General features: G+C 61.0%; 54 protein-coding genes and 2 tRNA genes (1 of these 56 only partly in view). 26 read left to right on the top strand and 30 right to left on the bottom strand.

Features of this window, described 5'->3' with window-relative positions:
* The 3 genes in view from edd to zwf are tightly spaced (at most 54 nt apart) and all read right to left on the bottom strand, a layout consistent with a single transcriptional unit that may run on beyond the window.
* Nucleotides 1-1144 carry the 5' portion of a phosphogluconate dehydratase gene (gene edd, locus BRD58_RS07625; RefSeq protein ID WP_012848304.1) on the bottom strand. Its footprint begins 677 nt before the window's first position, so the window shows 1144 of its 1821 coding nt (coding positions 1-1144); it begins with the start codon at nucleotides 1142-1144; its stop codon lies beyond the left edge, outside the window.
* A 7-nt stretch (nucleotides 1145-1151) separates the two neighbouring features.
* Nucleotides 1152-1847, bottom strand: coding sequence for a 6-phosphogluconolactonase (gene pgl, locus BRD58_RS07620; RefSeq protein WP_034168357.1), 696 nt, complete (start codon nucleotides 1845-1847; stop codon nucleotides 1152-1154).
* 54 nt (nucleotides 1848-1901) lie between these two features.
* Entirely contained in the window at nucleotides 1902-3374 is a 1473-nt protein-coding gene (gene zwf, locus BRD58_RS07615) for a glucose-6-phosphate dehydrogenase (protein ID WP_012848302.1), read from the bottom strand.
* A gap of 352 nt (nucleotides 3375-3726) precedes the next feature.
* On the opposite strand from zwf, the gene BRD58_RS07610 reads away from it, so the two are divergent.
* Together BRD58_RS07610 and pyk are read left to right on the top strand one after the other, a co-directional pair.
* On the top strand, nucleotides 3727-4596 hold the full coding sequence (locus BRD58_RS07610) for a MurR/RpiR family transcriptional regulator (RefSeq protein WP_012848301.1): 870 nt from the start codon (nucleotides 3727-3729) through the stop codon (nucleotides 4594-4596).
* 189 nt (nucleotides 4597-4785) lie between these two features.
* Nucleotides 4786-6228, top strand: a complete 1443-nt coding sequence (gene pyk, locus BRD58_RS07605; protein ID WP_012848300.1) for a pyruvate kinase — start codon at nucleotides 4786-4788, stop codon at nucleotides 6226-6228.
* A 69-nt stretch (nucleotides 6229-6297) separates the two neighbouring features.
* On the opposite strand, the gene BRD58_RS07600 is transcribed toward pyk, so the two are convergent.
* The 4 genes from BRD58_RS07600 to znuA all read right to left on the bottom strand — a co-directional run bounded on the left by BRD58_RS07600 (nucleotide 6298) and on the right by znuA (nucleotide 10647).
* Entirely contained in the window at nucleotides 6298-7098 is an 801-nt protein-coding gene (locus BRD58_RS07600) for a sulfite exporter TauE/SafE family protein (protein ID WP_012848299.1), read from the bottom strand.
* Nucleotides 7099-7150: 52 nt separating this feature from the next.
* Nucleotides 7151-8113, bottom strand: coding sequence for a lauroyl-Kdo(2)-lipid IV(A) myristoyltransferase (gene lpxM / locus BRD58_RS07595; RefSeq protein ID WP_073382133.1), 963 nt, complete (start codon nucleotides 8111-8113; stop codon nucleotides 7151-7153).
* A 190-nt stretch (nucleotides 8114-8303) separates the two neighbouring features.
* Nucleotides 8304-9623 (bottom strand): murein DD-endopeptidase MepM, encoded by a 1320-nt coding sequence (gene mepM, locus BRD58_RS07590; protein WP_012848297.1) that lies wholly within the window; start codon nucleotides 9621-9623, stop codon nucleotides 8304-8306.
* 13 nt (nucleotides 9624-9636) lie between these two features.
* On the bottom strand, nucleotides 9637-10647 hold the full coding sequence (gene znuA / locus BRD58_RS07585; RefSeq protein ID WP_012848296.1) for a zinc ABC transporter substrate-binding protein ZnuA: 1011 nt from the start codon (nucleotides 10645-10647) through the stop codon (nucleotides 9637-9639).
* 75 nt (nucleotides 10648-10722) lie between these two features.
* Here znuA and znuC point away from each other — a divergent pair, with 75 nt between their 5' ends.
* Both znuC and znuB read left to right on the top strand, forming a co-directional pair.
* A complete protein-coding gene (znuC, locus tag BRD58_RS07580) occupies nucleotides 10723-11499 on the top strand; it encodes a zinc ABC transporter ATP-binding protein ZnuC (RefSeq protein ID WP_041692740.1) in 777 nt (258 codons plus the stop codon).
* Nucleotides 11492-12277, top strand: coding sequence for a zinc ABC transporter permease subunit ZnuB (gene znuB / locus BRD58_RS07575; protein WP_012848294.1), 786 nt, complete (start codon nucleotides 11492-11494; stop codon nucleotides 12275-12277). Before znuC ends, znuB begins: the two co-directional genes overlap by 8 nt.
* Nucleotides 12278-12343: 66 nt before the next feature.
* On the opposite strand, the gene ruvB is transcribed toward znuB, so the two are convergent.
* The 7 genes from ruvB to BRD58_RS07540 form a co-directional block, all read right to left on the bottom strand.
* Nucleotides 12344-13348 carry a Holliday junction branch migration DNA helicase RuvB gene (gene ruvB / locus BRD58_RS07570; RefSeq protein ID WP_069578479.1) on the bottom strand — a complete coding sequence of 335 codons (1005 nt, stop codon included), beginning with the start codon at nucleotides 13346-13348 and terminating at the stop codon, nucleotides 12344-12346.
* Nucleotides 13349-13367: 19 nt separating this feature from the next.
* A complete protein-coding gene (gene ruvA, locus BRD58_RS07565) occupies nucleotides 13368-13976 on the bottom strand; it encodes a Holliday junction branch migration protein RuvA (RefSeq protein ID WP_034168285.1) in 609 nt (202 codons plus the stop codon).
* Between the two features lie 136 nt (nucleotides 13977-14112).
* Nucleotides 14113-14634 (bottom strand): crossover junction endodeoxyribonuclease RuvC, encoded by a 522-nt coding sequence (ruvC, locus tag BRD58_RS07560; protein WP_012848291.1) that lies wholly within the window; start codon nucleotides 14632-14634, stop codon nucleotides 14113-14115.
* On the bottom strand, nucleotides 14631-15377 hold the full coding sequence (locus BRD58_RS07555; RefSeq protein ID WP_015461351.1) for a YebC/PmpR family DNA-binding transcriptional regulator: 747 nt from the start codon (nucleotides 15375-15377) through the stop codon (nucleotides 14631-14633). Before BRD58_RS07555 ends, ruvC begins: the two co-directional genes overlap by 4 nt.
* A gap of 98 nt (nucleotides 15378-15475) precedes the next feature.
* Nucleotides 15476-15910, bottom strand: a complete 435-nt coding sequence (gene nudB / locus BRD58_RS07550) for a dihydroneopterin triphosphate diphosphatase (RefSeq protein WP_069578478.1) — start codon at nucleotides 15908-15910, stop codon at nucleotides 15476-15478.
* Nucleotides 15910-17685: an aspartate--tRNA ligase gene (gene aspS / locus BRD58_RS07545; protein WP_012848288.1), complete on the bottom strand. Its 1776-nt coding sequence runs from the start codon at nucleotides 17683-17685 to the stop codon at nucleotides 15910-15912. Before aspS ends, nudB begins: the two co-directional genes overlap by 1 nt.
* A 25-nt stretch (nucleotides 17686-17710) precedes the next feature.
* On the bottom strand, nucleotides 17711-17977 hold the full coding sequence (locus BRD58_RS07540; protein WP_015461350.1) for an FmdB family zinc ribbon protein: 267 nt from the start codon (nucleotides 17975-17977) through the stop codon (nucleotides 17711-17713).
* Between the two features lie 170 nt (nucleotides 17978-18147).
* Between BRD58_RS07540 and BRD58_RS07535 the strand changes: the two genes are divergently transcribed.
* Both BRD58_RS07535 and BRD58_RS07530 read left to right on the top strand, forming a co-directional pair.
* Nucleotides 18148-18969 carry a DUF72 domain-containing protein gene (locus BRD58_RS07535; RefSeq protein ID WP_015461349.1) on the top strand — a complete coding sequence of 274 codons (822 nt, stop codon included), beginning with the start codon at nucleotides 18148-18150 and terminating at the stop codon, nucleotides 18967-18969.
* 131 nt (nucleotides 18970-19100) lie between these two features.
* The gene (locus BRD58_RS07530) at nucleotides 19101-19499 is read left to right on the top strand and encodes an MAPEG family protein (protein WP_012848286.1); all 399 of its coding nucleotides are present in this window, start codon (nucleotides 19101-19103) and stop codon (nucleotides 19497-19499) included.
* 45 nt (nucleotides 19500-19544) lie between these two features.
* Here the strand turns inward: BRD58_RS07530 and BRD58_RS07525 are convergent, their stop codons facing one another.
* Complete coding sequence (locus BRD58_RS07525) at nucleotides 19545-20912, bottom strand: amino acid permease (RefSeq protein WP_073382128.1); 1368 nt, start codon at nucleotides 20910-20912, stop codon at nucleotides 19545-19547.
* A gap of 271 nt (nucleotides 20913-21183) precedes the next feature.
* Between BRD58_RS07525 and cmoA the strand changes: the two genes are divergently transcribed.
* Nucleotides 21184-21954, top strand: coding sequence for a carboxy-S-adenosyl-L-methionine synthase CmoA (gene cmoA, locus BRD58_RS07515; RefSeq protein ID WP_012848284.1), 771 nt, complete (start codon nucleotides 21184-21186; stop codon nucleotides 21952-21954).
* A complete protein-coding gene (gene cmoB / locus BRD58_RS07510) occupies nucleotides 21951-22922 on the top strand; it encodes a tRNA 5-methoxyuridine(34)/uridine 5-oxyacetic acid(34) synthase CmoB (RefSeq protein ID WP_069578475.1) in 972 nt (323 codons plus the stop codon). Before cmoA ends, cmoB begins: the two co-directional genes overlap by 4 nt.
* A gap of 106 nt (nucleotides 22923-23028) precedes the next feature.
* Here cmoB and cutC read toward each other — a convergent pair whose 3' ends face one another.
* The gene (gene cutC / locus BRD58_RS07505; RefSeq protein WP_012848282.1) at nucleotides 23029-23784 is read right to left on the bottom strand and encodes a copper homeostasis protein CutC; all 756 of its coding nucleotides are present in this window, start codon (nucleotides 23782-23784) and stop codon (nucleotides 23029-23031) included.
* 215 nt (nucleotides 23785-23999) lie between these two features.
* Here cutC and BRD58_RS07500 point away from each other — a divergent pair, with 215 nt between their 5' ends.
* Nucleotides 24000-25142, top strand: a complete 1143-nt coding sequence (locus BRD58_RS07500) for a MalY/PatB family protein (RefSeq protein ID WP_015461348.1) — start codon at nucleotides 24000-24002, stop codon at nucleotides 25140-25142.
* 7 nt (nucleotides 25143-25149) lie between these two features.
* On the opposite strand, the gene BRD58_RS07495 is transcribed toward BRD58_RS07500, so the two are convergent.
* Nucleotides 25150-25713, bottom strand: a complete 564-nt coding sequence (locus tag BRD58_RS07495) for a VOC family protein (protein ID WP_012848280.1) — start codon at nucleotides 25711-25713, stop codon at nucleotides 25150-25152.
* A 278-nt stretch (nucleotides 25714-25991) separates the two neighbouring features.
* On the opposite strand from BRD58_RS07495, the gene argS reads away from it, so the two are divergent.
* Nucleotides 25992-27725, top strand: coding sequence for an arginine--tRNA ligase (argS, locus tag BRD58_RS07490; RefSeq protein ID WP_069578474.1), 1734 nt, complete (start codon nucleotides 25992-25994; stop codon nucleotides 27723-27725).
* A 120-nt stretch (nucleotides 27726-27845) separates the two neighbouring features.
* Here argS and murJ read toward each other — a convergent pair whose 3' ends face one another.
* The 3 genes from murJ to rimJ all read right to left on the bottom strand — a co-directional run bounded on the left by murJ (nucleotide 27846) and on the right by rimJ (nucleotide 30816).
* Nucleotides 27846-29384, bottom strand: a complete 1539-nt coding sequence (gene murJ / locus BRD58_RS07485) for a murein biosynthesis integral membrane protein MurJ (RefSeq protein WP_012848278.1) — start codon at nucleotides 29382-29384, stop codon at nucleotides 27846-27848.
* 158 nt (nucleotides 29385-29542) lie between these two features.
* Nucleotides 29543-30193: a DUF480 domain-containing protein gene (locus BRD58_RS07480; RefSeq protein WP_012848277.1), complete on the bottom strand. Its 651-nt coding sequence runs from the start codon at nucleotides 30191-30193 to the stop codon at nucleotides 29543-29545.
* A 38-nt stretch (nucleotides 30194-30231) separates the two neighbouring features.
* Nucleotides 30232-30816 carry a ribosomal protein S5-alanine N-acetyltransferase gene (gene rimJ / locus BRD58_RS07475; RefSeq protein WP_012848276.1) on the bottom strand — a complete coding sequence of 195 codons (585 nt, stop codon included), beginning with the start codon at nucleotides 30814-30816 and terminating at the stop codon, nucleotides 30232-30234.
* A 317-nt stretch (nucleotides 30817-31133) separates the two neighbouring features.
* Between rimJ and mdtH the strand changes: the two genes are divergently transcribed.
* Together mdtH and BRD58_RS07465 are read left to right on the top strand one after the other, a co-directional pair.
* Nucleotides 31134-32342 carry a multidrug efflux MFS transporter MdtH gene (gene mdtH, locus BRD58_RS07470; protein ID WP_015461345.1) on the top strand — a complete coding sequence of 403 codons (1209 nt, stop codon included), beginning with the start codon at nucleotides 31134-31136 and terminating at the stop codon, nucleotides 32340-32342.
* Between the two features lie 173 nt (nucleotides 32343-32515).
* Entirely contained in the window at nucleotides 32516-33079 is a 564-nt protein-coding gene (locus BRD58_RS07465; protein WP_015461344.1) for a lipoprotein, read from the top strand.
* Between the two features lie 103 nt (nucleotides 33080-33182).
* Here the strand turns inward: BRD58_RS07465 and BRD58_RS07460 are convergent, their stop codons facing one another.
* A complete protein-coding gene (locus BRD58_RS07460; RefSeq protein ID WP_015461343.1) occupies nucleotides 33183-33767 on the bottom strand; it encodes a TorD/DmsD family molecular chaperone in 585 nt (194 codons plus the stop codon).
* A gap of 48 nt (nucleotides 33768-33815) precedes the next feature.
* Nucleotides 33816-34553 (bottom strand): phosphatase, encoded by a 738-nt coding sequence (locus tag BRD58_RS07455; RefSeq protein ID WP_015461342.1) that lies wholly within the window; start codon nucleotides 34551-34553, stop codon nucleotides 33816-33818.
* A 514-nt stretch (nucleotides 34554-35067) separates the two neighbouring features.
* On the opposite strand from BRD58_RS07455, the gene BRD58_RS07445 reads away from it, so the two are divergent.
* Complete coding sequence (locus BRD58_RS07445) at nucleotides 35068-36396, top strand: GGDEF domain-containing protein (RefSeq protein WP_226064217.1); 1329 nt, start codon at nucleotides 35068-35070, stop codon at nucleotides 36394-36396.
* Here the strand turns inward: BRD58_RS07445 and ghrA are convergent.
* On the bottom strand, nucleotides 36390-37331 hold the full coding sequence (ghrA, locus tag BRD58_RS07440) for a glyoxylate/hydroxypyruvate reductase GhrA (RefSeq protein ID WP_012848269.1): 942 nt from the start codon (nucleotides 37329-37331) through the stop codon (nucleotides 36390-36392). The genes BRD58_RS07445 and ghrA overlap by 7 nt on opposite strands.
* 123 nt (nucleotides 37332-37454) lie before the next feature.
* A complete protein-coding gene (locus BRD58_RS07435; RefSeq protein ID WP_012848268.1) occupies nucleotides 37455-38930 on the bottom strand; it encodes a peptide MFS transporter in 1476 nt (491 codons plus the stop codon).
* A gap of 343 nt (nucleotides 38931-39273) precedes the next feature.
* On the opposite strand from BRD58_RS07435, the gene BRD58_RS07430 reads away from it, so the two are divergent.
* From BRD58_RS07430 to BRD58_RS18090, 6 genes are all read left to right on the top strand, one after another.
* Nucleotides 39274-40443: an ABC transporter substrate-binding protein gene (locus BRD58_RS07430; RefSeq protein ID WP_069578472.1), complete on the top strand. Its 1170-nt coding sequence runs from the start codon at nucleotides 39274-39276 to the stop codon at nucleotides 40441-40443.
* A 173-nt stretch (nucleotides 40444-40616) separates the two neighbouring features.
* Nucleotides 40617-40706: transfer RNA gene (locus BRD58_RS07425), tRNA-Ser, on the top strand.
* Nucleotides 40707-41113: 407 nt separating this feature from the next.
* Nucleotides 41114-41203: transfer RNA gene (locus BRD58_RS07420), tRNA-Ser, on the top strand.
* A gap of 140 nt (nucleotides 41204-41343) precedes the next feature.
* Nucleotides 41344-41829, top strand: coding sequence for a heme-degrading domain-containing protein (locus BRD58_RS07415; RefSeq protein WP_012848265.1), 486 nt, complete (start codon nucleotides 41344-41346; stop codon nucleotides 41827-41829).
* A gap of 241 nt (nucleotides 41830-42070) precedes the next feature.
* On the top strand, nucleotides 42071-43771 hold the full coding sequence (gene dauA / locus BRD58_RS07410; protein WP_069578471.1) for a C4-dicarboxylic acid transporter DauA: 1701 nt from the start codon (nucleotides 42071-42073) through the stop codon (nucleotides 43769-43771).
* Between the two features lie 102 nt (nucleotides 43772-43873).
* Nucleotides 43874-44011: a hypothetical protein gene (locus tag BRD58_RS18090; protein ID WP_012848263.1), complete on the top strand. Its 138-nt coding sequence runs from the start codon at nucleotides 43874-43876 to the stop codon at nucleotides 44009-44011.
* A 56-nt stretch (nucleotides 44012-44067) separates the two neighbouring features.
* Here BRD58_RS18090 and kdsA read toward each other — a convergent pair whose 3' ends face one another.
* The 5 genes from kdsA to hemA form a co-directional block, all read right to left on the bottom strand.
* Nucleotides 44068-44922: a 3-deoxy-8-phosphooctulonate synthase gene (kdsA, locus tag BRD58_RS07405; RefSeq protein WP_012848262.1), complete on the bottom strand. Its 855-nt coding sequence runs from the start codon at nucleotides 44920-44922 to the stop codon at nucleotides 44068-44070.
* Between the two features lie 165 nt (nucleotides 44923-45087).
* The gene (locus tag BRD58_RS07400) at nucleotides 45088-45897 is read right to left on the bottom strand and encodes a transglutaminase family protein (RefSeq protein WP_034168283.1); all 810 of its coding nucleotides are present in this window, start codon (nucleotides 45895-45897) and stop codon (nucleotides 45088-45090) included.
* Between the two features lie 80 nt (nucleotides 45898-45977).
* A complete protein-coding gene (prmC, locus tag BRD58_RS07395) occupies nucleotides 45978-46817 on the bottom strand; it encodes a peptide chain release factor N(5)-glutamine methyltransferase (RefSeq protein WP_069578470.1) in 840 nt (279 codons plus the stop codon).
* Nucleotides 46817-47899: a peptide chain release factor 1 gene (prfA, locus tag BRD58_RS07390; RefSeq protein WP_012848259.1), complete on the bottom strand. Its 1083-nt coding sequence runs from the start codon at nucleotides 47897-47899 to the stop codon at nucleotides 46817-46819. Before prfA ends, prmC begins: the two co-directional genes overlap by 1 nt.
* Before the next feature lie 40 nt (nucleotides 47900-47939).
* Nucleotides 47940-49202, bottom strand: coding sequence for a glutamyl-tRNA reductase (gene hemA, locus BRD58_RS07385; protein ID WP_015461337.1), 1263 nt, complete (start codon nucleotides 49200-49202; stop codon nucleotides 47940-47942).
* 212 nt (nucleotides 49203-49414) lie between these two features.
* Between hemA and lolB the strand changes: the two genes are divergently transcribed.
* From lolB to BRD58_RS07365, 4 genes are all read left to right on the top strand, one after another.
* Nucleotides 49415-50041 carry a lipoprotein insertase outer membrane protein LolB gene (gene lolB / locus BRD58_RS07380; RefSeq protein WP_015461336.1) on the top strand — a complete coding sequence of 209 codons (627 nt, stop codon included), beginning with the start codon at nucleotides 49415-49417 and terminating at the stop codon, nucleotides 50039-50041.
* Nucleotides 50038-50919 carry a 4-(cytidine 5'-diphospho)-2-C-methyl-D-erythritol kinase gene (gene ispE / locus BRD58_RS07375; protein WP_015461335.1) on the top strand — a complete coding sequence of 294 codons (882 nt, stop codon included), beginning with the start codon at nucleotides 50038-50040 and terminating at the stop codon, nucleotides 50917-50919. The genes lolB and ispE overlap by 4 nt, the downstream gene beginning before the upstream one ends.
* A 184-nt stretch (nucleotides 50920-51103) precedes the next feature.
* Entirely contained in the window at nucleotides 51104-52051 is a 948-nt protein-coding gene (gene prs / locus BRD58_RS07370; protein ID WP_005293094.1) for a ribose-phosphate diphosphokinase, read from the top strand.
* Between the two features lie 217 nt (nucleotides 52052-52268).
* Nucleotides 52269-53405, top strand: a complete 1137-nt coding sequence (locus BRD58_RS07365; protein WP_015461334.1) for a DUF1214 domain-containing protein — start codon at nucleotides 52269-52271, stop codon at nucleotides 53403-53405.
* A gap of 50 nt (nucleotides 53406-53455) precedes the next feature.
* Here BRD58_RS07365 and ychH read toward each other — a convergent pair whose 3' ends face one another.
* The gene (gene ychH, locus BRD58_RS07360; RefSeq protein WP_012848254.1) at nucleotides 53456-53734 is read right to left on the bottom strand and encodes a stress-induced protein YchH; all 279 of its coding nucleotides are present in this window, start codon (nucleotides 53732-53734) and stop codon (nucleotides 53456-53458) included.
* Between the two features lie 352 nt (nucleotides 53735-54086).
* Between ychH and pth the strand changes: the two genes are divergently transcribed.
* The 3 genes from pth to BRD58_RS07345 all read left to right on the top strand — a co-directional run.
* The gene (gene pth / locus BRD58_RS07355) at nucleotides 54087-54677 is read left to right on the top strand and encodes an aminoacyl-tRNA hydrolase (protein ID WP_015461333.1); all 591 of its coding nucleotides are present in this window, start codon (nucleotides 54087-54089) and stop codon (nucleotides 54675-54677) included.
* A gap of 149 nt (nucleotides 54678-54826) precedes the next feature.
* Nucleotides 54827-55918: a redox-regulated ATPase YchF gene (gene ychF / locus BRD58_RS07350; RefSeq protein ID WP_012848252.1), complete on the top strand. Its 1092-nt coding sequence runs from the start codon at nucleotides 54827-54829 to the stop codon at nucleotides 55916-55918.
* Between the two features lie 214 nt (nucleotides 55919-56132).
* Nucleotides 56133-56737 (top strand): tyrosine-type recombinase/integrase (locus tag BRD58_RS07345; protein ID WP_073382123.1); only part of this gene is annotated, 605 nt, incomplete at its 3' end.

The raw sequence follows: 56737 nt of genomic DNA, 5'->3' as shown, positions 1-56737 counted from the left end.
TGTAACGGCGCAGGCCGTGACCCGCCACGGTGTCAACGTCGTCATGCAGCAGCCCGCCCTTCAGCAGTTCGCGCACCAGCAGCGCCACGCCGCCGGCCGCCTGGAAGTGGTTGATATCCGCCGGACCGTTGGGGTAAATACGGCACAGCAGCGGCACCGCCTCTGACAGCTCAGAGAAGTCATCCCAGTTGATCAGGATGCCCGCGGCGCGCGCCATCGCCACCAGGTGCATGGTGAGGTTGGTCGAGCCGCCGGTCGCCAGCAGGGCGACAATGCCGTTTACCACGACCTTTTCATCCACCATCCGCCCGACCGGCAGATAGCTGCCGCTGCTCTCCGTCATTCGCGTCACCTGACGCGCCGCCGCGTCGGTCAGCGCATGGCGCAGCGCACAGTCCGGCTGAACGAAGGAGGCTCCCGGCAGGTGCATCCCCATCACCTCCATCACCATCTGGTTGGAGTTGGCCGTGCCATAGAATGTACAGGTGCCCGGCGCATGGTAGGAGGCAGCCTCTGACTCCAGCAGGGCATCGCGCCCGACCTTACCCTCAGCAAACAGCTGACGGATGCGCACCTTCTCCTTGTTCGGCAGACCGCTGGCCATCGGCCCGGCCGGTACGAACAGGGTCGGCAGATGGCCAAAGGACATCGCCGCCATGAACAACCCCGGCACGATCTTGTCACAGACGCCCAGGTACAGCGCGCCGTCGAACATGTTATGCGACAGCCCGACCGCGGCGGACATGGCTATCACTTCGCGACTCATCAGTGACAGCTCCATGCCGTCCTGACCCTGAGTCACCCCGTCACACATCGCCGGCACGCCGCCGGCTACCTGACCGACAGCCCCCACCTGATGCAGCGCCTGCTTAATCTGCTCCGGATAGCTCTCATAGGGCTGGTGGGCGGACAGCATATCGTTATACGAGGTGATAATCGCGATATCACTTTTGGTCATGCTCTTCAGCGATGCCTTATCCTGCTGAGTACAGGCGGCAAAGCCGTGCGCCAGGTTGCCACACGCCAGCTGGGCGCGCTGCACGCGTGTGCTGCGCGCTCGCTCAATCTTGGCCAGATACGCCGCGCGGGTAGCGCGAGAGCGTTCAATAATGCGTTGGGTAACACGTTCTACGATTGGATTCATTACAGCCTCATGCCGTCCAGTAGACGTCGACCGGCGTCATGCTCTGCTGGAGCACGGCGCGGATCGGCATCTCATTCACCTCCGCTCCGCCGGCGGCCTGCTCATACACCCTGCGTTTGGCGTTGCCCACCAGATGCAGGTAAATATGACGGCTGTCCAGCAGGGCCGGGAGTGTGAGGGTGATGCGATCGAGCGGCGCCGTGAGCGGGGTCATCCCCATACACACGCGTCCGGAGTCCATCGCGAGAGCCGGGAACAGATTCTCTGCCCCGGGGAAAAGTGATGCGGTATGGCCGTCGTCCCCCATACCCAGGATCAGCGCGTCAAAGGGACGCGCTATTGCCGCCAGCGCCGCCTCTGCGGCTTTTGCGCCGTCAAAAGGGGTCGCAGCGTCATTCTTCAGGCCAATAAAGTGCGCCGCCGCCGCCGGCCCCTGTAACAGGTTCGCCCGTACCAGCGTCTCGTTGCTGGCCTCATCGTCGGCCCCGACCCAACGTTCGTCCGCCAGGGTCACCCAGACCCGTGACCAATCGAGCGTCTGCTCACGCAGCACCGCAAACAGGCCCAGCGGAGTGCGTCCACCGGATACCACCAGGCTAGCCTGCCCGCGGGCGGCGATCCCCTGGCGCAAACGCTCGGCGATAGCCTGTGCCAGCTGCGTGTTCAGCGCGTCCGCGCTGCCAAATTCGATAAAGTGTACCATTTATCTCTGCTCCTCTCGCGCTACGCGGGGCGACCTACGCCCCGCGCAGTCCGCTCAGAATTCGTTCCAGCAACGACCGTCACGGGTGATCAGCGCCACCGATGACACCGGCCCCCAGGTGCCCGCCTGATAAGGCTTCGGCGCGTCGTTGTCGTCGGCCCAGGCCATCATGATGGAGTCGACCCACTTCCAGGCCTCTTCCACCTCATCGCGGCGGACAAACAGCGCCTGAATACCGCGCATCGCCTCCAGCAGCAGGCGTTCATAGGCATCCGCCAGATGCTCCTGGTGGAAGGTATCGGAGAAGCTCAGATCCAGCTTGGTGGTCTGCAGTCGGTGTTTATGCTCCAGCCCCGGCACCTTATTCAGGATATCGATCTGCACCCCTTCGTCCGGCTGCAGGCGAATGGTCAGCTTATTCTGCGGCAGCGCCTGATAGGAGTCGCTGAACAGGTTCAGCGGCGGATTTTTGAAATAGATAACCACCTCAGAGCACTTGCTCGGCAGGCGCTTACCGGTGCGCAGATAAAACGGCACCCCTGCCCAGCGCCAGTTGTCGATATCGACGCGAATGGCGATAAAGGTTTCCGTATTGCTGCACTTGTTCGCGCCCTCTTCTTCCAGGTATCCCGGTACCTTTTTCCCCTGCACGAAGCCGGCGGTGTACTGACCGCGCACCGTCGTCTCACGCACGTTGCTATGGTTGATACGACGCAGGGAGCGCAGCACCTTGACCTTTTCATCACGAATACGGTCGGTGGAGAGATCCGCCGGCGGATCCATGGCGATCATGGTCAGGATCTGCAGCAGATGGTTCTGCACCATGTCGCGCATCTGCCCGGCCTGATCAAAGTATCCCCAGCGCCCTTCAATGCCGACCTCTTCCGCCACGGTGATCTGCACGTGGTCGATCATGCTGTTGTCCCAGTTGTTGGCAAACAGCGCGTTGGCAAAGCGCAGCGCCAGCAGGTTCAGCACCGTCTCCTTCCCCAGGTAGTGGTCGATGCGGTACACCTGGTCCTCATCAAAATAGCGCGCCACCTGATCGTTGATCGCCCGCGATGAGGCCAGATCGGTTCCCAGCGGCTTCTCCATGACGATACGGCTGGGCTGAAGGTTCATCCCCGCATGCCCCAGCCCCTGGCAAATCGCGCCAAAGGTGCTCGGCGGCATGGCAAAATAGTTAATGGTCACCCGCTGCTGCGGTGTCACCCTCTCCGCCAGACGCTGAAATTGCTCGGTATCGTTGACGTCCAAGTTACAAAAGTCGAGGCGGTCGCTCAGACGCTGCCACAGCGCATCGTCCAGCGGCTCTTTCAAAAAGGTATCCAGCGCCTCATGAACCACCTTACGGTAGGCCGCGGCATCCCACTCGGCGCGGCCGACGCCGATAATGCGCGTCTCGGGGTGAATGTGGCCGGCCTTTTCCAACTGATACAGGGAAGGCAGCAGTTTGCGCCGAGCCAAATCGCCCTTGGCGCCAAAAATAATCAGGTCGCAAGCCTGTGCCGTTGACGTTACCGCCATATCTCTCTCCTCGTGCAGGTTACTTGTAATTTTTTTACAGAATCGTTCTGATGATCCTGATTGTAGCGAGAAAAACGACTTTTTCGTTGCGCTTTCATACACAGTTAGTGCGTAAAGGCGTAGCGCTAGCGTGCCATCGCACCGTGCGACCGTCTCTTCGTGTAATTTTCTACCAAATTTGTAGAAAAATTACCATGCCGAAAGTTAGACACAGCTCATACATTACAAAAAAAGCCGACAATACGCCTCTGATGGGCTGCCAAGCCGTTATCTGTCGTTGTATATTTTCAACAAACGTTCATAGATTTCTCCTCTATATGAAATCGCCCAACCCCATGAGTGGCCCTCTCCTATGAATACGCTGGAAAAAATCCAGGCGAATCTGGATCAGCTGAGTAAATCCGAACGCAAAGTCGCCGAGGTGATCCTCGCGGCACCGCAGACCGCCATCCACTCCAGTATCGCCACCCTGGCCAAGATGGCCGACGTCAGTGAACCTACGGTAAACCGTTTCTGCCGTCGGCTGGAAACTAAAGGGTTTCCAGATTTTAAACTGCATCTGGCACAGAGCCTTGCCAACGGCACCCCCTACGTTAACCGCAACGTTGAAGAGAGCGACAGCGTCGACGCCTATACCAGCAAGATCTTCGAATCGGCGATGGCGGGTCTGGAGATGGCCAAAAACCATCTGGACATGGCCACCATCAACCGCGCGGTCGATCTGCTGACCCAGGCGAAGAAAATTTCTTTCTTCGGCCTGGGCGCCTCCGCCGCCGTGGCTCATGACGCCATGAACAAATTTTTCCGTTTCAACATTCCGGTGGTCTACTTTGACGACATCGTCATGCAGCGCATGAGCTGCATGAACTCCAATGAGGGCGACGTGGTGGTGCTGATCTCCCACACCGGGCGCACCAAAAGCCTGGTGGAAATGGCGCACCTGGCGCGGGAGAACGATGCGACGGTAATCGCCATCACCTCGCGCGACACGCCGCTGGCTCTGGAGGCCTCTCTGGCCCTGCTGCTGGATGTGCCGGAGGATACCGATGTTTATATGCCCATGGTCTCACGCCTGGCGCAGCTGACCCTGGTGGATGCGCTGGCAACCGGCTTTACCCTGCGCCGCGGAGCGAAATTCCGAGATAACTTGAAGCGGGTCAAGGAAGCCTTGAAGGAATCGCGCTTTGATAAAGGTCTCGCCCTGCCCGCACATTTTGAGTGACGGGGGCGGCTTCCTCGCCAACAGACTGAATAATACACGCCGGTCGCCTGCAGTTTAGCCAACCGGCGTCCCTCCCACCGGCGCCGCTGCCAGTGGGGCTATCCGGGTAACCGCGGCGGCCTTGGGCCGGTGCATTTACCCACCGTTGTATTGGCAATACCAATGCTTCACATGTCAATGGAGTTATGCATGTCCAGACGGCTCAGAAGAACCAAAATCGTTACCACGCTTGGCCCGGCTACCGATCGCGACAATAATCTGGAAAAGATTATCTCCGCCGGCGCCAACGTGATGCGTCTTAACTTTTCACACGGCACGCCGGAAGATCACCAGCTGCGCGCCAACAAAGTCCGTGAAATCGCCGCCAAACTCGGTCGTCATGTCGCCATTCTCGGGGACCTGCAGGGTCCTAAAATCCGAGTATCCACCTTTAAGGAAGGTAAAGTTTTCCTCAACGTTGGGGATAAATTCCTGCTGGATGCCACGCTGGACAAGGGCGAAGGCGATAAAGAGAAGGTGGGCATCGACTATAAGCGGCTGCCGGAAGATGTGGTGCCGGGCGATATTCTGCTGCTCGACGATGGCCGTGTTCAGCTGAAGGTGCTCTCCGTACAGGAAGATAAGGTGTTCACCGAGGTCACCGTCGGCGGCCCGCTGTCCAACAATAAAGGGATCAACAAGCTGGGCGGCGGGCTCTCTGCCGATGCCCTGACGGAAAAGGACAAGGCCGATATCCTGACCGCCGCCAAGATCGGCGTCGACTATCTGGCCGTCTCCTTCCCGCGCTGCGGGGAAGATCTCAACTATGCCCGTCGTCTGGCGCGCGATGCCGGCTGCGAAGCCAAGATCGTCGCCAAGGTCGAGCGTGCCGAGGCCGTTGCCAGCGACGAAGCGATGGATGATGTGATCCTGGCCGCCGACGTCGTGATGGTCGCCCGCGGCGATCTGGGGGTTGAAATCGGCGATCCGGAGCTGGTCGGGATCCAGAAAAAGCTGATCCGCCGCGCCCGCAAGCTGAACCGCGTCGTGATCACCGCGACCCAGATGATGGAGTCCATGATCACCAACCCGATGCCGACCCGTGCGGAGGTCATGGACGTGGCCAACGCCGTACTGGACGGTACCGATGCCGTGATGCTGTCTGCCGAGACCGCCGCGGGCCAGTACCCGGCCGAAACCGTGGCCGCCATGGCGCGCGTCTGCCTGGGCGCCGAGAAGATCCCCAGCATCAATATCTCCAAGCACCGCCTTGATGCCCAGTTCGACAATACGGAAGAGGCGGTCGCCATGTCCGCCATGTACGCCGCCAACCACCTCAAGGGGGTAACGGCCATCATTGCGATGACGGAGTCCGGACGCACCGCGCTGATGATGTCCCGGATCAGCTCTGGCCTGCCGATCTTCGCCATGTCCCGCCATGAGCGTACCCTGAACCTGACGGCCCTGTACCGCGGCGTCACGCCGGTGCACTTTGACAGCCACACCGACGGCGTGGCCGCGGCCCAGGCGGCGGCGAATCTGCTGCGGGATAAAGGCTTCCTGGTCTCCGGCGATCTGGTGATCGTCACACAGGGCGATCAGATGGACACCATCGGCAGCACCAACACCTGCCGTACCCTGCGCGTAGAGTAATCGGCTACGTCGTACGCAGCGGGGGCGCCTAGCGCCCCCGTTTTTCATCCTGCCTTCGCCGGCGGCGCCCTACAGCGTCAGCACAATAAACAGCGCCATACCCGATAGCACCGCCGAAAACGCCTGACGCTGCCGCGCCTCGCTCATCTGACGGCGCAGGCGCATCGCCAACGGCTGCGTCAGCAGCGCACAGCTAAACACCGGCAGCACCACGCTCAGATTGACATAGCCAAACTGCCAGTCGCCGGGCAAGACGGCCCCCGTCGGCGGGGTGCGCAGCAGGTAGGTCGTCACCGTCACCGCGCTGCCCAACAGCAGCAGCCAGTTACAGTAGACCGCCACCTGCCGCCGCGGTATGGCGGGTAGCAGGGAGAGGAGCGGCGCCAGCACCGAGCCGCCGCCCAGCCCGGTGATACCGGCCACGGTTCCCCCCGCGAAGCAGAGCCCCAGTCCGCGGTTGCGCGTACAGCGGGGCGACATCGCCGTCGCGGCGACCTGGCGCGGGCGGCGCAGGTTACGCAGCGCCATCAGCAGCAGAATGGCGGCAAAGATCAGCAGAATCGCTTTCCCCGGCAGCAGGAAACTGATGTGTACCCCCAGCTGCATACCGGCGCTGACGCCCAGTGCCCACCAGATCAGCAGGCGGGTATCGGGGCGGGCCTGCTGACGCCAAAACGCCAGCACGTTGATAAACGCCGTCAGCATTACCACGCTGAGGGACGTGGCCGCCAGCAGCTGCACCTCACAGTGGGGAAACAAGACGTGCAGCACCGGCACCAGGACGATACCGCCCCCCAGTCCAAACAGCGCGGAAAGCAAACTGGTCGCCGCCCCGCACACGCAGAGCAGCGCAAGAACGCCAAGACTCATGTTATTCCCTTCAATTCCGCGGCCTGTGCTCAGCGGAGCAGGCCGCACCGCATCATAAATCCTGGCGGCAATAGGGCTCTATCTCCCCCGGCCTGCGCGTCTTCAATAGCTTCAGGATCCAGGTGTACTGCTCCGGATGTTCCCCCATCAGCAGCTCCACCTCCTGATTCATCCGCCGGGCAATATAGGCGTCATCCTGTCCTGCGATGTCGTCCATCGGCGGGCGAAGATAGATGTCCAGCCGCCCCTGAACGCCATCATACACCGGAAACAGCGGAATGATGCGCGCCCGGCACAGCTTCATCAGCCGCCCGATGGCAGGTAATGTGGCCTTATAGGTGGCGAAAAAGTCCACAAACTCGCTGTGCTCTGCGCCGTGATCCTGATCGGGTAGATAATATCCCCAGTAGCCTTTACGCACCGAGCTGATAAACGGTTTGATGCCATCGTTACGCGCGTGCAGGCGCCCGCCAAAACGGCGGCGCGCACGGTTCCACAGATAGTCAACCAGCGGGTTCTTCTGATTATGGAACATAGCGGCCATCGGCTGCCCACCGGCGGCCAACAGCATGGCGGGAATATCGACGGCCCAGCCATGGGGCACCAAGAAAATCACGTTCTCCCCCTGCTGGCGCGCCTGCTCAATGATCTCGCCGCCGTGCCAGTGGGTATGACGCAGCAGACGCCGCGGACCGCGCAGGGTCAGCTCAGCCATCAGGAACATGGACTGCCCCGCGCGGGCGAACATCGTATCGATAATCTCCTCACGCCGATGCGCATCCATCTGCGGAAAGCAGAGCATCAGATTGATGCGCGCGCGGCGGCGCGCGCCGCTGGCCAGGCGGCCGGCCAGGCGGCCTACGGCGCCGATCATTCGATCGCGCAGGCGCAGCGGCAGGAAGGCCATCGCCGCCATCAGCGCGATCCCCAGCCAGACGCCCCAATAACGGGGCGAGAGGAAAGCGGCGCGAAAGCGCGGAATAAACTCAGCGTTTGATTTGGTCTCTTGTTGCATCAGTGGACTCTTTTATGATCCCCATGCGAATGACGCGTGGGATGGCTGGAAATTGTAGCCATTTGGCAGACAAAAAAAACTGCCCCCGCCCCGAACGGGACGACCGGTGAAACCCTGGGCAACGACGAGCGGCACATATAAAAAGCCCGCCGAGGCGGGCTTACGGTGACGCGCTATCCTGCGTCGAGGCTCAGTCCAGCTGCAGCTGAGGCACGACATCACGCATCTGGGCGAGGAACCCGCTGCGTTCTTTGCCGGTCAGGGCGTCGGAGCGCGGCAGCTTCACCGTCAGCGGGTTGACCGCCTGGTTATTCACCCAAAACTCATAGTGCAGATGCGGCCCGGTCGAACGACCGGTGTTACCGGAGAGCGCAACGCGATCGCCGCGCTTCACTTTCTGACCCGGCTTCACCAGGATCGTCTTCAGGTGCATAAAGCGGGTCGTGTACTGACGACCGTGGCGGATCACCACGTAGTTCCCCGCGGCGCCGCTGCGCTTGGCGATCACCACCTCGCCGTCTCCGACCGCCAGCACCGGCGTGCCGACCGGCATGGCGAAGTCGACCCCTTTATGGGGCGCAACGCGACCCGTCACCGGGTTCAGGCGATGTGGATTAAAGTTGGAGCTGACGCGGAAATGTTTGCTGGTCGGGTAGCGCATGAAGCCTTTGGCCAGCCCAGCGCCCTGACGGTCATAATACTTACCGTCTTCGGCGCGAATAGCATAATAGTCTTTATCGCCGCTGCGCAGGCGCACCCCTAAGATCTGGCTCTGCGCGCTCTTGCCGTCCAGCATCTCACGCGACAGCAGCACCGAGAAACGATCGCCCTTCTGCAGCTTGCGGAAATCCATCTGCCACTGCAGCGCCTTGATAACCGTATTAATCTCACTACGGTTCAGCCCCGCTGCCTGAGCACTGGCCACAAAGCTGCCGTTGAGCGTACCGGTGATCACCCGGTTTTTCCACTCGCCCTGCTGGTTTTCTACCGTCTCTTTATACCCGTTGCTGCCCAGCTCATATACCCGGCTCTCGCGACGAGAGACCTCCCAGGTCAGCTTCTGCAGCGTACCGGCATCGTTAACCTGCCAGGTCAGGGTCTGCCCGACGTTCAGGTTCCGCAGCGCGGGGTACTGCTTGGCCAGCGCCGAGACATTGGACATATCGACGCCATACTGGGTCAGGATGCTGCCCAGGGTATCGCCGCTGGAGACCACGTAGTCGTGGCTGCTGGCATCATCGCTGCCGTCGTCGATCTCATCCTTGGGCACCTCGTCTTCCGGCGCAGGCTGATCGAGGGGCTCGCTGGCCTCAGGCGCCAGCGCGCTGAGCGGCGGCGTCTCCAGCAAAACGCTTTTCGAGGTGTCGACCTCCACCGCACGAGGGTGGTAGACAAAAGGCTGCCAGATGGCGACAGCCAGGGTGACAACGCTCAGGGATCCCAGCATCACCCGGTGGGGGCGGGGCAAGTTACTGTATGCCTGAGCGATAGAACGCGCTATCTGCTGCACTCGGATTTTCCTCTTAATCTCCCTTCAGGCAGCTTGAATACTGGTGCGCCAGCGTGGTCAAAAAGACCATATAGCTGTCCGCACTCAGTGGGATCGCGCTTCCCAGGGGATCTAGCGTACCCTGCCGAACAGGGGTCCCCTGCGCAATCGCCGAGATAACGGCTGGCCTGAACTGTGGCTCAGCAAAAACGCAAACCGCTTTTTGCTCAACCAGCTGTGTTCGAATTTGGTGTAAGCGCCGTGCGCCAGGCTGTATCTCGGGATTGACCGTGAAATGCCCCAACGGAGTCAGGCCAAAGGTTTTCTCGAAGTAACCATAGGCATCGTGAAAGACAAAATACCCTTTATCCTGCACAGGCCGCAGCATGATACCAACTTTCTTTTCTGTCTGCTCAAGTTGTTGCTCGAATTTACGTAGGTTGACATCCAGTTTGTCTTTATTTTGTGGGCTTCGTTGCACTAATCGGTCATGAATCGCAATCGCCACCTGTTTCGCTATCGCCGGAGAGAGCCAAATATGCATATTATATTGACCGTGATCGTGATCGTGATCGCTCTCCAAGCCAGCGCCGGCGCCATTTGTAACAATATGTGACCCGGAAGAATCGGAATTTTCCGCATGATTTTCGCGCTGCGAAGTATGATGATCGTGATCATCATCATCATCCCCCGCAATGAGTTGACTACGCACGCCCGGCAGGGTGCTGAGAATAAGATTTTTGTTATTTTCTAGCTGTTGAGTCGGTTTTTCAAGAAAACTCTCCATTTCCGGACCTATCCATACCACCAGGTCAGCGTCACGCAATCGTTTGATATCCGAGGGACGCAGCGCATAATCGTGGGGCGAAGCGCCGTCAGGCAGCAGAACCTGCGTCGGCATCACGCCGTCGGCAATCGCCGCCGCGATGAAACCCAGCGGTCGAACCGAAGTCACCACGTCAGCCTGCGCGCTGCCCGCCAGCGCACACAGCGACAGCGCGGAAGCAATAAGCGTGCGTTTAATTATATTTTTTTGCGGTATCATGACAAAATTCCCTGCGTAACGTTTGATGAAACGTTATATTATAACATTCCACTCATAGTGCAATATGCCGTAACCATGTCACAGCAAGATAATCTACCGTTGATCACCCTGCAGCACGTCGCCGTGCGCTTCGGGAGCCGCGATGTACTGGACAACGTCTCCCTCACGCTGCGGCGCGGGCGAATCCTGACCCTACTGGGCCCCAACGGCGCCGGTAAATCCACCCTGGTGCGCGTCGTTCTGGGGCTGGTCACGCCCACGCGTGGCGAACGCACCACCCGCTCGGGGCTGACGATTGGCTATGTTCCCCAGAAGCTGTATCTGGACGCCACCCTGCCGCTGACGGTCGAGCGTTTCATGCGTCTGCGCCCCGGCGTAAAGCGCCAGGACGTGCTGCCGGCGCTGCAGCGAGTGCAGGCCGGGCACCTGCTCAAGCAGCCGATGCAGAAGCTCTCCGGCGGCGAAAATCAGCGTGTACTGCTGGCGCGGGCCCTGCTCAACACCCCGGATCTGCTGGTGCTGGATGAGCCGACCGCCGGGGTAGACGTCAACGGTCAGCTGGCGCTGTATGATCTGATCGACCGCCTACGCCATGAGCTTAACTGCGCGGTGCTGATGGTGTCGCACGATCTGCATCTGGTGATGGCGAAAACCGATGACGTCCTGTGCCTGAACCAGCATATCTGCTGCTCCGGCACCCCTGAGACAGTCGCCAGCCACCCGCAGTTTATCGCCATGTTCGGCGCTCACGGCGCCCAGCAGCTGGCGGTCTATCGCCACCACCACAACCACCGCCACGATCTGTGCGGTAAAATTATTCTCAAGACACGCAGCGGAGAGGCCGATGATTGAACTGTTGCTGCCCGGCTGGCTGGCCGGCGCGCTGCTGGCGCTGGCGGCGGGCCCCTTGGGATCGTTCGTGGTATGGCGACGCATGTCCTACTTTGGCGATACCCTCGCCCACGCCTCGCTGCTCGGCGTTGCCTTCGGCCTATTACTGGATGTAAACCCGTTCTATGCGGTGATCGCCGTCACGCTGCTGCTGGCCTGTATGCTGGTCTGGCTGGAGCGCCGCCCCCAGCTGGGCATTGACACCCTGCTGGGCATCATGGCGCACAGCGCGCTTTCGCTGGGGCTGGTCGTGGTGGCGCTGATGTCCAACGTCCGCGTCGATCTGATGGCCTACCTGTTCGGCGATCTGCTGGCGGTAACCTACCAGGATGTCGTGATGATAGCGCTTGGCGTCGCGCTGGTGCTGGCGCTGCTGCTGTGGCAATGGCGCGCCCTGCTGTCGATGACCATCAGCCCGGAGCTTGCCCACGTTGACGGTGTCGCCCTGGGGCGAGTGAAGCTGCTGCTGATGCTGACCACCGCCCTGACCATCGGCCTGGCGATGAAGTTTGTCGGCGCGCTAATCATCACCTCGCTGCTGATCATTCCGGCGGCGACCGCCCGTCGCTTTGCCCGCACCCCGGAGCAAATGGCGGCCGGCGCCGTGCTGGCCGGCCTGTTGGCCATCAGCGGCGGTCTGGCGTTCTCCGCCTGGTATGATACCCCGGCGGGACCGTCGGTGGTGCTGTGCGCCGCCCTGCTGTTTATCCTCAGCCTCGGGCGTCGCCAGAGCGCCTGAACCTGGCATCGGCACAAAAAAATCCCGTTCCCGCGTCGCGGGTAACGGGATTTTTTATAACCGCGCTTATTCTGCGCGATCGATACCGAAGTGCTGGTAGGCATGGGCGGTCGCGATGCGCCCGCGCGGGGTACGCTGTATGAACCCCTGCTGGATCAGATACGGCTCCAGCACGTCCTCAATAGTCTCGCGCTCCTCGCCGATCGCCGCCGCCAGGTTATCCAGCCCGACCGGCCCGCCCATAAACTTATCGATCACCGCCAACAGCAGCTTGCGATCCATATAGTCAAAGCCCGCCGCATCCACATCCAGCATATTCAGCGCCTGCGCCGCGACCTTACCGTCAATATGTCCATCGGCGCACACCTCGGCAAAGTCGCGCACCCGACGCAGTAGACGGTTGGCGATACGCGGCGTACCGCGCGAGCGGCGCGCCACCTCCAGCGCCCCCTCCTCCGTCAGCGTCAGCCCCAGACACTGCGCGCTACGCCCGACGATATGCTGCAGATCGGCCACCTGATAAAACTCCAGGCGCTGCACGATGCCAAAGCGGTCGCGCAGCGGCGAGGTGAGCGATCCGGCGCGCGTGGTCGCGCCGACCAGCGTAAAGGGCGGCAGATCGATCTTGATCGAGCGCGCCGCCGGCCCCTCGCCGATCATAATATCCAGCTGGTAGTCTTCCATTGCCGGATAGAGCACCTCTTCCACCACCGGCGACAGGCGATGGATCTCATCAATGAACAGGACATCGTGCGGCTCCAGATTGGTCAGCATGGCCGCCAGATCGCCCGCTTTCTCCAGCACGGGCCCCGAGGTGGTGCGCAGATTAACGCCCATCTCATTGGCGACGATGTTAGCCAGCGTGGTTTTTCCCAGCCCCGGCGGCCCGAAAATCAACAGGTGATCCAGCGCATCGCCGCGCAGCTTGGCCGCCTTGATGAAAATCTCCATCTGCCCGCGCACCTGCGGCTGACCAACGTAGTCGGCCAGGGTCTTCGGCCGAATGGCGCGATCGAGGGACTCCTCTTCGCTCTGGGCACCAGCGGCAATCAGACGATCGGCTTCTATCATCCCGTGCTCTCCAGGGTTATTACAGCGCCGCGCGCAGCGCGTCGCGGATCAGGGTTTCACTGTCAGCGCCGGCCACCGCCACCCGGTTCACCAGGCGGCTGGCCTCCTGTGGCTTGTAGCCCAGCGCGATCAGCGCGGCAACCGCCTCGCCCTCGGCATCCGCCTGGGCCTGCGGTTGGGCGCTCGGCGGCAGGTCATCCGTCGGGGTAAACAGATCGCCGCTCAGCCCCTTGAAGCGGTCCTTCATCTCGACCACCAGCCGCTCGGCGGTTTTCTTGCCCACGCCCGGCAGCTTGACCAGCGCCGCGACCTCTTCACGCTCAACCGCCGCGACAAACTGCTGCGCCGACATCCCGGACAGGATCGCCAGCGCCAGCTTGGGCCCGACGCCGTTGACCTTGATCAGTTCGCGGAACAGCGCGCGCTCCTGCTTATTGTTGAACCCGTACAGCAGCTGGGCGTCTTCGCGCACCACGAAGTGGGTAAAGATCACCGCTTCACTGCCAACCTGCGGCAGTTCATAAAAGCAGGTCATCGGCATCTGCACCTCATAGCCGACGCCGTGGGTTTCCAGCACCACCTGCGGCGGCTGCTTTTCCAGAATAGTTCCTCTGAGGCGACCAATCACGCGCACACCCTCTCTGTCTCAGTCAAATAATCCCTCCGCTTATACCATAAAAAAGGCTGGATGAATATCCAGCCTGTAATAAAGCGTCGGGTATCTCCCGCCCTCTCCACACGGCGCACATTGCCGCGCGGTGCGCTCAGCGCAAACGTCCCCGCGCCAGATTCAGCCGGCCGCTGCTGATGCGCAGCGCGTTCTGGCTGACGTGGCAGTGGGTGATCGCCACGGCCAGCGCATCGGCGGCATCCGCCTGTGGGTTCGCCGGCAGCTTCAGCAGCGAGCGCACCATATGCTGCACCTGAGCCTTTTCCGCCCCGCCGTTGCCCACCACCGTCTGCTTGATCTGCCGCGCCGCGTATTCAAATACCGGCAGGTCACGGTTCACCGCCGCCACGATGGCGGCGCCGCGCGCCTGCCCCAGCTTCAGCGCCGAATCGGCGTTCTTCGCCATAAAAACCTGCTCAATGGCGAAGCAGTCGGGATTGAACTGCGTGATGATTTCACTGACGCCGGCGTACACCAGCTTAAGACGGGTAGGCAGATCGTCGACGCCGGTGCGAATGCAGCCGCTGCCGATATACTCGAGCTGCCGTCCCTGCTGGCGGATCACGCCGTAGCCGGTGATCCGCGAGCCGGGGTCAATCCCGAGGATGATACTCATTCCAGAGTAGCCGCAACCTCATCGGAGATTTCACCGTTGTGATACACTTCCTGCACGTCATCGCAGTCTTCCAGCATATCGATCAGGCGCAGCAGCTTCGGCGCGGTATCCGCATCCATGTCGGCCTGGGTCGACGGGATCATGGAGACCTCTGCCGACTCGGCGACCAGACCGGCGGCATCCAGCGCATCCTTCACCTGGCCGAAGGTTTCCCACGGGGTGTATACATCGATGGCGCCGTCGTCATAGGTCACCACGTCATCGGCACCGGCTTCCAGCGCTGCATCCATCACCGCATCTTCATCCAGACCCGGCGCATAGGAGATCACCCCTTTCTTGGTGAACAGATAGGCCACGGAGCCATCGGTACCCAGGTTGCCGCCGCACTTGGTAAAGGCGTGACGCACTTCAGATACCGTACGGTTACGGTTGTCGCTCAGGCACTCCACCATCACCGCGGTACCGCCCGGGCCGTAGCCTTCATAGATGATGGTTTCCATGTTGCCGTCGTCATCGCCACCCACGCCGCGCGCAATGGCGCGGTTCAGGGTGTCGCGGGTCATGTTGTTGGACAGCGCCTTATCAACGGCCGCGCGCAGACGCGGGTTTGCGTCCGGATCGCCGCCGCCCAGCTTGGCGGCGGTCACCAGCTCGCGAATGATCTTGGTAAAGATTTTACCGCGCTTGGCATCCTGCGCAGCCTTACGATGTTTGGTGTTGGCCCACTTACTATGACCTGCCATATAAATCTCCGCTAAAGGCGCAAAGGCCCTAAAATAGTCAATATGCACGCCTGTAATCAATGCGAGCGGCCAGCATGGCCGCCCGTACAGGCACGTAATCAAGGTACGAACTGTTCGATCGCCTGCCGATTACTCCAGGACTTGGTCAGTCCGGCCGCGCCTGCGGCATCCAGCCAACGGTAGGCCAGATGTTCGCTGAGCGGGATCGCCCGCTCCGCGGGGATGACCAGACAGAACCAATGCTCTAGGTTACGCGTTACGCCGGGCGCATAGCGATGGCGCAGGTGCGCAAACAGTTCAAACTCCACGCAGCGCTGGCAGTCCGTCAGCGTCAAATGCTCCTTGACGATGTCGATACCCACTTCTTCCTTTACTTCACGCTGCGCGGCCTGCGACGGCGACTCTCCCGTTTCCAGGCTGCCGGTTACCGACTGCCAGAAATCGGGATCGTCGCGCCGCTGCAACATCAGCACCCGTCCCCCCTGGCGGGCATAGATCACCACCAGGATGGATTCCGGACGCTTATAGGCCATTACTCGTCGCTGCCCTGTTTGGCGCAGACGGCGATGGACAACTCCTGCAGCGACGCTGGGTTGGCGCGGCTCGGGGCGTCGGTCAGCGGACAGGCCGCCGCCGTGGTTTTCGGGAATGCGATCACGTCGCGGATATTCTCCGTACCGGTCAGCAGCATCACCAGACGATCCAGGCCAAACGCCAGGCCGGCGTGCGGCGGGGTGCCGAACTTCAGCGCATCCAGCAGGAAGCCGAACTTCTCGCGCTGCTCCTGCTCGTTGATCCCCAGAATATCGAAGACCGCAGACTGCATGGCGCCGCTGTGAATACGCACGGAGCCGCCGCCCACCTCATAGCCATTCATCACCATATCGTAGGCGTTGGCGATGGCGCCGACCGGATTGGCCTTCAGCGCCTCCGGGCTGATATCGCGCGGCGAGGTGAACGGGTGGTGCATCGCGGCCAGACCGCCTTCGCCGTCCTCTTCGAACATCGGGAAATCGACCACCCACAGCGGGGCCCAGCGTGACTCGTCGGTCAGCTGCAGATCGCGCCCCACCTTCAGACGCAGCGCGCCCATGGCATCGGTCGCTACCTTGGCGCTGTCGGCGCCGAAGAAGATGATATCGCCGCTCTGCGCGCCGCTGCGCGCCAGAATGGCCTCCAGCACCTCATCATTAAGGAACTTGGCGATAGGGCTTTGCACGCCCTCCATACCGGCGGCGCGATCGTTGACCTTCATCCAGGCGAGCCCTTTGGCGCCATAGATGCCGACAAACTGACCGTACTCATCGATATTCTTACGGGTCAGGGTCGCCCCGCCCGGTACGCGCAGCGCGATCACCCGCCCTTTGGCATCGTTAGCCGGGCCGGAGAAGACCTTAAAGTCTACGTTTTTAACCAGATCGGCCACGTCGACCAGCTCCAGCGGGTTACGCAGGTCCGGTTTATCTGAGCCGAAGCGGCGCATCGCCTCCGCAAAGGTCATCACCGGGAAGTCGCCCAGATCAACCCCTTTGATCTCCATCCACAGCGCGCGGGCCAGCGCTTCCATGATCTCACGCACCTGCTCGGCGCTCATGAAAGAGGTCTCCACATCGATCTGGGTGAACTCTGGCTGACGGTCTGCGCGCAGATCTTCGTCGCGGAAGCACTTCACTATCTGATAGTAGCGGTCAAAGCCGGACATCATCAGCAGCTGTTTAAACAGCTGAGGCGACTGCGGCAGCGCATAAAATTTGCCTTTATGCACTCGGCTCGGCACCAGGTAATCGCGGGCGCCCTCCGGCGTCGCCTTGGTCAGCATCGGCGTTTCGATATCCAGAAAGCCGTGTCCGTCCATAAAGCGGCGCACGAAGGCGGTAATTTTGGCGCGGGTCTTCAGACGCTCGGCCATCTCCGGGCGACGCAGATCCAGATAGCGATACTTGAGACGGTTCTCTTCGCTGTTGGTCTGGTTAAAGTCCAGCGGCAGCGGCTCAGCACGGTTGATGATGTTCAGACCGTTGCCGAAGACCTCGATATCCCCGGTGGACATATCCCGGTTACGCTGACTCTCCGGGCGCGCACGCACGGTGCCGGTGATCTGCACGCAAAACTCGTTACGCAGCTCAGAGGCCTGGCGGAAAGCATCCTGATGATCCGGATCGAAGAACACCTGAACCACCCCTTCGCGGTCGCGCAGATCGATAAAGATCAGACCGCCCAAATCACGGCGGCGGTGTACCCAACCGCACAGGGTCACTTCCTGGCCCACATGGGACAGATTCAACTGCCCGCAATAATTAGTACGCATAACGATATCCTTTGGCTTTCTTAATTTATTTTGCCGACGCCGCGCCCGGACAACCGGCCGGACACGAGCTGCCTGCGCAGCGCTCTGTTGAAGACGGTGTTTTGTCGGTACGTGGCTTAAAGTCGGTCGCGTACCAGCCGGTCCCCTTTAGCTGGAAACCAGCGGCTGAAATCTGTTTTTTCAGGGCAGGATGACCGCACGCCGGGCAATCAACCAGCGGTGCATCGGACATTTTTTGCAATTTCTCTAGATGATGATTGCAGTCGCTACAAACGTATTCGTAGATCGGCATAGCTCGGGCGGATTTACATGCTTGGTGAAAAAAGGGGGCTATTATACTGGAAATTCCCCGCTGCGATAAGAGCGCGCGCGCACTTTGCACTGTTTCTCGCCATCTGACATCCTCTGCCTAAGTTGTTATGTTTATGTTATATTTTACCAACCATCACCACGGAGTACGCCATGTTCTACCTGGGGCTGCCGCAGTGGCAACACGCGGCGTGGGCAAAGATAGGCCTGCATGACCTGGCCGACTATAGCCGCCACTTTAACTGCGTGGAAGGCAACACCACGTTTTACGCCCTGCCTACGCCGGCGCTGGTACGCCGCTGGCGCGATATGACCCATGACGGGTTCCGATTCTGCTTTAAGTTTCCGTCCGCCATCAGCCATCAGGCGGCGCTCCTGCACTGCGATCAACAGATTGGCGCTTTTTACCGCGCGCTGCAACCACTGGATCAGCGGCTGGGGCAACTTTGGCTACAGCTGCCGGCCGCCTGTGGTCCCGAGCATCTCTCGCGCCTATGGGCATTTCTCGACGCGCTGCCGCGCGGCTATCGCTACGGCGTCGAGGTACGCCACCCGGCCTTCTTCGCTAAAGGCGACGCCGAGCGCGAGCTTAACCGCGGCCTGCGGCAGCGCGCGGTCAATCGGGTTCTCCTCGACAGCCGGCCGGTACACCACGCCCTGCCCCACAGCCACGCCGTACGCGAGGCCCAGCGTAAAAAGCCGCACCTGCCGGCGCACGCGCTGATAACCGCCGACGCACCGATGGTGCGCTTTGTCGGCGGGGACAGCCCCGAGGATAATCTGCGCTGGCTGCAGCCGTGGCTGCCGCGCCTGCAGGCCTGGAGCCGGGAGACTACCCCCTACCTGTTTATCCATACGCCGGACTGCCGCGATGCGCCGCAGCAGGCGCAGTTCCTGTGGAATGCCCTGTCCCAGGCCGCTATCGACGGGCTACCGCCGCGCCCGGACTGGCCGCTGCAGACGGCCCTATTTTGATCCCACATCGCACAAGCGCTGGAGCAATCGTCTGAAAAAATGACAATACTCAACAGATTACGCAGGACATTCCGCCGGCCTACGGCTATCATTTACAGGCCAATATGATTCAGGCAATGGAGCTAAAAAGAATGGTAAGCGCGCTCTATGTGGTGCTCGGCGCACTGTTGTTAGTGACGTTTTCCTGGCAGGTGGTTCGTCTGCGTATGCTTTACCGCGTCAGCTATGGCGACGGGGGCTTTTATGAGCTGCAGACCGCCATCCGTATTCACGGCAACGCCGTGGAGTACATCCCTATCGCCGCCATACTGCTGGTGATGATGGAGATGAACGGCGCACGGGTGTGGATGGTCCACCTGTGCGGTGTACTGCTGATCCTCGGGCGCCTGATGCACGCCTGGGGCCTGCGTCAGCATGAAATGCAGTGGCGCCGCTCCGGCATGAGCGCCACCTATCTGTCGCTGCTGCTGATGGTGGTGGCCAATCTCTACTATCTGCCCTGGGGACAGCTGCTGCAGACCGGTGATTAAACCGATAGGCGGCCCGCCGCGCGGGTCGCCTTACCGAACGTAACGCTACGCCGATCTCCCGCGGCGCATCCGCGCCAGGCAGAACCCGCCCCACAGCACGCCCAGCCACAGCGGCAGCAGCAGTACCGATACCCGGATCCCCGGCGTCAGCACCATAATCACCAAGATCAGGCCAAGAAACGCCAGGCACAGGTAGTTACCATAGGGATACCACAGCGCGCGAAATCGCGTCGTCACGCCCAGACGATCCAGCGCCGCCTTGAACTTCAGGTGCGCCATGCAGATCATCACCCAGTTGATCACCAGCGTAGAAACCACCAGCGCCATCAGTAGTTCGAACGCCTTGCCCGGCATCAGATAGTTAATCAGGATCACCAGCGAGGTCGTCAGCCCCGAAAGGCCGAGCGACCACACCGGGATCCCGCGACGATTGACCCGAGTCAGGCGGCGCGGCGCATTGCCCTGCAGCGACAGCCCGTACAGCATACGGCTATTGGAGTAGACGCAGCTGTTGTATACCGACAGCGCGGCGGTCAGGATCACCACGTTCAATACCGCCGCCACCGTGTTGCTGTTCAGGTGGTGGAAGATCATCACAAACGGACTGCTGCTGGCGCCGATCTGCGACCAGGGGTACAAGGCCAGCAGCACCAGCAGGGAGCCGATATAAAAGATCAGGATACGGTAGACCACCTGATTGGTTGCCTTGGGAATGCTCTTCTCCGGCTCGCTGGCCTCCGCGGCGGTGATCCCGATCAGCTCAAGACCGCCGAAGGAGAACATAATCACCGCCATCGCCATGATCAGTCCCCCCCAGCCGTGCGGTAAAAAGCCGCCGTGCGCCCACAGATTCGCGACCCCGGCCTGAGGCCCCGCATCGCCGGACAGCAGCAGCCAGCTGCCGAATACGATCATCCCCAGGATCGCCGCCACCTTGATCAGGGCGAACCAGAACTCGGTTTCACCGTACAGACGCACGTTCACCATATTCAGCGCGTTGATCAGGACAAAGAACAGGCTGGCCCATATCCAGGTCGGCACATCCGGCCACCAGTACTGCATATAGATACCGGCCGCGGTCAGCTCGGCCATACCGACCAGCACGAACATGACCCAATAGTTCCAGCCGGAGACAAAACCGGCAAACGGCCCCCAATATTTATGGGCAAAATGGGCAAACGAACCGGCAACCGGCTCCTGTACCACCATCTCCCCCAGCTGGCGCATGATCAGAAACGCGATGGCGCCGCCGATGGCATAGCCCAGTAAAACCGCCGGTCCGGCCAGCTGAATGGCCGGGCCGATCCCCAGAAACAGACCGGTGCCCACTGCGCCGCCCAGGGCGATCAGTTGAATATGCCGGTTTTTTAACCCTCTCTCAAGAGTAGTGCTGGTGTGCTGCGAATCGCCCATTTTTTCCTCTGTGCGATAGCGTCATGGCAACTGAATTAACTGCGGTCTCCGTGGCGTATCGTATTATTTTGTTTACAACGCGTCGAGCTTTGTATCACTCGACACTATTGCAATCAAGGCAAATTCCATGCTAGCAGATGCGACTGCGCGCAGAGTATACAGCGCTCGGCGCGGCGCTGACAGAGTGCGCGCTGGACGAAATGGCGCATAGCCGTCGGAGGGTATTATCTGCTAGAATATGCGCCCCTTATTGAAACTCCCTACATCCGCTATGTCTGACTGCGATAAAAATCCCGCGCTGGGCGCTGGGCGCGATATGCTATTTTCCGCCCCGATCGCCAAGCTGGGCGACTGGACCTTCGATGAGCGCGTGGCCGAAGTGTTTCCCGACATGATCCAGCGCTCGGTGCCCGGCTACTCCAACATCATCGCCATGATTGGCATGCTGGCGCAGCGCTTCGTGCAGCCGGGAACCCGGGTATACGATCTGGGCTGCTCCCTGGGCGCGGCGACGCTCTCCATGCGCCGTAACATCCAGGCCGCAGGGTGCGAAATCATCGCCATCGACAACTCCCCGGCAATGGTCAGCCGCTGCCGTCGTCATATCGACGCCTTCCGCAGCCCGACCCCGGTGCAGGTGCTTGAGGCCGACATCCGCGAGGTCGAGATCAGCAACGCCTCGCTGGTCGTGCTGAACTTCACGCTGCAGTTCCTGGCCCCGGACGATCGCCAGACCCTGCTGGATCGCATCTACCGCGGCCTGCTGCCCGGCGGCGCGCTCGTCCTGTCAGAAAAATTCAACTTTGCCGATGCCACCGTCGGCGAACTGTTGTTCGATATGCATCACGACTTCAAACGCGCCAACGGCTACAGCGAGCTGGAGATCAGCCAAAAGCGCAGCATGCTGGAAAACGTCATGCTGACAGACAGCGTAGAAACCCATAAGCAGCGCCTGCGCCAGGCGGGTTTCTGCCACGCCGAGACCTGGTTTCAGTGCTTTAACTTCGGCTCGCTGCTGGCCATCAAGGAGGCTCAGCCATGATCGACTTTGGTAATTTCTATGCCCAAATAGCCCACGGTCCGCTGAGCAAATGGCTGGAGGTGCTGCCGGCACAGCTGGCGGCCTGGCAGCGCGACTCCCTGCACGGCTACTTTCGCGACTGGAATAATGCGGTCGAACGCCTGCCGGAGCTGACGCCGCACCGCCTGGATCTGCTGCACGGGGTCTGCGCCGAGGCGGAGATCCCGCTGAGCGAGGGACAGCGCATCGGCATTGAAAAAATGCTGCGCGCGCTGATGCCTTGGCGTAAAGGCCCCTTCGATCTGTATGGCATTCACATCGATACCGAATGGCGTTCAGACTGGAAATGGCAGCGCATTCTGCCGCACCTGTCGCCGCTGGCCGGGCGCACCATCCTCGACGTCGGCTGCGGCAGTGGCTACCACCTGTGGCGTATGGTTGGCGCCGGCGCGCACCTGGCGGTCGGCATCGATCCGATGCAGCTGTTTCTGTGTCAGTTTGAAGCGGTGCGTAAGCTGCTCGGCGGCGATCGCCGCGCCCATCTGCTGCCGCTGGGGATCGAGCAGCTACCGACGCTGGCGGCCTTTGATACGGTGTTCTCTATGGGCGTGCTCTATCACCGCCGTTCACCGCTGGATCATCTGTACCAGCTGAAGAACCAGCTGGTCAGCGGCGGCGAGCTGCTGCTAGAGACGCTGGTGATCGAGGGCGACGAACAGCAGGCGCTGATCCCCGGTGAGCGCTACGCCCAGATGCGCAACGTCTACTTTATTCCCTCTGCCGCCATGCTGATCCGCTGGCTGGAGAAGTGCGGCTTCTGCGACGTCCGTCTGGTGGATCAGTGCCCCACTCGCGTCGAGGAGCAGCGGCGTACCGACTGGATGACCAGCGAGTCCCTGGCCGACTTCCTGGATCCGGCGGATGCGCGGAAAACCATCGAAGGCTACCCGGCACCGCTGCGGGCGGCCTTCATCGCCCGCAAGCCCTGAGCGCCCGCGCCATAAAAAAGGGCCCCAACCAGCGAGGTATGGGGCCGTACTTTTTAGCGAACCCTCCGCTACAAGGTCGTACTTACTTCTACTGGAGACCGGTTCTTCAGGCGCTGCAGCCGACGTTTTCCATCATCTGCAGCGCGGACTTCATCGCCTCAACCATACCGCCGTCCACGCAGTAGTGGCTAAACTCGTCGTTCTCCGCATGGCTCATGCTGACGCCCGCCTTGCGGTAGCGCATCGTCGACGGCACGCTGTGACCGGCGGAGGTATGCACCTCCTGCAGGCCAATCTCGCTGAATTTATGCAGGTTGGAGAGGCGAACCCCGGCGCCGGCCATGATCAGCGGCCCGCGGCTGGCCTGCTGCAGCTGACGCAGCAGCGGCAGCCCGGCCTCCGCCGTCTGCTGCTGCCCTGAGGTCAGAATGCGCGCAATACCGAGATCGGTCAACTGGGAAAGCGCCAGCAGCGGATTGGCGCACATATCGAAGGCGCGGTGGAAGGTCACCGCCATCGGACCGGCCAGCGCCATCAGCTCGCGCATGCGGCGCAAATCAATGTGCCCCTCTTCATCCAGCAGGCCGATCACCGCACCGGGAAACCCCAGATCGCGCACCAGCGCCAGATCGCACTTCATCAGCGCAAACTCGCTGTCGCTGTAGCAAAAATCGCCGCTGCGCGGCCGGATAATCGGGTGCACGGGCACGGTCACCCGCTCCCGGCACCCCACCAGCGTGCCGTAGCTGGGGGTGATCCCACCATCCTGCTGGCTGGCGCACAGCTCAATGCGGTCTGCCCCCGCCGCCTGCGCTATCTCGGCGCAGGCCAAGGAGTAGCAGCATACCTCTAACGTCAGCATTCAAACCTCCGAATCAACAGCCAAAACGGTGCGGATGTGAAAAATACTCATATCCACAGCCCAAATATTGAGAATATCCCCGCATCTCGCCTACTCTGTAGGCGACGCGGGCGCGATGCGCGCCGCAGAATCGCGCGGACTGACAGAGCGCCGCGCTCCGACGGTAACCGGTTTCAGTCTCAGGGACGTAGTTAGCCTACTAAAGGATAATCGCGATGACATTCAATTTCGATGAAGTGATCGACCGCCGTCACAGTGACAGCGAGAAATGGGGTAAATATGCGGAGCAGGACACAATTCCGCTCTGGGTGGCCGACAGCGACTTTCGCTCGCCTCCAGCGGTGATCGACGCGCTGCAGGCCCGGGTCGCCCACGGCGTCTTTGGCTATGGTATGGTGCCCCCGGCCCTGATCGAGCTGTTCGTCGCCCGCATGGCGCAGCGCTACCGCTGGGCGATACAGCCCGACTGGCTGGTCTTTTTACCCGGGTTGGTCTGCGGCCTCAACCTGACGGTGCGCGCCCTGACGACCCCAGCGCAGAGTACCCTGGCCCCCCATCCGATCTATCCCCCTTTTATGAAGTCCGCCCGCCTGGCCGGGCGAGCCCAGACCCCGATGCCGATGGCGCTGCGCCATGGCCGCTGGGTCGTCTCGCTGGACGAGGCCGAGGCGGCCCTCCGCGGCGATGAGCGCCTGCTCATGCTGTGTAACCCGCAGAATCCGGGCGGCACGGTATACCACCGTGAGGAGCTGGAGGCCCAGCTGGCCTTTGCCCAGCGCCACGATCTGCTGATCTGCTCCGATGAGATCCACTGCGATCTGCTGCTGGAGCCCGGCATCCGGCACACGCCGATCGCCGCCCTGAGCGACGATGCCGCCCAGCGCAGCGTGACCCTGATGGCGCCGTCAAAGACGTTCAATATCGCCGGACTCGGCGCCTCGATCGCCATCATTCCCAACGCCGAGCTGCGCCGCCGCTTTATCGACGCCCGCGCCGGCATCGTGCCGCAGGTGGATATTTTGGCCTTTGCCGCCGCCGAGGCCGCCTATCGCCACGGCCAGCCGTGGCTGGATGCGCAGCTGGACTACCTGCGCGCCAATCGGGATCGCGTCACGGCGCGGATCAACGCGATACCGGGGCTGCACACGGTCAGCGCCGCGGGCACCTATCTGGCCTGGATCGACGCCAGCGAGCTTCCCGTCGACAACCCACAGGCGTTTTTCGAACGCGCCGGCGTGGGTCTCTCCGACGGCGCCGACTTCGGCGCGCCGCGCTTTATCCGCCTTAACTTCGCCTGCCGCAGGGCGCTGCTGGATCGCGCGCTGGACCGCATGGCGGACGCCGTCGCCCGGCTGTAGAGGCCCGTCAGCGCCGCTCGCTGGCGACGATCTCGCGCAGGGTATAGGGGTGAAATTTTAAGGTGGTCAGCCGATCGCCGACCGCCAGCGTCGGATTCGGCAGCCGCTCTCCCTCGCCGCGCGGATGGCTGAAGGTCAGACGGATCCCCGGCGCCAGCAGGGCCTCATCCGGCAATAGCGCCAGCGCCCGGCGGTGCAGCGTCTCCGGCGGCCCCGCCAGCACCAGCTCAACGTGCTGCCATCCCTGATGCGGGTAGCGCTTTTCCCCTGGATAGGGGAGCTCCACGCAGTCGATACGCCAGGGCCCCACCCGCAGCGGCTGCGCCAGATCAAACAGGCAGATCGGGCGCCCGTTGATGATATTCTCCGCCAGCAGCGTCCCACAGCGCAAAAAGCCCCGCCGCCAGCGGTCGGCGGTCTCCGTCTGGTGGCAGCGCAGCGAGATGTGATCCGCCGTAAACTGCGCCAAATCCAACGACAGCGCCGATGCCAGCTGCGCCAGCGCCTGCTCAAAGCGCACCAGATCCGCCGCCAGCTCACGCAGCTCATCAATATCGGCCAAACCGTTCATGCCCTTCTCCTCTCATCCCCAGTGGAGCCTCTCGCCGCCGCACACGGCCAACGGAGCCCCTTCGCGGCGGGTACTCTACCCTGCCCGGCGCGTAACATCCATCCCAGCGCAGCCCCATCGAGAATGCCGGTGCGGCGGGTGCTGACGGCGGAGCCGATTTCCCCTATAATGACCGGCTGTTTTCCGCCGGGTGAGATGCCCCGGCGGCCATGATTCGGTTTTCACATTCACGACGCCGGCGCCGCGCGCGGCCGGTGCGAATAGCTTAAGGTAATCCCGTGAATATTCAGGCAATTATTTCAGATAAAGTCACGCAGGCGCTGGTTGCTGCCGGTGCGCCGGCCGACAGCGAGGCCCTGGTCCGTCCCTCCGCGAAAGTCCAGTTTGGCGACTATCAGGCCAATGGCATTATGGCCGCGGCGAAAAAAATGGGCCTGCCTCCGCGACAGCTCGCCGAGCAGGTCGTGGCCAATCTGGCGCTGGATGGGATCGCCAGCAAGGTAGAGATTGCCGGTCCGGGTTTCATCAATATCTTCCTCGATGCCGCCTGGCTGGCCGCGCAGGCCGATGCCGCGCTGGCCGATCCGCGCCTGGGCGTGGCTCGCGTCGAGCCGCAGACCATCGTCGTTGACTACTCCGCGCCGAACGTCGCCAAAGAGATGCACGTCGGTCATCTGCGCTCCACCATCATTGGCGACGCCGCCGTACGCACCCTGGAGTTCCTGGGCCACAACGTTATCCGCGCCAACCACGTCGGCGACTGGGGCACCCAGTTCGGTATGCTGATCGCCTACCTGGAAAAGGTGCAGGGCAGCAGCAAAACCGGCGACATGGCGCTGGCCGATCTGGAAGCCTTCTACCGCGAAGCCAAAAAGCACTACGATGAAGACGCGGCCTTTGCCGAGCGCGCGCGCGGCTACGTGGTTAAACTGCAGGGCGGCGATGAATACTGCCGCGAAATGTGGCGCAAGCTGGTGGATATCACCATGCGTCAGAACCAGCGCAACTATGACCGTCTCAACGTGACCCTGACCGACGATGACGTCATGGGCGAGAGCCTGTACAACCCGATGCTGCCGGGGATCGTCGCCGATCTGAAAGCCAAAGGGCTGGCGACCGAAAGCGAAGGCGCCACCGTCGTCTTCCTGGACGAGTTCAAGAACAAAGAAGGTGAGCCGATGGGGGTGATCGTCCAGAAGAAGGACGGCGGCTACCTGTACACCACCACCGATATCGCCTGCGCCAAGTACCGTTATGAGACCCTCGGCGCCAACCGTATCCTGTACTACATCGACTCCCGCCAGCATCAGCACCTGATGCAGGCCTGGGCCATCGTACGCAAGGCCGGCTATGTGCCGGACTCCGTCAGCCTAGAGCACCACATGTTCGGCATGATGCTGGGTAAAGACGGCAAGCCGTTCAAGACCCGCGCCGGCGGCACCATCAAGCTGGCCGATCTGCTGGATGAAGCCATCGAGCGCGCCGCCAAGCTGATCGCCGCCAAGAACCCGGAGCTGAGCGGCGACGAGCTGAAGGCGCTGGTAGAAGTGGTCGGTATCGGTGCGGTCAAGTATGCGGATCTCTCCAAAAACCGCACCACCGACTATATCTTTGACTGGGACAACATGCTGGCCTTCGAGGGCAACACCGCCCCTTACATGCAGTATGCCTATACCCGCGTCGCCTCCATCTTCAAGCGCGCCGGCATCGATGAAAATGCCCTGCAGGGCGCCATTACGCTGACGGAAGATCGTGAAAAGGCGCTGGCCACCCGCCTGATGCAGTTTGAAGAGACGATCCTGAGCGTTGCGCGTGAGGGAACCCCGCACGTCATGTGCGCCTACCTGTACGAAGTCGCCGGCCTGTTTTCCAGCTTCTATGAGGCCTGCCCGATCCTCAACGCCGACGAGGAGAGCGTGCGCGCCAGCCGCCTGAAGCTGGCCGCCCTGACGGCCCGTACGCTGAAAACCGGTCTGGACACCCTGGGGATCAAGACGGTCGAGCGTATGTAACGCCGCGCCGACACGATCGCCGCCGCCACGGGCGGCGATCTGAGGTTGATAGCAAAAAGCCACCCGCACCGCAGGTGGCTTTTTTATGAGCGCGATCGCGGGCAGCCGCTGCCCCGACGTTTACAGCACCGCGCTGCGGGTAAAGTCGCGCAGGCGGAATCCCAGCAGCGCCAGCACCGCAAAGTAGCTGACCGCGCCGGCCACCACCAGCCCCACCAGACGCAGCAGGCGATAAGGCATATTTCCGATATCCCACGCCGGCATCAGCCACATCATGCCGATCAGCACCGCCGTCATCACCAGCACCGCCAGCACCAGCTTACCCAGGAATCCCAGCCACCCCTTCTGCGGCGTGAACAGACGCTGACGCCGCAGCTGCCAGTACAGCAGACCGGCATTCAGGCAGGCGGCCAGGCCGATGGAGAGCGACAGCCCGGCATGCTTTAGGGGACCGATAAAGATCAGGTTCATCACCTGGGTCAGGATCAGCGTGACGATGGCGATCTTCACCGGCGTCTTGATATCCTGGCGAGAGTAAAAGCCCGGCGCCAGGATCTTCACCATGATAATCCCGAGCAGGCCGATGGAGTAGGCCACCAGCGCTCGCTGGGTCATCGCCGCATCAAAGGCGCTGAATTTACCATACTGGAACAGCGCCACCGTCAGCGGCTTCGCGATCACCCCCAGCGCCACGGCGCAGGGCAGCGCCAGCAGAAAGCAGAGGCGCAGCCCCCAGTCCAGCAGACGGTTATAGTCGTCCAAGCGGCCAGAGGAGAAGCTTTTGGCCAGCGACGGCAGCAGAATCGTCCCCAGCGCGACCCCCAGCACCCCCGACGGCAGCTCCATCAGGCGGTCGGCATAGTACATCCAGGAAACGGAGCCCGAGACCAGGAAAGAGGCGAAAATAGTATTGATGATCAGCGAGATTTGGCTGACAGAAACCCCGACAATCGCCGGCCCCATCAGCTTGAGCACCCGCCATACCCCGCGATCGTGCAGGTTGAGGCGCGGCAGCACCAGCATGCCTATCTTCTTCAGGTGCGGCAGCTGATACCCCAGCTGCAGCACGCCACCCACCAGCACGGCCCAGGCCAGCGCCAGGATCGGCGGATGGCAGTACGGCGCCACAAACAGCGCAAAGCCGATCATGCTGACGTTCAGCAGCGTCGGCGCAAAGGCCGGTACCGAAAAACGGTTCCAGGTATTCAGCACCGCGCCGGCCATCGAGGCCAAGGAGATGAGCAAGATATAGGGAAAGGTGATGCGCAGCAGCGCGCTGGTCAGCGCAAACTTGTCCGGCGTATCGGCGAAGCCGGGCGCGGTGGCATAGATAACCCAGGGGGCCGCCAGCATACCGAGCAGCGTCACCAGCGCCAAAATCAGGGTCAATAGACCGCTGACGTAGGCGATAAAGGTCTGCGTCGCCTGCTCGCCCTGCTGGTTTTTATACTCCGCCAGGATCGGCACAAAGGCCTGGGAAAAGGCGCCCTCGGCAAAGATCCGCCGTAGCAGGTTGGGCAGCTTGAAGGCCACAAAAAAGGCATCGGTCGCCATCCCGGCGCCAAAGATCCTGGCGACCAGCGCGTCGCGGGCAAACCCCAGCACGCGCGAAAAGAGGGTCATTGAGCTGACCGCAGCCAGTGATTTAAGTAGATTCATCGGTTCATCGTCAGGGTTGCGGCCCCGCCGCGGGCGGCGGGGAAAACAGGCCAACTAGTCTACTTATCCCATGATGAATAGCCAGCGCAGGATGTAACAAAAGGCGAGTTCCCCGACCGCCCGACGATTAATTCAGCGCAGCGCGGCCGAAAGTGCGACTATGAGGCCTGATCGTCGCCCAGCAGGCGGGCCAGCTGCTGCTTCAGCGCGGCGACCTCGGCCTCCAGCGCGGCCACCCGCTCACCGAGCGCCTCCGGCGCGGCGAGCGGCGTCGACGGCAGCGTATCCGCCGCCACCTCGCCGCAGAACAGATGGGCATAGCGGCTCTCCCGCCGTCCCGGCTCACGCGCCAGGCGCTGCACAAACGGCCCATCCTCACGCTCAGCCAGGCGATTGAGCGCCTGCTCCGCCTCAGTCACATCGGCAAAAGCATACAGACGGTTACAGCGGGTACGTAGCTCGCCCGGCGTCTGCGGGCCGCGCAGCAGCAGGCAGCAAATCAGCGCGACCTCCGCCGCGCTAAAGCGCAGATCGCCGAACTCAGAGTTGCAGAAGCGGTGCTCATACTTCACCACCCGGCTGCCCGGCGCATTCACGCTGCGGATCCGGTGCTTACGGATCAGCAGATCCAGCGCGTTTTGCACCTCGCTCTCGCTCAGCTCCAGCACCGGCTCGCGGTTGGTTTTCTGGTTACAGGCGGTCGTCAGCGCGTTGAGCGACAGCGGATACTGCTCCGGCGTCGTGATCTGCTTTTCCAAAAAGCAGCCGATGACGCGCGCCTCCAGCGGGGAAAGAATATGTTTAATCATGCGGGACTATCTCCAGGTCGTTCATCCATTCTGCGGCGTCAGCGCCCCACGGTCCACTCGGGATTCGTCAGGGCGGTCAAGACATGATCCTGCCATTTTCCATTGATTAACAGGTAGTTTTTGGCATATCCCTCTTTTTCGAACCCCAGGCGCTGCAGCAGGGCACCGCTGCGCTGGTTGTGCGGCATATAGTTAGCCATGATACGGTGCATATGCTGCTGACGCTGCATATAGCGTATCGCCGCCTGGAGCCCTTCATACATCACCCCTTGCCCCTGCCACTGGGCCGCCACCGAATAGCCCAAAAAGCAGGCGTGAAATGCGCCGCGCAGCACATTGCTGAAGTTAGCAACCCCGCGCACCTCCTGCTCATCGTGGCCTAACAGGATGAAATAAAACGCGCCGCCCTGCTTTTGCAGCTCACGGATCATCGACAGCCGGGCCTGCCAGCCGGTCGGGTAGCAGTGACTCTCATCGCGGATCGGCTCCCAAGGGCGCAAAAAGTCGCGGTTTTCCGCATAGTAATCGGCCAGCCGGTGCGCGTCGCGTTCGTTGACCAGCCGCACGATCAGCCGATCCGTGGTCAGGCGAACCCTGGGGCCCGCATTGCCATAGCCAAACATGAATCCCTCCGTGTGCATTGCAGTCATCGAATGGTACCGGCCCCCTCTCGGTCCCCGGCGCCGTACCGATAACTATAACCTCTCTGTCCATGGTCGGTAAGTCATTGACTGGCGTTATAATATACAAACGCGCTCCGCGCTCAGTAATTTCTCCCGGATCTGCTAGTCGCTTAACGCTATATTCCACAACTTGTCATCCCGACCATACAATTTACTGTTTATTCAGCCAATCTATCATTTCTCTGTTTTTGCTTTCGTGAAACGGCGAAAATGAACGTACCGTACGTTATCGCTTTACTCGCGCTCAATGGTGGAACATGTCGCTGGTATTACAGGCCAGGCGATCGGGGAAGTACTTTCTCCTGATCGATAATCTGCTGGTCGTGCTGGGCTTCTTTGTCGTTTTTCCCCTCATCTCTATCCGCTTTGTCGACCAGCTGGGCTGGGCCGCTCTGATGGTCGGCATCGCCCTCGGCCTGCGCCAGCTGCTGCAGCAGGGGCTGGGCATCTTCGGCGGGGCGATCGCCGATCGCGTCGGCGCCAAGCCGATGATCGTCAGCGGCATGCTGCTGCGCGCCGCCGGGTTCGCCACGATGGCCGTCGCCAGCGAGCCGTGGATCCTCTGGGCCTCCTGCGCACTTTCCGCCCTGGGCGGTACACTGTTCGATCCCCCACGAACCGCGCTGGTGATCAAGCTCACCCGTCCCCATGAGCGCGGCCGCTTCTACTCCCTGTTGATGATGCAGGACAGCGCCGGCGCGGTGATCGGCGCCCTGATCGGCAGCTGGCTGCTGGCCTATGACTTCCATTACGTGTGCTGGGCCGGCGCCGCCCTCTTTGTGCTGGCCGCCGCGTGGAACGCCTGGCTGCTGCCGGCCTACCGTATTTCGACCATCCGGGCGCCGGTGCGCGAAGGCATGCTGCGCGTGGTGCGCGATCGGCGCTTTTTGACCTATGTGCTCACCCTCACCGGTTACTATATGCTGGCGGTGCAGGTCATGCTGATGCTGCCGATCGTGGTCAACGACATCGCCGGCGGACCGGGCGCAGTGAAATGGATGTACGCCATTGAGGCGGCGCTGTCGCTGACGCTGCTCTACCCTATCGCCCGCTGGAGTGAAAAGCGCTTCAGCCTGGAGCAGCGCCTGATGTTCGGCCTGCTGCTGATGACCCTCAGCCTGTTCCCTCTGGGGCTGAGCACCACGCTACAGTCGCTGTTTGCGCTGATCTGCTGCTTCTATCTCGGCTCGATTATCGCCGAGCCGGCGCGCGAAACCCTTAGCGCCTCGCTGGCCGATGCCCGGGCGCGCGGCAGCTACATGGGCTTTAGTCGCCTCGGACTGGCGCTGGGTGGCGCCCTCGGCTACACCGGCGGCGGCTGGATGTATGATATAGGACGCAGCCTGGCCATGCCCGAGCTCCCCTGGGCGCTGCTGGGGATCATCGGTTTGCTGACGCTGGCGCTGCTCTACTGGCAGTTTTCACTACGGGCACCCTGCACCACGCGCCAGCCCCGCTCCAGCTAACGCGGCGGCGGGAATTCAGTCTTATCCGATCCCCGCCGCAGCCCCCAGCATTTATGCTGTAAGGTACGTGCTGCGTGGCGCTTCATCCCGTTACGGCGGTTTTTCCCCGCGGTTATCTGTGTCACAATCAGCGTTTTATGTATCGGGTTGTTCCCGTCGCCGAGGCTTCATTCATGAGAAAACTAGGGTTTACCGCTGCGGTTCTGGTCGCCGGTCTGGTGCTGACTGCCTGTAATAAGCTGACCAGCTACAGCGTCAGCGAGCAGCAGATCAATACCTACCTGGATAAGCACAGCCAGTTTGAAAAACAGATCGGGGTCCCCGGCCTGGTCGATGCTCGCATCACGCTGGATCAGCTCAGCAGCCAAATTGGCCGCAGTGAGCCCAACACCATTACGCTGAGCGGCCACGCCAACGTCGCCATCAGCTCCATTCTGGGTCCCCAGCAGAGCGAACTGCAGCTGACGCTGCGCGCCAAGCCGGTATACCAGCGCGATGAGGGCGCCATCTACCTGCGCGATTTAACCCTGGTGGACTATAAGGTGCAGCCGGAGAAAATGGAGACGCTGATGAAGGCGCTGGTGCCTTACCTGAACCAGTCCCTGCGCAGCTATTTTGATCAGCAGCCGGCCTATGTGCTCAATCCGGAGAACAGCAAGACCGAGGCTATCGCCCGGAAACTGGCCAAAGGGCTAGAGGTCAAGCCCGGTGAGCTGGTGATCCCGCTGACCGACTGATATCAGGTCGCGCAGCGCTTCACCCTGCGGTAAAACGGCGCCACGCGGCGCCGTTTTTTTGTCTTGTTGCCCCCGGCGACGCCGGGGGATAGCGAAGATCGCGTCAGGCAGCGTCGCCGTCTTCGTCGTCCGCCATTCCCTCTTCGTCCTCTGCCAGATCGTCGCGCAGCGCCTGCAGCGCCTCACGGGTCAGCTCCGCCAGCGTACGGTAAAACGGCGTGCGCGCATGAGCCTCGACCTTGCCCAGAAACTGGGCAGCCCACGGCATCAAATACACATCGAACAGGCTGGCCTGGGCCAACACCTCGTCACGCTGCCCCTGATCCTCCAGCCACGAGGCCGCCAGCAGCAGCTGGCCAAAGCTGTCCGCCGCCCCGGCCCCCAGCGGCATACCGCGCTGCAGCAAAAAGTCGCGCACCTGCTGCTCCTCGGCGTCCGCCAGGTAGGCGCTGCGCTGGGTTGCCACCGCGCCCTCGGCGGCGAACAGCCCCTGGTAATCCTGCGCCAGCGCGCCGCGATCGCCTGCAGCGGCCTGCAAACGCGCCAGCAGGGCATCCTGCTCCAGCGGCCAGTACTGCTGCAGTTGGTTATTCTGTAGCAGGGTAAACAGCGGATCCAACAGGGGATCCTGAGGCTGACGGGCAAACAGAGAGCCCAGCAGACGACACACTATGGAAAAATCGTTCATATCCGTTCCTGACCAATAGCGTAAAAGTGACATTGTCACCAATGCGCATCACCAATCGGCAAATTCAGGGATCGCCGGTCTGCCCCGCCGCTGCAAAAAGTCCAGCACACGCCGCGGTGAGGCATTCAGCACCCGCTCCGGCGGGAAGTTTACCTCATTCAGCACCCGGATACAGTGGCTAAAGTTTCCCATATCAAACGCGATATGCGCATCCGAGCCCAGGGAGAGCCAGCCGCCGGCATCGCGCACCGCCGCCGCGATCGCCCGGCAGTTATCGGCGCTGCCCGCGCGCGAGTGGCTAAACGAGGAGTTATTCAGCTCCAGCGCCACCCCATGCTCGGCGGCGGCGCGAGCCACCGCCGGAATATCTAACGGATACTTTGGATTGCCGGGGTGCGAAATAATGTCCGCCTCGCCGCGGGCGATCGTCGCCAGCAGCGCCTCGGTATGAAACGCGCGATCGACCGGCGCCAGCACCGGCTCATGAAAGCCGGCGATGACCACGTCCATCTCCGCCAGCATACGGCCATGGCAGTCGATATCACCCTGGCGGTTCTTGATGTTCGCCTCGATCCCGCGCAGGATGCCGACGCCGTTTACCGTCCGCGGCCAGACGCGCATATTCATAAAGTGCCAGGGGTGCGGAGCATCGGCCATATCCGGGCCATGATCGGTAATCGCAAACAGGCGCAGGCCGCACGTCGCCGCCTGGGCGATATAGTCATGCAGCGTGCTGTAGGCATGGGTACTGGCCACGGTATGCATATGTAAATCGACAGAATACATAAACCTCTCACCTCTCCTTGAATCTGCATCGGGCCGCCTCGGCGACGCACCCTCATCGGCGTTTCGTTACGGGTCGTGGCATCGACGCCCTGTACGGCGGCGAGGCATGGTCATACTGTAACAAAGATCCGGCGCAGCTTCAGCCGCCGCCGCGCCGGATATCCCGGCGTAATATCGAACGCGACGTGAGCGATCGCCGCGCCCGGATCGGATAGCCGTTAGCATCCAATCTATTACATTAATCACGATATAACGTCATGCCCAATCGCCTATTGAAAAAATTGTCACTGTATGATTTTTGCTTTACCATGCGCCTCTCGAAATAGTCCTATTGGTCGCAGGTCGTTGCCCCAGCAGCGGCTCGCCAACGCTAGCGTAGGATGACTGTCTTTATCAGGAGCGTGGGATGGTTCTGGAAAGGACTTTACGCAGAGCCGTAGCAGGTCTGTTTGTTATTTTATTTATCAGCTCCGGCGCATTGGTTATTTATAGCAGCGCCCGCGAATGGCAGAATATGCGTCTAGTGACCTCTGCCATTGTCAATGGCATTTCAAAAAGTCAGTTGGATAACGATAATCGCAATATCCAACGGCGCAGTAAAATTATTGAATATGTCTCTAAAAAAGGCAGCCAGATCCCCGATCTCTTTGCCGTCGCCCGCGATCTGCACTGGGGTAACAGCGTCTATCTGCTGGATGGCGATCACCTGCGACTGCTGGATGACCGCGCCCACGACTGGCTCTCTGATGATAAGAAGCAGCGGCTGATCGCGCAGATGCGCGGACACCAGCAGCGTCAATGGTATGGCCATCTGGATCGGGGCGAAACCGTGCTGCCTTATCTGAAATATACCACCGGTGACGGCAAGGTCATGGTATTCCTTCTGGATATTTATGGTCTGGAAAAGGTATTAGATCAACACAGCGCCACCACCCCGATTTATCTTTATCTGTTTGACGACGACAATAAACTCATCGCCCGCTCAGCCAATGCGCCGCAGCTGCTGCCGGACAGCATCCGCGGTGAAAATCTGTGGCGTAACAGACCATTGGAAATAAAGGTAATCCAACAGAACGAATTACTTAACGGGAAAAAGGCAACGCTGGTCGGCTATATCCCCTTCATCTATCTGTTAAAGCTGATTGGATTTAACCTGCTCTATTTTATTCTGTCATTTGGCTGTGCCATCTTTTTCCTGCGCTACTTTTATAAAAAAATCAAGCGTGAAATCGAACGCGAGCGCGAGGAGTTTCTCTCCGGGAAAACGCCATCGCGCCAAAACGGCCTCTTTTTTAATGACGCCGTCAAGCGACGCGTCGAGCTGGACAAAAAGGCGCTGCTGCGCGATCCGCTGACCAAGCTGTATAACCGGCGTAAGTATGATTATGACATCGCCCAGCGCCTCTATCAGCAGCAGCCCTTTTACCTACTGCTGCTGGATCTGGATGCCTTTGGTCAGGTAAACGATGATCTGGGTCAGGATGAGGGCGATCGCCTGCTGGCGCAGCTGGCGGCGGCCTTTGCCCGCCGTCAGGAGGGCTGGCGCTTTTACCGCATCGGCGGCGATGAGTTTGCCGCCCTGCTCGATAAGAAACACGTGCCGGACATCGGCGCGCTGGCACAGTGCTGCAACGCGCTGTTGGCCGAGGCCGAACGCTACGGCGCGCGCCTTAGCATCGGCGTCAGCGACAGCGACGAAGCCAGCGAGCTGCTGGTGCTAAAGACCCTGGCGGACAATCGGCTGTATATCAGCAAGCACCGGGGCAAACACTGCGTGACCCTGCCGCCCCGGCGCGCGGAGGGCGCGCCGTCCTCACCTGCGCCGACGCAGGCGGATCAGTAGCCGCGCGCGACATCGACCACCCCTTCTGGGCGCCGCCCGGCCTCGATCGCATGAATATTGTCGGCGATATAGTCCATCGCCACCTGCGGCAGGGTGATCGCCGCGATATGCGGCGTTATGGTCACCCGCGGATGCTGCCAGAACGGGTGATCCGCCGCCAGCGGCTCTTGCGCGAAGACATCCAGCGTCGCCGCCGCCACCTGACCGTTACCCAGCGCCGCCAGCAGCGCATCCTGATCCAGGTGCACTCCGCGGGCCAGATTGATGATATAGGCGCCGGCGTTCATCTGGGCAAACAGGGGCTGATTCAGTATGCCCACGGTCTGCGGCGTATTCGGCAGCAGGTTGATCAGCAGCTGCAGCCCCTGCAAAAAGGCGGGCAGCTGCTCGCTACCGTAAAAGCTTTGCACCTGCGGATAATCCTTCACCGTTCGACTCCAGCAGCGCACCGGCAAACCAAAGGAGGCCAGGCGACGCGCCACTCTTCCCCCCAGCACCCCGGCGCCGAGCACCCCCACGGTAAACGAGCTCGCCGCATGGGGCGCCAGATAACGCCAGATCCCCTGACGCTGCTGCAGCTCATACTCATCAAAGCGGCGGAAATACCGCATCACCGCCGCGACGGCATACTCCTCCATCTGCTGAGCCATTCCGGTGTCCTCCAGGCGCACCAGCGGCACCCCCGCCGGCAAAATCCCGGGGTGTGCGCGCGCCTGCGCCAGAATGGCATCCACGCCGGCGCCAAGGGCAAAGATGGCGCGCAGCCCCTGGCGCTGGGCCAGCATCTCATAGGGGGGCTGCCAGACCAGCGCATAGTCGGCGGGCTTATCATCGCCCGGCTGCCACTGACGGATATGGGCCTGCGGCAGACGCTGGCGCATACCGTCAAGCCAGGTCTGGGCAGTGAAAAAAGGGTGGTAGTAGATGATCTCCATGACGGCCTCCTGATCGTGTTGACGGCGCTCTCCGCCGTTTGCCTCGCGGATAAAAAACGGCGAATACCCTTTTGTCAGGATCTCCGCCGTCTGTCAACGTCAAGCGCCATTATTGCCTATCGCTCAGGCGGTTGACCTTTTGCTATAGGCAATCAGCCGACGCAGCAACGGCACCAGCAGCACCAGGATCACCCCGGTGGCGATAGAGCCCCAGCCCAGCGCATTAAATACCGCGCTGTAGCCCGGGTTGGTTTCCAGCGGCGTATTACCGCTGTTTTGCGGCATCAGCCCAGAGACATAGCCCGCCAGCACGGAGGCGACCCCGGTCACCATCATCCAGCACCCCATCATCATTCCCTGCAGACGGGCGGGAGCCAGCTTGCCGATCATGGCATAGCCGATCGGTGAGATCAGCAGCTCGCCCAGGCTTTGCAGCAGATAGCTGATGGCGATCCATTTAAACGCGACCAGCCCGTCGGCGCCGGCCAGCGAAATCCCCAGCGGCAGCACCAGCATACCCAGCCCCATGCAAAACAGCGAAGCGGCGAACTGCGAGGGAATATCGATGCGCAGGCCGATCTCGCGCAGGTACTTAAACAGCCAGGCCATCAGCGGACCGCCGATGACGATCACCAGCGTATTGATATTCTGAATCCACTGGGGCGCGACCCGCCAGCCATAGACGTTCAGATCGATGTTGTGCTCAGAAAACAGCATCAGCCCCATCGGCGCCAGCTGATACAGCGACCAGAATACCAGCGATCCCAGCGCCAGGATCAGGTAGGCCACCATGCGGCGACGCTCATCCGCCTGACGATGCCGCGCCGTCATCACGCACAGCAGCACGAAAACCAAGATCCCCAGCAGGATCACGAAGTTGCTGCTGAAATCAGCGTGGGTCAGCAGTATCCGCAGCACCGGGACCAGCGCCACCAGGATCAGCAGCCCCACCAGCATTCGCCGGTAGAAGGCGCGACCGCGGATCTGGCGCAGCGGCGTATTAATGTCGGCCAAAATGCGCCAGCGGGACAGGGTCACCACGATCGCCACCGCGTTACCCAGCGTGGCAAACAGGAACAGTGCCCGATAGTTCTCCGTCAGTTGGAAATACCCCGCCACGGAAAAACCGATGAAGAAGCCCAGGTTCATCCCGGCATAGTTCCATAAAAACGCACTTTCCCGTCGATTATCGTCCGGCGCAAAACGCTGGGTCAGCATCATATTGATACAGGTCACGTTCAGCCCGCTGCCGGTCAGAAACATGGCCAGTCCCCAATACAGGCCGGTCACGCCCATCTCGGCGATCAGATAACAGCCGATCACCTGCAGCACCATCCCCAGCACAAACAGGTTACGGTTACTGAGACAGCGCCCGCCCAAATAGCCGCCGAACAGATGCAGGCCATAGTTAAAGGCGCCGAAGATCCCCATCATGGCGTTAGCCTGTGTCTCGCTGAATCCGAGGCGTTTCGTGGCATACAGCACCAGGGTGGAATAGAGCACGGCAAAGCCGAGCGTGGCAAACGTTTGAATAAAAAACAGAGCGCCGGTTCCCGATGGGACGGCACCTGGGTGAGAGGGGGTGGTTGAAGCGCTCACCGCTTTTCTCCTTGAACGAAAGGGCTGGTTACGACTCATCCTGAGAACTTCCCGGTGTTGTGCCGGTCGGCCTTTGTTGTTGTTCCATACCGTTTGTGTAGGCCGCATTCACATTTAGCGGGATAAACGACCAAAAGGCCAGCCTTAATCTTAATTAATTGCCCGTTTAGCTATTATTTAAGCAATTTATAAGCGTAACTATTCACTTTTATCCATACTTTGTGCTGTTTAATTCGGAATAGGCGTGGGCCCCCTCGCTCGCCGTCCTTTGGCTTCCCCCGCTAGGCGCCGCCCCCGCCAGCGATTACAATGACGCCTTTACCTACCTTCGATAAGGCGACCCATGCGACTCTCTTCTCTGCTCCGCGGCGCCGCGGCGCTGTGCCTGGCGTTAACCCTCAACACCCATGCCGCCGCTACGCCCTGGGACACCCACCTGCAGCGCGCGCGCGGTGAAACCGTCTACTTCAACGCCTGGGGCGGCAGCCCACAGGTCAATGACTACCTGGTCTGGGCCGCCCAGCAGGTTAAAGAACGCTACGGCATCAATCTGGTTCAGGTTAAGGTGGGCGACATCGCCGAAACCGTCGGCCGTATTCGGGCAGAGAAAGCCGCGGGCAACCTTGAACACGGCAGCGTGGATCTGCTCTGGATCAACGGAAAAAACTTTACTGCGATGAAGCGCGCGGGCCTGCTGTATGGCCCCTTTGCCGAACAGTTGCCCAACTGGCGCTGGGTAAACCTGTCGCTGCCGGTGCGCAGCGACTTCACCGTCGCCACCGAAGGCTATGAGGCGCCCTGGGGCGTCGGTCAGTTGGTGCTGCTCCACGATGCCGCCGCGCTGCCGACGCCGCCGGCCGATCCTCAGGCCCTGCTGGCGTATGCCCGACAGCATCCTGGCCGGGTGACCTATCCGCGGCCGCCGCAGTTTCACGGCAGCAGCTTTCTAAAAAGCATCCTGATGCAGCTCAATCCGGCGCTACCGTTGAGCCAGCCCGTGGATCCTCAGACCTTTGCCCGTGACAGCGCTCCGCTGTGGGCCTGGCTGGATCAGATCCACCCCTATCTGTGGCGCCAGGGACGCGTATTCCCGACCAGCGATGCCCAGCAGCTACAGCTGTTCAATGACGGCGCCCTCGATCTGGCCATCAGCTTCAACCCCGGCATGGCGCCCGCGGCGATTGCCGCCGGAGAGGTGCCGCCCGATACCCAGGCGTATGCCTTTAAGGCCGGCGCCCTGAGCAACGTGCACTTTCTGGCTATCCCCTTCAACGCCCCGGCCAAAGACGCCGCGCAGGTGGTGATTAACTTCCTGATCTCGCCCGAGGCGCAGGCGCGTAAGGCCGACAGCCGCATCTGGGGCGATCCGACCATTGTGGACGTTGCCCGCCTGCCGCCTGAGCAGCGGCACGCCTTTGGCCAGGCGCCAACCCTGTTCCACGCGCTGGCCGAACCGCACCCCTCGTGGCAAGAGGCGCTGGAGGCCGAGTGGCAAAAACGCTACGGCCACTAAAGCCCCGACGCCGCAGATGCTGTAAATTACGCCGCCGAATGCGGCGTAATTCACCAATTTGTTGAATGTTTAGCTAAACGGTTGGTTTTACGAAAAAAGAGTATTGACGCCGCGACGGCTTTTCCCTACATTAGCGCCCATCGCAGCGCACTACGCGACGGCGAAGACAATTTGGTGAGGTGTCCGAGTGGTTGAAGGAGCACGCCTGGAAAGTGTGTATACGTGAAAACGTATCAAGGGTTCGAATCCCTTCCTCACCGCCAAATTATAGAAGAGCCCGGCCTATGGCCGGGCTCTTTGCATTTCCGCGCCGCGCCCAAACGCCCTTGACGATCGGAGCCTGACGAGATGGCCCCGCTTCCCCACGCCATCGGCATCCGTCCTCCTCTCCCCCGCGCCATCGGCGCCCAATAGCGCACGGCCGATCTGACGCCGGAATACCGTCGCCTGCGGCACGGAGAGCGGCCGAGAGGCGCTCTCCGTGCCGCAGGCGACGGGCCAAGGCGAAGAGCGTCGCACACCGCAAGAAATGGCCAAGCGCCGATAAAATCAGCAAACTGTATACACAATCGGCATCTGCGCGCGACGTAAAAAAATATGCTTGACCCTGCGAGGCTCTATCCCTATAGTAGCGCCCCGTTGCAGCGTACAACGCCGCAGCGGAAAATTTGGTGAGGTGTCCGAGTGGTTGAAGGAGCACGCCTGGAAAGTGTGTATACGTGAAAACGTATCAAGGGTTCGAATCCCTTCCTCACCGCCAGATTATAGAAGAGCCCGGCCTATGGCCGGGCTTTTTGCATTTCATCACCCGGATTTATCACAAAATCCGATCCCCGTCGCGTCTCCCCCCTGCTCGATTGCCGATAGTTACGCTATGACACCGAAAGAGAAGGAACGCCTATGAGCAGTGAAGAAGCGCTGGCGCGACTGGCCGCCGAGGAGCAGCAGCTCCAGTTTACCCTATTCAACCCCGATACCGCCTGGCAGCTAGGCTGCGCGCTGCGTCAGGAGGCCGAGCGGCGCGGCCTGCACGTCACCATCGATATCCAGTTCGCCGATCAAACCCTATTTCACTGCGCCATGCCCGGCACCTCGCCGGACAACGCCGAATGGATCCGCCGCAAGCGCAACGTCGTACTGCGCTTCCAGCGCAGCTCCTATGCGATGGGGATGCGCTTGACCCTGCGAAATACCACGCTAGAGGCCTTTTACGGCCTGAGCCCGGCCGACTATGCTCCCCAGGGCGGCAGCTTCCCGCTGCGTATCGCCAACTGCGGCTGCGTCGGCGCCATCAGCGTGTCCGGCGCCCCCCAGCTGGACGACCATCTGTTGGTCAGCGAGGTTATTGCCCGCTTTCTTGGCATTAACCAACAAAACCATGCCTAACGGGTAAAAGTCTTTTACTTCTCCAACGGCGGGAGATCGAACAGCCCAGCTCCCGCCTGCTCTCCGCCGGAACACGCCAGAATAAAAACCTGTTTTTTTAGCGCCTACCCAGTTTGCCCATCTGATTTGATATATATCTATATTTCCGCTTTACTAAAGGCGTATCGTATTGTTCCTCTTCGCGACGGACCGCCTATGGCCCGCCTTTCTTTGATTTTTCTATAGTTGGTTTAATCGCATAATGAAAACCCATAAAATTGGCGGCGTTATGCCGTTCAGCGCGCTGATTGAATCCTGCTGGCGCGATCCTTACTCGCTCCAGCGTTTCACTAAGGATCTCATCGCCGGCATCACCGTTGGCATCATCGCCATTCCGCTGGCCATGGCGCTGGCCATCGGCAGCGGCGTACCGCCTCAGTACGGCCTGTATACCTCGGCCGTGGCCGGTATCGTGATCGCGCTGACCGGGGGATCGCGCTACAGTGTCTCCGGCCCCACCGCCGCCTTTGTCGTCATCCTGTATCCTGTCTCACAGCAGTTCGGCCTCTCCGGGCTGCTGGTGGCCACGCTGATGTCGGGGATCTTCCTGCTGCTGATGGGGATGGCGCGCTTTGGCCGCCTGATTGAGTACATTCCGCTTTCCGTTACCCTTGGCTTTACCTCGGGGATCGCGATTACCATCGGCACCATGCAGATCAAGGATTTCTTCGGCCTGCATCTAGAGCACGTGCCGGAAAGCTACCTATTTAAGGTGGCGGCGCTGGCGCAGGCCATGCCGACCATCAACTGGGCGGACACCCTGATCGGTGCCACCACGCTGGCGGTCTTGATCTTCTGGCCCAAGCTGGGGCTACGCCTGCCCGGACATCTGCCGGCGCTGCTGGCCGGTAGCGCGGTGATGGGGATCTGTTCACTGTTCGGCCACGACGTGGCCACCATTGGCTCCCGCTTTAGCTATGTGCTGGCCGACGGTAGCCACGGCCAGGGCATCCCGCCGATCCTGCCGCAGTTTGTCCTGCCGTGGAACATTCCTACCCCGGGGGGAGAAGCGATCCACCTGAGCTGGCACAGCCTGTCGGCCCTGATGCCCGCGGCGTTCTCCATGGCGATGCTGGGGGCGATCGAGTCGCTGCTGTGCGCCGTGGTGCTGGATGGCATGACCGGTAAAAAGCACCACTCTAACGGCGAGTTGATAGGTCAAGGCCTGGGCAACATTGCCGCGCCCTTCTTCGGCGGCATTACCGCAACCGCGGCGATTGCCCGCTCGGCGGCCAACGTCCGCGCCGGCGCTACCTCGCCCGTCTCCGCGGTGATCCACTCCCTGCTGGTGATCCTGGCGCTGCTGGTCCTCGCCCCCTGGCTCTCCTATCTGCCGCTGGCGGCCATGGCCTCCCTGCTGCTGATCGTTGCCTGGAACATGAGCGAGGCCCACAAAGTCGTCTACCTGCTGCGCCGGGCTCCCAAGGATGACATCATCGTCATGCTGCTGTGCATGTCGCTGACGGTGCTGTTTGATATGGTGATCGCCATCACCGTCGGTATCGTGCTGGCCTCACTGCTGTTTATGCGCCGCATTGCCCGGATGACCCGCATCAGCGAGGTGAGCCATGACGATGCGCGCGGGGTGCTGGTGCTGCGCGTCAGCGGTCCGCTGTTCTTCGCCGCCGCCGAGCGTATCTTTAACGAGATCCTGGCGATGGGGGATAAATACCAGACCGTCGTCATGCAGTGGGACGCCGTGCCGGTGCTGGACGCCGGCGGCCTGAACGCGTTCCTGCGCTTCGTCGACTCGCTGCCGCAGGGCAAGCGCCTGATCGTCACCGATATGCCGTTCCAGCCGCTGAAGACCCTGGCACGCGCGCGCGTGGTGCCGATCGAAGGACGCATGGCGTTCTTTGCCACCCTACCGGATGCCCTGCGCAGTCTGGAGGAGGAACGCTAACGCCACCCGTTCCTGCAATGGCGTCCAAACGGGCGCCATTTTTCCCTATCTCCCCGCCCTGCTCACCGCTATGATCGCGCGCCCACACCGAGAGAGAACGCCATGAAAAGAGGCCTGATAGCCCTTCTGGCCCTGTGCGCCGCCTTCTATGCCGGTATCAAGGCCGAACGTTTCCTGATGCAGGACGCCTGCCTGGACGCCGGCGGGCGCGTACAGGGGATATTCTGCGAGCGCGGATAAAAAAACGGGGGAGCCAAGGCTCCCCCGATGCGTATGTGGACCGTACGGCCCGCGCCTTAGTTGGCGGTATCCAGCGGCGGGAAGTTCTTCACCAGATCGTCGATGGCCTTCATCTGCGCCAGGAACGGCTCCAGCTTCGCCAGCGGCAGCGCGGAGGGGCCGTCGCACATGGCGTGGGCCGGATCCGGATGCGCCTCAATAAACAGCCCGGCCAGGCCGATGGCCATCCCGGAGCGCGCCAGCTCCGTCACCTGGGCGCGACGGCCACCGGAGGCGGCGCCAAACGGATCGCGGCACTGCAGGGAGTGGGTCACGTCAAAAATCACCGGCGCCCCGTGGCTGACGTTCTTCATCACCCCAAAGCCCAGCATGTCGACCACCAGATTGTCATAGCCAAAGTTGCTGCCGCGATCGCACAGGATCACCTGCTCGTTGCCGCCCTCCTGGAACTTGTCCACGATGTTGCCCATCTGGCCCGGGCTTAAGAACTGCGGCTTCTTCACGTTGATCACCGCGCCAGTTTTGGCCATCGCCTCAACCAGATCGGTCTGGCGCGCCAGGAAAGCGGGCAGCTGAATGACATCCACCACGTCAGCCACCGGCTGCGCCTGCTCCGGCGTATGGACGTCGGTAATGATCTTCACCCCGAAGGTCTGCTTGAGCTCCTGGAAAATCTTCATCCCCTCTTCCAGGCCCGGGCCGCGGTAAGAGTGGATAGAGGAGCGGTTGGCCTTATCGAAGGAGGCCTTAAAAACATAGGGAATGCCCAGCTTTTGGGTCACGGTGACGTAGTGCTCACAGATGCGCATCGCCAGATCGCGCGACTCCAGCACGTTCATCCCGCCAAACAGAACAAACGGCAGATCGTTTGCGACCTGAATATCACCAATGCTGACAACTTTCTGTTTCATGCTTGCGCCTTACATTTTGAGAAAAACCCTGCTGACCGAACAGCGAACGCGCAGAGTATGCCATACTCCGCCGCCTGTCGCCGCTCCTGCGCAGGCAAAAGAAAACCCGGGTCACGACGCAACGCGGCGCCGCTGCCCCGAAGGGGGCCGCCGTCGCTCATATCGCTAATGCAGCACCACCTCAAACTGTTCAATGGCATGGATCTGGAGCTTAATCACCTCGGCCACCGGATCCTCCGGGCACTGCTCGATGAAGTAGTTCAGATCGGACAGCGCGATGTGCGGGCACTCCAGGCGGGCATAGAGCAGCCCGCGATCGCGGATCTCATAGGGATCCTCCGGCTCAAAGCACAGCAGCGCCTCGCAGGCGTTGAGCGCCAGCTCAACCTGCTGCTCCTCCATCAGCGCCGCCTTCAGCGTCGTCAGTAGACGGCGCACCACCTGGCTGTTGTCCGCCGCCTCAATGTCTCCGCTGCTCATGCGGGCCTGCATACCCTGATGACCCTTAAGCCACACGGCCAGCAGGGCGCACTCCAGCGTCTCACCGTTCAGGGGATTGATCAGCCGGTAGCCGCCCTGCGGCCAGTCGGCGCGTAGCAGCAGCTGCGTCGGGAACACCACCGCCTGCAGCGGCAGCGCGAGCGCCTGGGCGATATGCTGCAGGATGATCCCCAGCGAGGCCGGCGTTCCCTGGCGACGCGCCAGCACGGTGTCCAGCCACAGCGCATCGGAAAGGCGATAGACGCCGCTTACCCCGCCGAATCCCCACTCACCGAAAAACAGCGTCAGCAGACGCTGCAGACGCGCCTGTTCGCCGTATACCCCCCGCAGCGCCGTTTGCGCCTGCGTGGCCAGGCCATCCAGCTCGGCGCGCAGGCGCACCGGATCCAGTTCGGGGCGGACGGCATGCTGCATCTGCAGTACGCCGTCGCTCAGCAACGCCTCATCAAAGGCAAAATCGGCTATTACACTCATACCCATTCCATCATCAGCGGCCATCAGCGGCAGCCCGTTGATCGTCTGTTTCATTATCACACCCGGCATCTCCCGTCGCCTCAGCGCGACGGGCGGTACTGTCCTAAGGTCACCCGCTCGTTATCGCCGTAGTCCCGCACGCTCTCCACGCAGCAGAAGCCATACTCCGTCAGCAGGGCGCGCACCGCGGCCCCCTGCTGCCAACCGTGCTCCAGCAGCAGCCATCCCCCCGGCTCCAGATGGTCCGGCGCCTGACGGGCGATCGCCCGCAGATCGGCCAGCCCCTGCTCGGCGGCCACCAGCGCACTGGCGGGCTCAAAGCGCACGTCACCCTGGCTCAGATGACCATCGGCGGCGTCGATATAGGGCGGGTTAGAGACGATCAGGGTAAAACGCCGCCCGGCCAGCGGCGTAAACCAGCTGCCCTGCAGGATCTCGACCCGCGACAGGCCCAGACGGGCGGCGTTATGCTGCGCCAGCGCCACGGCGTTGGGGTTGAACTCCACCGCGCTCACGCGGCAGTCGGGGCGCTCGCTGGCCAGCGCCAACGCGATGGCGCCGGTACCGGTGCCCAGATCGACAATCTGCGCCGGCGTCGCCGGCAGACGCATCAGCGCCTGCTCGACCAAGCATTCGGTATCCGGACGCGGGATCAGCGTCGCCGGGGAAACCGCCAGCGGCAGCGACCAAAACTCACGCTCGCCGATCAGGTAAGCCACCGGCTCTCCCTGCTCGCGCCGTGCCAGCAGGGACGTCAGCTGCGTCAGCTGCGCCGCCGTCAGCCGCGTCTCGCCAAAGGCCAGCAGAAAGCTACGCCCCTTGCCGGTCACGTGCTCCAGCAGGATCTCCGCATCGCGCCGTGGGCTGTCGCCCGGCGTCAGGCGCGCGCAGGCCTGACGCAGCCATTGATCGTAGCGCATCACTCCTGCTCGGCGAGTGCGCTGAGCTGATCGGCCTGGTGCTCCTGCACGATGGGCTCGATCAGGTTGTCCAGCTTGCCCTCCATCACCTCATCCAGGCGATACAGGGTCAGGTTAATACGGTGGTCGGTCACCCGTCCCTGCGGGAAGTTATAGGTGCGGACGCGATCGGAGCGATCGCCGCTGCCCAGCAGGTTACGGCGGGTCGATGCCACCTCCTGCTGGCGCTTGGCGATTTCGGCAGCGCGGATGCGCGCGCCCAGCACCGACATGGCCTTGGCCTTGTTCTTATGCTGTGAACGCTCATCCTGACACTCCACCACGATCCCGGTCGGCAGGTGGGTAATGCGGATGGCGGAGTCGGTGGTGTTAACGTGCTGCCCGCCCGCCCCGGATGAGCGATAGGTATCGATACGCAGATCCGCCGGATTGATCTGCGGCAGCTCGGCCTCCGGCACCGCCGGCATCACCGCCACGGTGCAGGCAGAGGTGTGAATACGCCCCTGGGACTCCGTCGCCGGCACCCGCTGCACGCGGTGGCCGCCGGACTCAAACTTAAGACGCCCATAGGCGCCGTCGCCGCTCACCTTAGCGATCACCTCTTTGTAGCCGCCGTGCTCGCCCTCGCTGGCGCTCATGATCTCAATGCGCCAGCGGCGCGCCTCGGCGTAGCGGCTGTACATCCGGAAAAGATCGCCGGCAAACAGCGCAGCCTCATCGCCGCCGGTACCGGCGCGCACCTCAAGGAAACAGTCGCGCTCATCGTCAGGATCTTTGGGCAGCAGCAGGATCTGCAGGTGCTGCTCCAGATCGGCCAAGCGCCCGCGCGCCGCTTTAATCTCCTCCTGCGCCATCTCACGCATTTCCGGATCGTCCAGCATCATCTCCGCCGTGGCCAGATCGTCCTGCACCTGGCGCCAGTCCAGAAAACAGTGCGATACGTCGGTCAGCTGCGCGTACTCACGCGACAGCGCGCGAAAACGGTCCTGATCGGCAATGACTCCGGCATCACCGAGCAGTGCCTGAACTTCTTCATGGCGCTCCTGTAATGCTTCTAGTTTGGCAACGATAGAAGGCTTCATGCGTGGCTATTTACCTGTAAATATGTAAGAAAGGAGAGAACTAATTATGATCCAGCCCAAGGCTGTCGCGCAGCGTCTGCAGACGCTGGGCATCGCCGCTGCCGGCGGCCTGCTGAAGGGATTTGGTCGGCGCATGGATCAGGCGGTTGGTCAGGCGATGCGCCAGGCGGCGGATCACCGCCTCGGCCTCGACGCCCTGCGCCAGCGCCGCCAGCGCCTCGGCTTCGGCCTCGGCCCGTACCTGCTCCGCCTGGGCCCGGTATTCACGGATGGTATCGACGGCCCCCTGCGCGCGCAGCCAGGCCATAAAGTTGGCGCACTCCTGCTGCACGATATGCTCGGCCTGCACCGCCGCCGCCTGCCGCTGGGCCATATTGCCCTGAATAATAGCGTGCAGATCGTCCACGCTGTACAGATAGGCGTTGGCCAGATCCCCGGCCTCCGGCTCGATGTCGCGCGGAACGGCGATATCCACCAGCAGCATCGGCCTGTTGCGCCGCGCCTTCAGCGCGCGCTCAACCATCCCTTTACCGATGATCGGCAGCGGGCTGGCCGTCGAGCTGATGACGATATCGGCGTCCGCCAGGCGAGCGTCGATATCCGCCAGCGGGATCACCTCGGCCCCGACCTCATCGGCCAGCGCCTGGGCACGTTCGCGGGTGCGGTTGGCGATCATCATATGCTGCACCTGGTGCTGATGCAGATGACGGGCCACCAGCTCAATGGTCTCGCCCGCCCCGACCAGCAGTACGTTAAGCCGGGCCAGCGACTCAAAGATCTGGCGCGCCAGCGTACAGGCGGCAAACGCCACCGATACCGCGCTGGCGCCGATTTCCGTTTCCGTGCGTACCCGCTTGGCCACCGAGAAAGTCTTTTGAAACAGACGCTCCAGGTCAGCAGACAGCGCCTGCTCACGTTGAGATTCCGAAAAGGCTTTCTTCACCTGGCCCAAGATCTGCGGCTCGCCCAGCACCAACGAGTCCAAACCGCTGGCTACCCGCATCAGATGGCTGACCGCGTCGTTATCCTGATGCCAATAGAGACTGTCGCTCACCTCCTCCGGCGTCAGCTGATGGTAGCTGCACAGCCAGTCAACGATCTGCTGACGCAGATCGGTCCGCTGCTCTACGCTCAGGTAGAGCTCGGTGCGGTTACAGGTCGACAGCACTACCCCGGCCTGCACCGACGGCTGTCGCAGCAGACTTTCAATGGCCCGATCCAGCGTATCAGGCGAAAACGTTACCCGTTCCCGCAGGGAGACCGGCGCCGTTTTATGATTGATTCCAAGTGCAAGAAGACTCATGAAAAACCGTCAAGTAGTCGCGACTTCATTAGGGTTATCGGTTATCGCTGCATTCTACTTGATGCACCGAAGCAATAAAAGCCACCGCACCGCCGGAGCGCGTGCGCCAACAGACATTTTTTTACCCTTTTCCCCCGGATAGACCACCGCGCCCATTGACGCTCCCCGACAAGCAGGCTAGCGTTAGCCCCAGAGTATACTCACCATGGATTATGAGGATGAAAAAGGTAAATCTCCTGCGTTTACTGCCAGTTAGCTGTCTGTTGCTCGCTGCCTGCGGCACGCTGCCCGATAAAAATAGCGGCGGCAGCGTCAGCTCGCCGCAGTGGCAGGCTCACCAGCAGCAGGTGGAAAATATCACGGTTTATCAGACTCGTGGGGCATTTGCCTATCTTTCCGATAAGCAAAAGGTGTATGCGCGTTTCTTCTGGCAGCAGACGGCCGCCGGGCACTATCGCCTGCTGCTGACCAACCCCCTCGGCAGCACTGAGCTGGAGCTGAACGTTCAGCCGGGCGTAGCGCAGATCACCGATAGCCAGGGGCGCCGCTACGTTAGCGACAACGCCGCCGTCATGCTCGAAAAGCTCACCGGCATGCAGATCCCGCTGGATAACCTGCGTCAGTGGATGCTGGGGCTGCCCGGCCAGGCGCAGAGTATCCAGCTGGACAGCGCGCACCGCCTGCGCCAGGCGACCTACCGCCACGCGGGCCAGACCTGGCAGGTGGACTACCTGAAGTATGATAGCGCCAGCGTCCCGGCCCTGCCGGCCCAGCTGGAGCTGACCCAGGGCGGTCAGCGGATCAAGCTGAAGATGGACAGCTGGACGCTACGTCCATGATCGCCGCGCTGACCCACTGGCCGGCGCCGGCCAAGCTAAACCTGTTTCTTTACATCACCGGGCGCCGGGCCGATGGCTACCATCTGCTGCAGACTCTATTCCAGTTTGTGGACTACGGCGACACGCTCAGCATTCAGGCGCGTAGCGATGGCCAGCTGCGTCTGCTGACGCCGGTGGCGGGAGTGGCGGATGAAGACAACCTGATCATCCGCGCGGCGCGGGCGCTGCGCGCCGCGCTGCCGCCCGCCTTTGCCGGATGCGGCGCCGACATTGCGCTGCAAAAGAGCCTGCCTATGGGGGGCGGGCTCGGCGGCGGCTCGTCGGATGCGGCCACCACCCTGATCGCGCTGAACACCCTGTGGCAGGCCGGGTTAAGCGACGCACGTCTGGCTGAGATTGGATTGACCCTGGGCGCAGATGTACCGGTTTTTGTTAATGGCGTTGCCGCCTTTGCGCAGGGTGTTGGAGAATTGTTACAACCCGCACATCCTGAAGAAAAATGGTACTTTGTTGCACACCCGGGCGTCAGCATTTCCACGCCGGCGATCTTCGCCGATCCTGCACTGAAAAGAGACTCTCCGGTAAGAACTTTGGCTGAACTGTTGGCAACACCGTACAGTAATGATTGCGAGCCAATAGCAAGAAAACGTTTTCGTGAGGTTGAACAGGCGCTTTCGTGGCTGCTAGAATACGCGCCGTCGCGTCTGACAGGGACTGGCGCTTGCGTGTTTGCGGAATTCGACACCGAGCAGGCGGCCCGTCAGGTGCTCAGCATTGCCCCCGAGTGGATGCAGGGATTCGTGGCGCGTGGCGTCAATACGTCGCCGTTGCACCGTGTCCGCTCCGAGCTGCTGGCCTCTATGCACGTAACTGGTTAACGTTTAAAGCATTATGCTGTGTTTGACAATAGCTTTACGTGCTGCGCGGCCATTTGTTCGCCGAACGAATGCAGAGTCTGCCGTGACTCAAACAATACCCGTAGGGTAATGCGGCGCGTCAGCCCACTCCTAGTTAGCGCGCCGTACTATCAACTTCTCTGGACGCAAGCCTGAGGTTCTTCTCGTGCCTGATATGAAGCTTTTTGCTGGTAACGCTACCCCGGAACTAGCACAACGTATTGCCAACCGTTTGTACACCAGCCTCGGCGACGCCGCTGTAGGCCGTTTTAGTGACGGCGAAGTGAGCGTGCAAATCAACGAAAATGTACGCGGTGGTGATATTTTCATCATCCAGTCCACCTGTGCCCCGACCAACGATAACCTGATGGAGCTGGTTGTCATGGTTGACGCACTGCGCCGCGCCTCCGCCGGCCGCATCACGGCGGTAATCCCTTACTTCGGCTATGCGCGCCAGGATCGCCGCGTGCGCTCCGCCCGTGTGCCGATCACGGCAAAAGTCGTCGCAGACTTCCTGTCCAGCGTAGGGGTTGACCGCGTACTGACCGTGGACCTGCATGCAGAACAGATCCAGGGCTTCTTCGACGTACCGGTAGATAACGTATTCGGCAGCCCGATCCTGCTGGAAGACATGCTGCAGCAGAAGCTGGAAAACCCGATCGTGGTTTCTCCGGACATCGGCGGCGTCGTACGTGCCCGCGCCATCGCTAAACTGCTCAACGATACCGACATGGCCATCATCGATAAGCGTCGTCCGCGCGCCAACGTCTCTCAGGTGATGCACATCATCGGTGACGTTGCCGATCGCGACTGCGTCCTGGTCGACGACATGATCGATACCGGCGGCACCCTGTGCAAAGCGGCCGAAGCGCTGAAAGAGCGCGGCGCCAAGCGCGTATTTGCCTATGCGACCCACCCGATCTTCTCCGGCAACGCCATCGACAACATCAAGAATTCCGTAATCGATGAGTTTGTGGTGTGCGACACCATTCCGCTGGCACCGGAGATCAAGGCGCTGGACAAGGTCCGCAGCCTGACGCTGTCCGGCATGTTGGCCGAGGCCATCCGCCGCATCAGCAACGAAGAGTCCATCTCTGCGATGTTTGAACACTGATAGCTTGCGCCAGATGAAAACGGCGGATTTATCCGCCGTTTTTCGTTTCTGTCGCGCGGTGGGCTGGGTAGGGCCCACCGCACGCCGCCCTCCCTCAAGAGACCGGCGCCAACGTTAAACCATCCCTATACGCCGCGCCGACATCCCCGTCGCCGTCCCGCCCCCTGTGATAGGCTTCTTTACATCGCCGACGCCACGGCCTGCAACGGATGCCATCATGCACAGCGTATTACGCGCCACCCTGTTTACCCTATCAACCACGGTGCTTTGCGCCCCCCTGTTTGCCAGCCCGCTGCCCCAGGCCGAGATGGCTCGACAGGTCGACCGCTTTAACCAGCGTATGCAGCTCGGTCAGCCGTACGACGCCGCCACCCAGCAGTTCTTGCACAGCGCCGCCTCGCTTTCCAGCGCGATCTTTCTACGCCAGGCGGCGGAGGCAACCCCTTACTTTGTCAACTGGATGAGCGGAACCCGGAAGGTCGCCGGTGACAACCCCTGGACAACCTACAACTCCGCCCTGTTTGACAGCCGCAGCGACTATGTCATCAGCGGCAACGTCGGCGCAGCCGACTATGTGGGTTTTCAGGTCTACGCCATGCGCGATGGCCGTAACGTTGCCCGGGCGCAGCAGAACCGGTCAACCAAAGATATGCCGATCGACCGACAGGGAAACTTTAGCCTGCGCCTGACGCCGACGACGCCCCCGCCGGGGCAAGAGGCGATCGTCACCACGCCGGATGACTATATGGTCATCGTGCGTGAGTATTATCACAGCGGACAGCAAAAGGTGCAGCGCCCCGCACGCTACCATATTCGCCGCCTGACGGGGCACCCCGCGCCGCCCATCGCCGATGCGCCGCGCCGCAGCGCCCTGGCGGCCAGCTTCTACCGTAGCCTGGTGCTCAGCTCGCTGGATCTTTCCGCCAAGATGAGTCGGGTACGCAACAGCAGCCAAGAGGTCGAGGTCGATCGCAGCCTGTCCGACGCGCTATACCCCACCACGGATAACCGCTACGACGGCTTTTACGCCGCGCTGCCCCATGACGACAGCGTGATCCGCATCAGCGGTACCCTGCCCCGGGATGCAACCTATATCTCCGTCGTTTTCTATACGCCTTACTATATAACTCCAGACTATCGAGTGGCCAAAACCTACCTGACCGGGCAAGAGATTGTTCGCCAGGCGGACGGGCGCTACCAAATTCACCTGTCACGCCAGCCGCGCGATCTGAGCAACAACCTAACCAGCGCCGGCTATGATCAGGGGATCGTCGTCATCCGCTACCTCGGATCTCAGCAATACCCCGAGTTTGACGTCCAGCTGCTGCCGCACGGCACCGACGCGCGCCCATAAAAAACGCCGCCCTCCCGGCGGCGTTCAAACGTTAATGACACGTCGTTGTTTTAAGGATGACGTTCACGCGTTTTACGGGTACAGCGTTTATCGTAGTGGCGTACCCACCAATAGCGGTCAGCGACGCGTTCACGACCGCCAACGCGCGCACCGACCAGCCATAACAGCGCACCGATAAAGATGCTCATGACGGCGCCGTGAGAAAAGTAGTGGGGTAAATCCAGTTGGGGTAACTGGGACAGCACAGAGTAGCCCACACCACCGACCATGGTAATGAGCCCCAGCCCCATTAGAACGTTACCAAGCAGCTCCGCGCCTTTACGTTTCATTGGTCACCTCCCCCGTATCAGTCAAATCTACTGATGTATAGCCAGCGACTCATTAAGAGCGCTCATCTATCCCGTTAGTGATAGTATAGCCCCTTGATATTCATCTGCTTGGTTACAGCTCACATTTTATCTTGACAAATCACACAGATTTTACATTCCCGATGCGATACCCCCAGAGACACCGCGCCGCGCGCCGCCGAAAAACGGGAAAATGCCGCCGCTCGTCTCCCCCCCTGCGGACGCCGACAGGGTAGTGAGCGGCGTCAAATTATGGTCTAATTACGCTTTGGCGCTTTGCCTACTATCTGCCGCGGCACTGCCCGCGCCTATCACATAAAGACTGAATGCACAGATGACGATTAAACTGATTGTCGGCCTGGCTAACCCTGGCGCTGAATACGCCCAGACCCGCCATAACGCCGGCGCCTGGTTCGTTGACGCCCTCGCCGAACGCCACGGCCAGTCCCTGAAAGAAGAGAGCAAATTTTTTGGCTATACCGCCCGCCTCAGCCTAGCAGGCCATGACCTGCGCCTGCTGGTGCCGACCACCTTTATGAACCTGAGCGGCAAAGCCGTTTCCGCCCTGGCCGGATTTTACCGCATCACCCCAGATGAAATTCTGGTCGCACACGATGAGCTGGATCTGCCGCCGGGCGTCGCCAAACTGAAGCTTGGCGGCGGTAACGGCGGCCATAACGGCCTGAAGGATATTCAAAGCAAGCTGGGCAACAACCCCAACTTTCATCGCCTGCGCATCGGCATTGGCCACCCCGGCGACAAAAGTAAGGTCGTCGGCTTTGTCCTGGGTAAACCGCTGGCCAGCGAGCAGCCTCTGATCGATGAAGCCATCGACGAGGCGCTGCGCTGCACCGATCTGCTGATGCAGGAAGGCATGGATAGGGCGATGAATCGCCTCAACGGTTTCAAGGCCAGCGTCCGCTAAACGCGACGCAGTAACGCCGTCCGCCACACGCGCCCTACGGATAAGTCGAGAAAATGACGCGTTGCGTGTATAATTGGGCGATATTTTCCTGTTTCTTTGGCGGTTAATCTATAAATCGCTAAAAATTCAATGAGTTAAGGTGATTAAACATGGGTTTTAAATGCGGTATCGTCGGGCTTCCCAACGTCGGTAAATCCACGCTGTTCAATGCGCTGACCAAAGCGGGAATCGAAGCAGCCAACTTCCCGTTCTGTACCATTGAGCCGAACACCGGCGTAGTACCGATGCCGGATCCGCGTCTGGATCAGCTGGCCGAGATCGTGAAACCCCAGCGCACCCTGCCGACCACCATGGAGTTTGTCGACATTGCCGGCCTGGTAAAGGGCGCCTCTAAAGGGGAAGGCCTGGGTAACCAGTTCCTGACCAACATCCGTGAAACCGAAGCCATCGGCCACGTGGTTCGCTGCTTTGAAAACGACAATATCGTGCACGTTTCCGGCCGCGTAAACCCGGCGGAAGACATCGAGGTGATCAACACCGAGCTGGCGCTGGCGGATCTGGATACCTGTGAGCGTGCGATTCACCGCGTGCAGAAGAAAGCCAAAGGCGGCGACAAAGACGCCAAGCTGGAGCTCTCCGCGCTGGAAAAATGCCTGCCGCACCTGGAGCAGGCCGGCATGCTGCGCGCGCTGGATCTCAGCGACGAAGAGAAAGGGGCCATCAAATACCTGAGCTTCCTGACCCTAAAACCGACCATGTATATTGCCAACGTCAACGAAGATGGCTTTGAGAACAACCCGTTCCTGGATCAGGTGCGCGCCATCGCCGACGCAGAGGGCTCCGTTGTGGTTCCGGTATGTGCCGCCGTTGAGGCCGACATCGCCGAGCTGGACGACGCCGATCGCGACGAGTTCATGGCCGAGCTGGGTCTGGAAGAGCCGGGGCTGAACCGCGTGATCCGCGCTGGCTACACGCTGCTGAACCTGCAGACCTACTTCACCGCTGGGGTAAAAGAGGTGCGCGCCTGGACTATTCCCGTCGGCGCTACCGCCCCGCAGGCCGCCGGTAAAATCCATACTGACTTTGAGAAAGGCTTTATCCGCGCCCAGACCATCGCCTTTGACGACTTCATCACCTATAAGGGTGAACAGGGCGCCAAGGAAGCCGGTAAAATGCGTTCTGAAGGTAAGGACTATATCGTCAAAGATGGCGATATCATGAACTTCCTGTTTAACGTCTAAATAAAATGTGTTGTCTCGTGAGGTCTTAATTAACCTCATGAAAATCACAAAATACTATAAAATCCACGCAATTGCGTGGATTTTTCATTTCATAATGTCTCAACTCATCTCGTAAAAACGCTGTCAAAAATGAGTACATTGATGAGTACAACATTCTTCCATCTTCATTTTAAGTGAGTACAATAGCAGTATAAGAAATAGACAAGGACTCGCTATGCTCACTGATACGCAATGCCGCACTGCTAAGCCGAAAGAAAAACTCTATCGACTCAATGACTTCAATGGTCTCTACCTCGAAGTGAAACCCAACGGCAAAAAGGCATGGCGCTATCGGTTTAAACTCAACGGCAAATCCAGCATGTTCGCGTTGGGTGAGTACCCAACGGTCAAACTTGCCGAAGCTCGCGAAAAATGTGAGAAAGCGCGTAAACAAGTCGCGAATGGAGTTAGCCCGACACAGGCTCGCCAGTTAGATAAGATCCGCAAGGTCAACGACGCATCCAACACCTTTGAGCTGATCGCTAAAGAGTGGTTGCAGATGAAAGACTGGGCCGAAATCACCAAAACGCGGCGACTGGATATGCTTGAACGTGTGGTTTTTCCCGCCATCGGTAAGCTCCCTGTCAGAGAGATCACTCCACACCATATACTTAAAATTCTTCAGGAAACCGCTAAACGAGGAGCACCAACAGTTGCCGCTGAAGCCCGTCGCACCATTTCATCAGTTTTTGAGTTGGCAGTCGCGACGCTTAGAGCTGATAGCGATCCCGTATGGCCTGTGCGCAAGGCCCTTCCAGCTAATAAGACACAGCACAAACT

This window comes from Edwardsiella piscicida (assembly GCF_001896205.1).
In the GTDB taxonomy this organism is placed as follows: Bacteria; Pseudomonadota; Gammaproteobacteria; order Enterobacterales; family Enterobacteriaceae; genus Edwardsiella; species Edwardsiella piscicida.
The sequence above is the reverse complement of the archived record's forward strand: the minus strand, read 5'-3'. Positions and strand labels throughout refer to the sequence as shown.

Coding starts and splice junctions, on each gene's coding strand:
- pgl (WP_034168357.1), bottom strand. CDS start 1,847: ATGGTACACTTTATCGAATTTGGCAGCGCGGACGCGCTGAACACGCAG.
- zwf (WP_012848302.1), bottom strand. CDS start 3,374: ATGGCGGTAACGTCAACGGCACAGGCTTGCGACCTGATTATTTTTGGC.
- BRD58_RS07610 (WP_012848301.1), top strand. CDS start 3,727: ATGAATACGCTGGAAAAAATCCAGGCGAATCTGGATCAGCTGAGTAAA.
- pyk (WP_012848300.1), top strand. CDS start 4,786: ATGTCCAGACGGCTCAGAAGAACCAAAATCGTTACCACGCTTGGCCCG.
- BRD58_RS07600 (WP_012848299.1), bottom strand. CDS start 7,098: ATGAGTCTTGGCGTTCTTGCGCTGCTCTGCGTGTGCGGGGCGGCGACC.
- lpxM (WP_073382133.1), bottom strand. CDS start 8,113: ATGCAACAAGAGACCAAATCAAACGCTGAGTTTATTCCGCGCTTTCGC.
- znuA (WP_012848296.1), bottom strand. CDS start 10,647: ATGATACCGCAAAAAAATATAATTAAACGCACGCTTATTGCTTCCGCG.
- znuC (WP_041692740.1), top strand. CDS start 10,723: ATGTCACAGCAAGATAATCTACCGTTGATCACCCTGCAGCACGTCGCC.
- znuB (WP_012848294.1), top strand. CDS start 11,492: ATGATTGAACTGTTGCTGCCCGGCTGGCTGGCCGGCGCGCTGCTGGCG.
- ruvB (WP_069578479.1), bottom strand. CDS start 13,348: ATGATAGAAGCCGATCGTCTGATTGCCGCTGGTGCCCAGAGCGAAGAG.
- ruvC (WP_012848291.1), bottom strand. CDS start 14,634: ATGAGTATCATCCTCGGGATTGACCCCGGCTCGCGGATCACCGGCTAC.
- BRD58_RS07555 (WP_015461351.1), bottom strand. CDS start 15,377: ATGGCAGGTCATAGTAAGTGGGCCAACACCAAACATCGTAAGGCTGCG.
- nudB (WP_069578478.1), bottom strand. CDS start 15,910: ATGGCCTATAAGCGTCCGGAATCCATCCTGGTGGTGATCTATGCCCGC.
- aspS (WP_012848288.1), bottom strand. CDS start 17,685: ATGCGTACTAATTATTGCGGGCAGTTGAATCTGTCCCATGTGGGCCAG.
- BRD58_RS07540 (WP_015461350.1), bottom strand. CDS start 17,977: ATGCCGATCTACGAATACGTTTGTAGCGACTGCAATCATCATCTAGAG.
- BRD58_RS07535 (WP_015461349.1), top strand. CDS start 18,148: ATGTTCTACCTGGGGCTGCCGCAGTGGCAACACGCGGCGTGGGCAAAG.
- BRD58_RS07530 (WP_012848286.1), top strand. CDS start 19,101: ATGGTAAGCGCGCTCTATGTGGTGCTCGGCGCACTGTTGTTAGTGACG.
- BRD58_RS07525 (WP_073382128.1), bottom strand. CDS start 20,912: ATGGGCGATTCGCAGCACACCAGCACTACTCTTGAGAGAGGGTTAAAA.
- cmoA (WP_012848284.1), top strand. CDS start 21,184: ATGTCTGACTGCGATAAAAATCCCGCGCTGGGCGCTGGGCGCGATATG.
- cmoB (WP_069578475.1), top strand. CDS start 21,951: ATGATCGACTTTGGTAATTTCTATGCCCAAATAGCCCACGGTCCGCTG.
- cutC (WP_012848282.1), bottom strand. CDS start 23,784: ATGCTGACGTTAGAGGTATGCTGCTACTCCTTGGCCTGCGCCGAGATA.
- BRD58_RS07500 (WP_015461348.1), top strand. CDS start 24,000: ATGACATTCAATTTCGATGAAGTGATCGACCGCCGTCACAGTGACAGC.
- BRD58_RS07495 (WP_012848280.1), bottom strand. CDS start 25,713: ATGAACGGTTTGGCCGATATTGATGAGCTGCGTGAGCTGGCGGCGGAT.
- murJ (WP_012848278.1), bottom strand. CDS start 29,384: ATGAATCTACTTAAATCACTGGCTGCGGTCAGCTCAATGACCCTCTTT.
- BRD58_RS07480 (WP_012848277.1), bottom strand. CDS start 30,193: ATGATTAAACATATTCTTTCCCCGCTGGAGGCGCGCGTCATCGGCTGC.
- rimJ (WP_012848276.1), bottom strand. CDS start 30,816: ATGTTTGGCTATGGCAATGCGGGCCCCAGGGTTCGCCTGACCACGGAT.
- mdtH (WP_015461345.1), top strand. CDS start 31,134: ATGTCGCTGGTATTACAGGCCAGGCGATCGGGGAAGTACTTTCTCCTG.
- BRD58_RS07465 (WP_015461344.1), top strand. CDS start 32,516: ATGAGAAAACTAGGGTTTACCGCTGCGGTTCTGGTCGCCGGTCTGGTG.
- BRD58_RS07460 (WP_015461343.1), bottom strand. CDS start 33,767: ATGAACGATTTTTCCATAGTGTGTCGTCTGCTGGGCTCTCTGTTTGCC.
- BRD58_RS07455 (WP_015461342.1), bottom strand. CDS start 34,553: ATGTATTCTGTCGATTTACATATGCATACCGTGGCCAGTACCCATGCC.
- BRD58_RS07445 (WP_226064217.1), top strand. CDS start 35,068: ATGCGTCTAGTGACCTCTGCCATTGTCAATGGCATTTCAAAAAGTCAG.
- ghrA (WP_012848269.1), bottom strand. CDS start 37,331: ATGGAGATCATCTACTACCACCCTTTTTTCACTGCCCAGACCTGGCTT.
- BRD58_RS07430 (WP_069578472.1), top strand. CDS start 39,274: ATGCGACTCTCTTCTCTGCTCCGCGGCGCCGCGGCGCTGTGCCTGGCG.
- BRD58_RS07415 (WP_012848265.1), top strand. CDS start 41,344: ATGAGCAGTGAAGAAGCGCTGGCGCGACTGGCCGCCGAGGAGCAGCAG.
- dauA (WP_069578471.1), top strand. CDS start 42,071: ATGAAAACCCATAAAATTGGCGGCGTTATGCCGTTCAGCGCGCTGATT.
- BRD58_RS18090 (WP_012848263.1), top strand. CDS start 43,874: ATGAAAAGAGGCCTGATAGCCCTTCTGGCCCTGTGCGCCGCCTTCTAT.
- kdsA (WP_012848262.1), bottom strand. CDS start 44,922: ATGAAACAGAAAGTTGTCAGCATTGGTGATATTCAGGTCGCAAACGAT.
- BRD58_RS07400 (WP_034168283.1), bottom strand. CDS start 45,897: ATGAGTGTAATAGCCGATTTTGCCTTTGATGAGGCGTTGCTGAGCGAC.
- prmC (WP_069578470.1), bottom strand. CDS start 46,817: ATGCGCTACGATCAATGGCTGCGTCAGGCCTGCGCGCGCCTGACGCCG.
- prfA (WP_012848259.1), bottom strand. CDS start 47,899: ATGAAGCCTTCTATCGTTGCCAAACTAGAAGCATTACAGGAGCGCCAT.
- hemA (WP_015461337.1), bottom strand. CDS start 49,202: ATGAGTCTTCTTGCACTTGGAATCAATCATAAAACGGCGCCGGTCTCC.
- lolB (WP_015461336.1), top strand. CDS start 49,415: ATGAGGATGAAAAAGGTAAATCTCCTGCGTTTACTGCCAGTTAGCTGT.
- ispE (WP_015461335.1), top strand. CDS start 50,038: ATGATCGCCGCGCTGACCCACTGGCCGGCGCCGGCCAAGCTAAACCTG.
- BRD58_RS07365 (WP_015461334.1), top strand. CDS start 52,269: ATGCACAGCGTATTACGCGCCACCCTGTTTACCCTATCAACCACGGTG.
- ychH (WP_012848254.1), bottom strand. CDS start 53,734: ATGAAACGTAAAGGCGCGGAGCTGCTTGGTAACGTTCTAATGGGGCTG.
- pth (WP_015461333.1), top strand. CDS start 54,087: ATGACGATTAAACTGATTGTCGGCCTGGCTAACCCTGGCGCTGAATAC.
- ychF (WP_012848252.1), top strand. CDS start 54,827: ATGGGTTTTAAATGCGGTATCGTCGGGCTTCCCAACGTCGGTAAATCC.